Here is a 53,929-nt window from a genome sequence, read left to right on the forward strand (position 1 = left end):
TGGTCGGTGTACTGGCACAGGCATGTGTCCGCGATGACATAGAGCCCGGGATGCCGCTCCTTGATCCGGCGGATGGCCCGCTGGACGATGCCGTTTTCATCATAGGCGGAACTGCCGCAGGCGTCTTTTTCATTTGGCACGCCGAAGATCAAGACGGACGGGATGCCGAGGTCCACCACTTCGTCGATTTCTTCATCCAGCCGATCCAGGGAGAAATGACAGACTCCCGGCATGGACGGAATCTCTTCTTTTACACCGTTTCCTTCCACGACAAACAACGGGTAGATCAAATCCGTCACTTGCACATGGTGTTCCCGCACCATGCTTCGGATTGCCTCATTTCTTCTCAATCGGCGATGACGCGCGAACGGTTTCATCGCAATTCCCCCTTCGTCAGCACTTTCGGCGGATGTTGGGCAATGGCCTCAACCAATCCGTCGATGGTAAAGCGCTCCGCCACCACATCCGGCGTCAGTCCGAGTTCTTCCGCTGTTTGGGCGGTGATCGGTCCGATGCACGCGATTTGCGTCCCTTGGACCAGAGACAGCCAGTTTTCCCGAACGGAACGGATTGCGTCCACGAAATTACGGACCGTGGATGAACTGGTAAACGTAATGACGTGAATGGCACCGTTTTCCAACATGTCGGCCACTTCTTCCGCATTTTCATTGCCGACAACCGTGTCGTAAGCGTCCACTTCCTCCACTTGACACCCCAGTTTCTCCAGTTCGACAGCCAGCACTTTGCGGGCGATGTCAGCACGCGGGAGCAGAATGCGTTCCCCGGCACGAACCAACGGTTTCAGGTGCTCCACCAACGCCTCCGCCTGGTATTTGTCGGGCAGCACCTCAACCAAAAGCCCCTTCTCTTCCAGGGCTTCCGCAGTTTTCGGACCGATCGCCGCGATCTTGGCCCGGGACATCGAACGGATGTCCAGCTTCAGCTCGCGCAAACGGCGGAAGAAATACTTGACACCGTTGACACTGGTGAACACCACCCAGTCATACAAGCCGAGCCGGTTCAACGCTTGATCCAGCAAGTCCTGCCGCTTCGGACGCGTGAGGTGAATCACCGGAAACTCGACTGCTTCTCCGCCCAACGCCTCAATTTTCTCCACCAACGAACTGCTTTGACTGCGTGCGCGGGTCACCAGCACGCGACGGCCGAACAACGGCTTGTTCTCAAACCACTTCAGCTTGTCGCGCAACCGGACCACTTCACCCACAATGATAATGGCTGGCGGTCGGAAGTTGGCTTCCCGGACCTTTTCCACGATGTCCCCCAACGTCCCCGTCAGGACTTCCTGTTCCACGCGCGTGCCCCAGCGAATCAGGGCGACAGGGGTCTCTTCGGAACGACCATGCCGGATCAATTGTTCGCGGATGAACGGCAAATTGCCCACGCCCATCAGGAAAATCAACGTTTCCGAAGCAGTGGCCAATTTGTCCCATCGGATGGTGGATTCCGTTTTTTCCGGCCGCTCATGTCCGGTCACAATGGTGAAGGAAGGGTTGATGTCCCGGTGCGTTACTGGAATCCCGGCATACGCGGGAACGGCAATGGCAGATGTGATGCCGGGCACCACTTCAAACGGGATGCCGTGCTCCGCCAACATCTCCGCCTCTTCGCCGCCCCGACCGAAAACAAACGGATCTCCTCCTTTCAGCCGGGTGACCGTTTTGCCTTCTTTCGCTTTCTCCACCAGCAACCGGTTGATATCTTCCTGTGTCAAGGTGTGCCGGTCCGGCATTTTCCCCACATAAATTCGCTCGGCATCCGGTTTGGCATATCTCAGCAATCGGGGACTGGCCAATCGGTCATACACGATCACATCGGATTTTTCGATCGCTTCCTTCCCTTTGACCGTGATCAGCCCGGGATCGCCGGGGCCTGCTCCCACCAAGTATACGGTGCCTGCGTTCATCTGCTCATCTCCTTTCGCAAAGCCGACAACAATGCTCCCGCTCCCTTTTCCAGCAACTGTTGTGCCAGTGTACGGCCGACTTGCTCCGGCTCCGAACCTTCGACAGTACCGCGTAACACCTTTCGGCCATCCGGGTGCGCCACCATGCCGATCAGACGGATCGATCCGTCCGTTGCCTCTGCGTACGCGCCGACCGGCAAATGACAACCGCCTTCAAATGCACGCAAAAACGCCCGTTCCGCACGAACGGCCCGTTCGGTCTTTGAATCGTTGATCCGCTTCAATCCTTCCAACACTTCAACATCGTCGGCACGACACTGGACAGCCAATGCTCCTTGCCCCACGGCCGGCACCATGATATCCGTCGAAAGCGCTTGCGTGACGCGATCTTGCCAGCCCATCCGGGACAGGCCCGCCACCGCAAGGAGAACGGCGTCAAACTGCCCTTCCTCCATTTTGCGCAGACGGGTGTCCAGATTACCGCGCACCGGTTCCACCGTTACATCGGGCCGATACGCCAATATCTGCGCCTGCCTGCGCAAACTGCTGGTACCGATCCGCGCACCGGACGGCAGTTTCTCCAACGATTGCCCGCTGCGGGTGATCAGGCAATCCCGCGGGTCTTCCCGCTCCGTCACCGCGCCGATCACCAGACCATCCGGCATTTCGCCGGGCATATCCTTCATGCTGTGGACAGCGATATCGATCCGCCCGTCCAACAGCGCTTGTTCGATCTCTTTGACGAAAAGCCCCTTGCCGCCGATTTTGGACAAAGTGACGTCCAAAATGCGATCCCCTTTGGTCACAATTTTTTCCTGTCGCAGCTCCCAGCGGGGATTCGCTTCCCGAAGCCGGTCCATGACCCAACGGGTCTGGGTCAGCGCCAAAGTGCTTTTCCTGGTTCCCACCACTACGGTTCGCATGATCGTCTGTGTCCTCCTCACTGCCCGATCCGAACGGATCACCCGCTGATTTCCGCCGTGGCCGCTTGTTCGATCCAACTCTCCATGCGACGGCGCGCTTCCGCGGGATCGTTTTTGCACAGTGCCATCCATTCCTCATCCACAAGGCGGGCCATCAATTGATGGCGGACAGCCGCATCGGTGATTGTCTCCTGAATCCGTTGGCGCATCTCTTTGAGCAGATTCAGGTAGACCGCGTATTCGGGTCCGTACGCTTTTTCCAACTCCCGGCGGATTTTTTTGGCCAACGTAGGACTGGCCCCTCCTGTGGATACGGCGATTTGCAGTTGTCCCCGACGAAGGGTGGAGGGCACGGTAAAATTGCACAGATCGGGCCGGTCCACCACATTGATCCATGCCCCGCATGCCTGCGCCTCCTCATACACCGCCCGGTTGACCGCTTCCTGGTCCGTGGCGGCAATCACCAGGGTACATCCCGCCGCATCTCCCTTGCGATAGGGACGGGCATGGTACGTAATCTCTCCCTGCTCCGCCCACACTTGCAGACCGGGGGTCACATCAGGGCTGACCACGATCACGTCAGCGCCCCCTTCCAACATCGAGGCCGTTTTTCGCTCCGCCACCGGTCCGCCGCCCACCACGAGGCAACGCCGACCAGTCAAATCCACCATCATCGGATAAAACCGTTTCATCGCATTCGTCTCCCCTACATCCACCGGTGGAATGAAAATCCCGTAACGGAAATCCAATAATTGACCAACGTCGCCAGGAACGACACGACATTCCACCACGCCAGCCGCCGTCCGTGCCATCTCTGTTTCGCCCTCTGATACAAAAGAATCGCGTACAACAACACCACAATCAGAGAGCCGATAATTTTCGGATCGTACCATAATCCGCCGATATTCGTCTGATACGCCCAGATCACACCCAAAATGATCGCCGAGAGCAACAACGGCATCCCGATCAGGGAAAAACCGTATGACAGCCGTTGCAAATGTTCCAAACTGGGCAACAAGCGCAACAGACGGTTCCATTTCTTCTGTTTCAGCAAATGATCTCCAATCAGGTACAGAATCGCGAAAACGGCGGACAAAGAAAAAGCCGCATAGGCCAAAAACGCCATCGTGACATGGACGAACACCAATTCCGACAGGAGCAGTCGGGACAAATGGCGTGACGTGTCACGGGCGACAAAAAAATTGATGGCCAGTACGGCAAACCCCACCAAATTCGCGGAAAACACAACCAAATCCATTCGATACAACCAGTTGATCAACAAGGTGAGCGCCACAATGGCCCACGAGTAGAAAAACAAAGAATCAAACGGTGTCATCAGCGGAAACAGTTCAAAAAGCCGAAAAGCAATAAACACGGTTTGAATCATCCAGACCGCGATGAACAAGGAAAGTGCCAGTTGATTGGCCCGCCGGTTCTTGTGCAGTAAATCCGCAAAGGCAAAAAGGAGCCCTAACGCATAAAGATAAATAATCAGATCATACACCCAACGCTCAGCGAACACGGCGGCCACCCCTTTCGTTCACGAGCGGAACGTCACCTTGCCACCGGCAAAAACCGGATGACGAAGCGGTGCGGCGACGTTTTCCAACGAAGGCGCGTGCGCTTGTTTCGGTTTTTCCGCCTGTTGTTTCTTCAGGGTTTCTTCCAGCGCAAAGATGTGGGCGAACATCTCCAACGCCTCATCGCGATCGGGGCCGGCAGCCAATTCTTTGGCTCGCATGATCGGGTCACGCAGCAACTGATTGACAATGCTCTTGGTGTGCTTTCGGATCACACGCAACTCCCGCTCAGTCAGATCCGGCAATTTGCGCTCAATGCTTTTCATCGTTTCTTCCTGAATGGCCAACGCTTTTTCACGCAATGCCGTAATCAGCGGAACGACACCGAGCGTCTGCACCCAATCCCGGAAATCGCGTACTTCCTCTTCGATCATACGGCGTACCTTTTCCGCTTCCTGCTCGCGCAGTTGCAGGTTGGCCGCCACAATCTCCTGCAAGTCGTCAATATCGTACAGATACACGTTGTCCAATTCATGCACGTCCGGCTCGATGTCGCGCGGTACGGCGATATCGATCAGAAACAGCGGCGAACTTCGCTCGGGCAACACCCGCTTGATCATTTCCCGGGTGATGATCGCGCCGGGCGCTCCCGTGGAGCTGACGACGATGTCCGCTTCACGCAAGCTCTGATGCAACTGCGTCAACGGACGCGCTTCGGCACCGAAGTGCGCTGCGACTTCCCGCGCTTTTTCCCACGTGCGGTTGAGCACGATCATCCGATCGGCTCCGTTGGCTTGAAAGTGTTTGGCCGTCAGCTTACCCGTTTCGCCCGCACCGATCAAGAGCACCGTTTTGCCTGAGAATGCGGGAAACAGTTTTTTCCCCAGCTCCACCGCAGCATAGCTGACGGAAACGGCGTTTTGGCCCAGCTCCGTCTCGGCGTGAGCCCGCTTTCCGAGCGTAATCGCCTGGCGAAACAGCGTGTTGAACATCGTGCCGGTGGTTTGATGTTCCTGCGCTTTCAAGAAAGCATCACGCACTTGTCCCAGAATTTGCGTCTCCCCGATCACCATCGAATCCAGCCCGCACACCACCGTAAACAGATGACGGACCGCTTCATCGTTTTGTTTGATATACAGATGATCGACGAACTCCGATTTGGGAACGGAGAACCATTCTTCCAAAAACGTTTTGGCGTAGTATTCGCCCGTATGCAATTGATCGCAAATGACGTAAAGCTCCATCCGGTTGCAGGTGCTGACGATGACGCTCTCCAAAATGCTCTTGGTATGGCGCAATCTCGTCACGGCTTTTCCCCATTCGTCTTCGGAGAACGCCATACGCTCCCGCAACGATACCGGAGCTGTCTTGTGATTGAATCCGACCACCAAAATGTGCATGAACCCCACCCCGATTCCAGGTCATCCGTGCCCGAGTGCCTGCTCACCGGGTATTTTGCGGAATCAGTCGCTTCCCTGTTGATGGACACTCTTTTTCTATTTCAGTCTTTCCTTATTATATCATAGGCTATTCCTACATCAGGAAAGCCAATGTGAACAGAATTTGAAGCCCAGGCATACGATACATCAGCCCAGAATTTTGAGAAAGGATGACCAACATGCGAACATTTCGGTGGATGATCGGATTCGCCGTTCTCTCCTGTTGGTTGATGGTTGTAACGGCCTGTTCCCCGTCCTCTTCCCAATCCCGTACCATTCGATTGGTTGAGGTGACCCATTCCATGTTTTACGCGCCACAGTATGTGGCGATCCGCAAAGGCTTTTTCAAAGAGCAGGGATTAACGGTGGAGCTGACCAACGGCTTCGGCGGCGACAAAACGATGACTGCCCTTTTGTCGGGTGATGCCGATATTGTATTGGTCGGCGCGGAAGCCGCCGTCTACGTCACTGCCCGCGGTGCTTCCCGCCCGGTGGTCGGCATCGCCCAATTGACGCAGACGGACGGCAGTTTTCTCGTCGCCCGCAATCAAACCGGGCCGTTCCGGTGGAGCGACCTGCGCGGCAAATCACTGTTGGGCCAGCGAAAAGGAGGCATGCCCCAGATGGTGAGTGAGTACGTGCAGCGCCTCCATGGCTTGAAACCCCATAAAGATGTGAAAATCATTCAAAACGTCGACTACAAAAATCTCGGCAACGCCTTTGCCGCCGGGACAGGGGACTACGTCCAGTTGTTTGAACCCGTTGCCTCCAAACTCGAACAGGAGGGGAAAGGAAGAGTCGTTGCCTCATTCGGAAAAGACAGCGGTCGCCTGCCCTATACCATCTACATCACCAGTCAATCCAACCTGGAACAAGATCCCGATACCCTGCTTCGTTTCATTCGTGCCGTGTATCAAGGCCAAAAATGGGTGCAATCGCATTCCGTGCAGGAAATTGCGGAGGTCATTGCTCCTGAGTTTCCCGACACAAATCGTGCCGTCTTGGAAAAAGTGCTGCAAAGATACAAGGAACAACAGGCATGGGCCACCGATCCGATCATTGACCGACAAGAATACGGTCATATGATGGACATCATGCGTCAAGCCGGTGAACTGCCCGGCAACGTACCCTATGACACCATCGTCAAAATGGAGTTAGCCAAAAAAGCGATGCGGTAAACCGTCCCCTGCACATCCGGGGCGACGGTCGCCGCGCCCGTGTTTGGGGGAATAGCGATATGCGATCTTCCCATGCCATCGTGCTGGAACAAGTGGTCAAAACCTACATGACCAAAACGGAAGAAATTCACGCCGTGGGTCCCGTCGATCTGACGGTCAAACCCGGTGAGTTCCTGTCGCTGGTCGGCCCCAGCGGATGTGGAAAAAGTACGATTTTGTCCCTGATGGCGGGGTTGATCCCCGCCACTGCCGGTACGGTGCGAATTTTCGGTGAAGCCCTGCGTTCCCCGTCTCCCCGAGTCGGATACATGCTGCAACAGGACTGCCTCCTGGAATGGCGAACGATCAAAGGCAACGTGCTGTTGGGATTGGAATTGCGCGGTCTTCTGTCCGACCGTACAATCGGTCGGGCACTTGACCTCCTCCACGAATTGGGTCTGGGGGATGTGGTGCATCATTATCCCTCTCAACTATCCGGCGGCATGCGCCAGCGGGCGGCTCTGGTCCGCACACTGGCTGTTGACCCCGATATCCTCTTGTTGGACGAACCGTTCTCCTCTCTGGATTATCAACAAAAATTGCACTTGGAGGAACTGATGGTGACCGTCTTGCGCGAACATAAAAAAACAGCCGTGCTGGTCACACATGACTTGGAGGAAGCATTGGCCGTTTCCGATCGGGTGTTGGTGATGGGCGGCCGGCCAAGCCGGGTCCGCAGAACACTCAGCATACCCGAGGAGGTGCGGGCCGCCTCACCGATGGAAGCCCGCAGTCACCCGATGTTCCGCACGTTGTTCGATGAACTGTGGAGGGAGATGGAACGCCGATGACACCATGGTTACCTTCAAAATCGGAAAAGGGCGGGCGTTCTCCCGCCCACACGCGCTATCTTCGCCGCCTGCGCCTGCGACATTGGAGCGTGTGGGGTTGCCGCCTCGCCCTGGTGCTCCTGTTTTTCGGCGGATGGCAGATCAGTGCTGACCGTGGATGGATCGATCCGTTTTTGTTCAGCAGTCCCTCCCGCATGGGAGAACAGCTTCTCCAATTGCTCCGGTCCGGTGATTTGATCCATCATGTCGTCACAACCGCAACCGAGACGGTCATCGGATTTTCGATCGGCACCGCCTCAGGGATCGCTCTGGCCACGCTGATCTGGTCCTCCCCTTTTCTTTCCCGTGTCTTGGACCCTTTTCTCGTTGTGATCAACAGCATGCCCAAAGTGGCGCTCGGCCCGCTCTTCATCGTCTCGATGGGAGCGGGATACGGTTCGATTCTGGCGATGGGCGTGGCCATCACAGTGATCATCACCACGCTCGTCATCCACTCCAGCTTTCAAAACGTCGATCCCGATGCATGCAAACTGGCCCGATCCTTCGGTGCCACCCGGCGCCAATTGTTTGTCAAGATTATTTTCCCGGCCTGCATCCCCGACATGATCGCCGCACTGAAAGTGAATGTCGGACTCGCCTGGGTAGGCGTGATCGTCGGGGAGTTCCTCGTTTCCAAAGCCGGACTCGGCTATTTGATCATTTACGGATTTCAGGTGTTCAATCTGACGCTGGTCATGATGAGCCTGTTGATCGTGGCCGTGTTGTCCACGGTCATGTACCAACTGGTGGCTTGGCTGGAACATCGGCTCCTCCGGCACCGTCATCTGTCATGACAAGGAGCAGGTGACTGCCAACTTTCGCGGGTTTCGATTTCCCGTCTGATGCTCCGCACCCGACGGGAAAGTCGGACCCGCTCCTGAAATCGTGTGGATCAATCACTTTGTGAGCAGTATCGGGTTGCATTTCGTCTATTCCAACACCACCAATTCGTGTTGGATCGCATAGATAATCGCTTGGGAACGGCTTTTGACCCCCAGCTTTTTCAGGATGTTGCTGACATGAATCTTCACGGTTTTGTCACTGATGAACAATTGTTCCGCTATTTCTTTGTTGCTGTGCCCTTTGACCATCAATTGCAACACATCCAATTCCCGAGGGGTGAGATTCTCGTCGGAGCTGCCCCGTTCGCCTCTTTTTTCTCCGGTCAAATTATCCAGCAGTTTACGCGCCATCACCGGGTGGAGTGTCGACTCGCCACGGGACGCGGAGCGGATTGCCGCGATCACATCCCCCGACGGTGCATCTTTGAGCAGATAGCCCGTGGCACCGGCTCGGATTGATTCATAGAGATACTCGTCCCGATCATACATGGTCAATACAATGATGGCGATCCCGGGATGCTGGGCGTGAATGCGGCGAATCGCTTCCACCCCGTTCATGCCCGGCATATTGATATCCATCAGGATCACGTCGGGATGAACTTGTTCCACCAACTGCAATGCTTCGATGCCGCTCTTGGCCTCTCCCACCACTTCCATGTCATCTTCCAAACTGATAATATTGGACAAGCCGTCACGCAAAACGGCATGATCATCCACGAGTAATACGCGAATAGACATGAACGGACTCCTCCTCGCTTTTCTCCGTCGGAATCGTCAGGATCACACGCGTTCCTCTGTTCGGTTTACTCAGAAACTGTAATGCCGCCTCCAGTTTTTGCGCGCGTTCGTTCATACCGACGATACCGTACCGTTTGTGGGCCTCCGCTTTGGAAATCGCTTTGCCCAAACTGAATCCCACCCCGTCATCCTGCACGATCAAGCGGACATATTCGGATGAGAACCGCAATTGCACGCGCACCTTGGTGGCTTGCGCATGTTTGGCCACATTGTTCAGTGCCTCATGACACACCTGATAAATGGTTTCCTCCCACTCCTGCAACAACGGATACGCTCGTCCCTTGATCTGAAATACGGACCATTGACCCGTCTCGCGCTGATGTGCTTCGACGCGTTGCCGCAATGCAGGCAGCAAACCCAACCGAGCCGCGGGAGAAGGCCTGAGCGCCGTGATCGAGTGGCGAACCTCCTTCAATCCTTCCCTCAGCTTCTCCTGCGCTTCCTCCAGCCACTGACGCACCCGCTCCGGATGGGTGTCAAACACCCGGGCCGCAGACTCCACTTTCATCAAAACACCAGCCAGCGATTGTCCGATGCCGTCGTGAATTTCGCGTGCCAAACGGTTTCGTTCCTCCGCCACCACCCGGCGTTCCCGCTCTTCCATCAGTTTGGCGGTACGCATCGCGACCACCGCTTGACTGGCCAAAACGGTGAGAAAACGCAAATCCATGTCGCGAAATCCGTAGGTTTCCGTTTTCCCCAGCGTGATGACGCCCATCACATCTCCATTGACTTCCAACGGCACCGACAGAAGGGATTTCACCCCTTCCGCATCCGTCGGCGTTCCCTTACAGCGGGGGTCCTTGCGCACATCATGGATACACGCCGGTTTCGCGTGGGAGGCGACCCATCCGCTCAATCCGCGGTTGAGCGGCAGCGGTCTGTGCCTTACCTTCAACGTTTCCTCCCCCGCGAATACTTCCGGGTACAATTGACCGTCGCGCAACAAGTACACGACACCGTATGTATAATCGATCACTTTGGACAACGGAATCAATGTCTCCTTCATCACTTCGCGCAAGTCCAGCGTTTGATTGATCCGTGTCGCGATGACGAAAAGCAGCTCCATCTTTTGCTGCTGCCGTTTGAGGCGGGCGATGATGTTCAACAGAACGGCGAAACCGACCAACGGCGCAAAGAAAAAGGCGATTTCCAACAAACCGTGCGGTTGTCGCGGTACTTCAAACACGATGGCCACCGTGCAATACAGGAAGGAAAGCAACAGCAAGCCGGGCTCCAATGGCCAACTTCCCCACCAGGTCTTGCCGCGCCGGGAGGCGGGCATCAGCTGTTCGACACCGTCACGAATCCCTTTGCTTACCAACTCGTACACCAATAAAAACGTGATCAGACCGAACAGCAACCGGGACAACGGCGCCAAACCGATCAACCACGGACGGACCGCATGATGCGCTTCGCTGGCGGCAAACAGACCGATCAACGTGTATCCGGTTCGAAAGAGTGCCCGGGAAAACGACTGACGCTTCAACCAAGTGACGAGTAATGCGACATCGACGAAAATCAACCCGGCGACGGAAGGGGAGAACAAGGTGCTCAGCGCATACAAAAGCGGAAAATGAACGGTTGCTTTCCCCCCGCCTGCCGGATGGGGATGATATTCCACGACAAACAGGTAAATGCCGATCAAGACAAGCACGGACCAACCTGCCGAAAAAGTAACGGGATGAAACAAGTCGCGCACCATCCAGCCCCAACCCGCCATGATGACAACCGTCATCAATACCCTTTCCCACGCTTTTTTCCAGTTTCTCATCATTCCCGGCTTTCCCTCCCTTCACGCGCGCTTCGCGGCAGGGCACATCATTTCCCCTCATCCCTTCATCCATTATTTTCGATGAAGGAAGCTATTTTCGCAAATCTTACCCATTTTCCCGCAAATGTGATAAGATGGGATCAAACTTTGCTTGAAGGAGGGGCGTGGATGTCCAAACGCTGGATTGCAGAGGGTACATTGTTGGGAATCGCGTTTTTATGGGGAATCACATTCGTCCTGGTACAAAACGCCATCACTGTGCTGCCTCCGTTTTCTTTTTTGGCCGTCCGCTTCGGGTTGGCTTTTTTGCTGTTGCTTCCCTTTGCTTTCACTTCCCGCAACCGGTCGAAAGAAAGCGCCCTCCGTGCTGGTTATCTCGGTTTGCTGTTGGGTGTCTGGCTGTATCTCGGATACGCATTGCAAACCTGGAGCCTTTTGTACACCACATCGGGTAAGTCCGGATTTCTGACCGGCTTGTCCGTTACGCTGGTTCCCGTGCTGTCCTTTTTCATCTTGCGGATCACACCCAAACCCACGGCTGTCGCCGGTATCCTGTGCTCCGTTCTCGGTTTGTATCTGTTGGCTTTTGTGGATTTTTCCGCGATTAACATCGGAGATGTACTCGCTTTTTTGTGTGCGATTGCGTTTGCTCTCCAGATTGTATATACGGGAAAATACGCGCCGGACGGAGATGCTTCCATGATCGTGACCGCACAGATTGGCACCGTGGCATTCCTCAGCCTGCTTTCCTCCGCGATCTGGGAGAATCCCGCCGCGATTTTCCGTGCGGACATTTACTTGAACCCCGACGTGGCAACCGCGTTGATCGTGACCGCTTTGTTCTGTACGGCAATGGCCTTCTGGGCACAAACCCATTTTCAAAAATACACCACGCCCAACCGGGTGGCGCTCATCTTTGCGATGGAACCGGTTTTTGCCGCACTGGGCGATTACTGGTTCAAAGGCGTCACTTTGAACCCCACGGCACAAGCGGGTTGTCTGTTGATCTTCCTGGGTATGATTCTGGCCGAAATCGACGTGACCTGGTGGAAAAAAATCCGTTGGTCGTCTCAACAAAGAAGCAAGGCCTCCTGACGGTTTACCGTCAGGGATCGATACCCCATTCGATGTATCCGTATGTTTGATTATACCGGAATTTCATCAGTGAGGTGAGCGTTCAGAGATATGCGGTCCAAATGGACGGGCCTGGGATTGATCATCATCGGCGTTGGGTTGTTGATGGTCAAAACCGACTGGCCCTATACCGAACGATTGTGGCACTGGGAGTTCGGACTGTTGTTCGCGGGGCTGATTCTCCTGCTGGCGGCAATCACCCGTCGCAACCGCAACCTGACGTTGTGGGCGGCGATGCTGACCGGTGTGGGACTGCAGTTGTGGGCGCCGTTGTACATCCCCACATGGCCGAAGCATTGGAGCATGATCCTCTGGATCGTCGGCTCAGCCTTTTTGGTAAGGGCATTGGTCTTCAAGGAACGACAAAACGGGATCATCGGCGCGCTCCTGATCGCCGTCGGTTTGTTCGCTTGGCCCAAGATCAAGGAAGTGGAAGGGTTGGCGGGCATCTCCGACACCTTGCACACCTACTGGCCGGCTTTGATCGTGTTGCTCGGTTTCGTCCTGATCGTGATGCGAAAATGAAAAAGCGGTTCGCATGGAACCGCTTTTTCATTTTACTTGGCTTCATCCAACTTCAAAGTGGTGACCGTCTTTTCCTTCTCCCGATGACGTTCCATCGCCAGCTCGATCAGCTTGGTAATCAGGTCCGTATAGGACAAACCGCTGTGTTCCCACAGCTTGGGATACATGCTGTATTGCGTAAACCCGGGCAATGTATTGATCTCGTTGATCAGCACCTGACCATTGTCCTTGCGGACAAAAAAGTCGACACGGGCCAAACCGCTGCAATCGATCGCCCGATATGCTTTCACGGCCAATTGCCGGATCTTTTCGGCGGTTTCCGCAGGCAAATCGGCCGGGATGCGCATCTCAGATTTGCCGTCGATGTATTTGGCGCGGTAATCGTAAAAGTCGTTGGAAGAAATGATTTCCCCCGGCACAGACGCTTGGGGATCGTCATTCCCCAACACCGCCACTTCCACTTCCCGGGCCGGAATGAACTCTTCCACCACGACCTTGCGGTCGTACTGTGCAGCCAAACGCAATCCCTTGATCAGCTCTTCCCGGTTTGTGGCCTTGGAAATGCCAACACTGGAACCCAGATTGGCCGGTTTGAGAAAAACGGGATAATCAAAAGCCGCTTCAATTTCCTCGATCACGCGATCCATCTCCCGTTCCAACCGGGATCGGAGAACATGTGAAAACCTTCCCTGCGGCAACCCTTCCTGGGCGAAGATTTTTTTCATGATCACCTTGTCCATGCCCACGGCGGAAGCGAGAACACCTGCTCCCACATACGGAATGTTGGCCAACTCAAAAAAGCCCTGGATGGTGCCGTCCTCTCCATACGTGCCGTGCAGCACGGGAAACACCACATCCACCGCATCCCAATCCAGCGCCGGCACCATTCCCTCTCCCTGTACGGAAACGTCCGGCAGACGGGATTTCAGGCTCTCCAACAATGCCGGCTCCCCTTTTTTCTCCAGGTACGGCAGTGCTTTCTGCCCGATGCGCCATTCTCCCGACTTGTCGATGGCAATCGGGATAACGTCGAAACGATTCCGATCGATCGCTTTCAAAACGGAGGCAGCCGATTGAACGGAGACCTCGTGTTCTCCCGATTTCCCCCCAAACAACACTGCTACGCGAAGTTTCTTGCCCAATCCTCTCCCAACCTTTCTCTGTGCACGCTTGCCGCATCGCACGACGGGTTTCTCGTTTGTAGCCTATTCCATCATAAAATAAATGGTTCATGCGGAAAAGGGGCGGCGCTTGATCACCCTTCCGTCACAAGCGCCGCAATCGCGTTCCACAGCTCATCTTTTCCCTGACCCGTTTCAGCGGAAAACAGGACCAACGGGTCGTCCGCACGGATCTGAAGCCCTTCCCGTACTTGTTTCATATGCTTCGGCCATTTGCCGCGGGGGATTTTGTCCGCTTTGGTGGCGACGACAATCACCGGGATGCCGTAATGTCTCAACCAATCATACATCATCCGGTCATCCCGGGTGGGCGGATGACGCACATCCACCACTTGAATGACTCCCTTCAACTCTCGGCGGTTCAGCAGATAGCCTTCGATCATGCGGGCCCAGGCAGCTTTGGTTTCCTTGGAAACGCGGGCGAATCCGTACCCTGGCATATCGGCAAAATACAGCCGGCCATTTACCCTGTAAAAGTTGATGGTCTGTGTTTTACCCGGTTTGGAACTGGTCCGGGCCAGATTTTTACGATGGACCATCCGATTGATCAGCGATGATTTTCCCACATTGGAACGCCCGGCCAGAGCGATTTCGGGCAGGGCGTCCTCAGGGTATTGTGACGGTTTGACCGCACTGATGACAAATTCAGCTTGTTTCACGTTCACGTGGATCCCTCACCAACGCCCGAGGCAACACTTCATCCATGTGCTCCACCAACGTAAACGTCAAATCACGGCGGACGCTCTCGGGCACATCATCCAAATCCTTCTCGTTGTCTTTGGGTATCAGGACATGACGGATGCCGGCACGGTGCGCGCTGAGCGCTTTTTCCTTCAGGCCGCCGATCGGCAACACACGACCGCGCAACGTAATTTCGCCCGTCATCGCCACGTGGCGGGAAATCGGGATACCGGTCAGCGCAGATACAAGTGCTGTGGCCATGGTGATCCCGGCGGATGGTCCGTCTTTGGGGATCGCCCCTTCCGGCACGTGGATGTGAATATCGTTTTTCTCGTGAAATTCCGGATCAATATGGAACTCCTCAGCCCGGGAACGGATATAGCTGAACGCGGCCTGAGCCGATTCCTTCATCACGTCGCCCAATTTTCCGGTCAACGTCAGTTTCCCCTTGCCGGGCAAAACCGTCACCTCGATGGTCAGCGTGTCGCCGCCCGTTTCGGTCCACGCCAGCCCGGTGGCGGCTCCGACTTGATCCGTCTCTTCGGCCCTTCCATACCGAAACTTGACCGGCCCCAGGAACTGCTCCAGGTTTTTCGGGGTGATCACCACTTTTTTCTTTTCACCGGTAACCAGCAGTTTCGCCGCTTTGCGGCACAGGGTGCCGATCGTGCGTTCCAGATTGCGCACACCCGCTTCCCGGGTGTAGTGACGGATCACTTTCAATATCGCGTCTTTTTGAATTTGCAACTGTTCCTTGGCCAAACCGTGCTCTTTCATCTGTTTGGGAATCAGATACCCTTTGGCAATCTGTTCCTTTTCCAGCTCGGTGTAACCGGAGATGTTCAAAACCTCCATCCGGTCCAACAGCGGACGTGGAATGCCATACAAGCTGTTGGCCGTGGTGATGAACATCACCTTGGACAAATCATAGGGAATCTCGATGTAATGATCACTGAACGTGGCGTTTTGTTCCGGGTCCAACACTTCCAACAACGCTGCCGCCGGGTCACCACGAAAATCGGCCGACATTTTGTCGATCTCATCCAGCAAAAAGACCGGATTGATCGTGCCTGCCGTTTTCATCCCCTGAATGATCCGCCCGGGTAACGCGCCTACATACGTCCGCCGGTGACCGCGGATTTCCGCCTCATCCCGCACGCCGCCCAAAGAGACGCGCACAAACTTCCGGTTGAGGGCGCGGGCAACCGAGCGGGCCAATGAGGTTTTCCCCACCCCAGGCGGGCCTACCAGACACAGGATGGGGCCTTTGAGCTTTTTCACCATTTTCTGGACGGCCAGATACTCCAGTACCCGCTCCTTGGCTTTTTCCAAACCGTAATGATCCTCATCCAAAATTTTTTCCGCTTTTTTCAGGTCGAGATCATCCTTCGTTTCCTTGCGCCAGGGAAGTTGGAGCAACCATTCCACATATGTGCGGATGACGCCCCCTTCCGCCGAGGTGGTCGGGATCTTCTCCAGCCGTTCGATCTCTTTTTCCACTTTTTCCACCACATAATCGGGCGCATCCAACTTGGACAGTTGTTCCCGCAACTCCTCCACTTCGCCGACACGACCTTCTTTTTCTCCCAGCTCCCGTTGGATCGCCTTCATCTGTTCACGCAGGTAATACTCTTTTTGTGTTTTCTCCATCTGCTTTTTGACGCGCTGGCTGATTTTGCGCTCCAGCTCCAGCACTTCCCGCTCATCGTTGAGCATTTCGAGAAGCGTTTCCAATCGTTTATGAACGTCAATCGTCTCCAAAATCTTTTGCTTGTCGGCGATCTTCAGCGGCAGATGGGATGCGATGATGTCGGCAAGCCGACCGGGATCGTCGATGTCCGCCACCGCCGAATACGTCTCCGGCGATACCTTTTTGGATAAACGCAAGTATTGCTCAAAATAGTCCAATACTGAGCGCATCAGGGCTTCCAGTTCCAGATCATCTTTCACCTGCGGTGCCAGTTGGGTTACACGAACACGGTAGTAGTTTTGTTCATCGAGAAATTCGTCAATGGCCGCCCGGTGCAACCCCTCCACCAACACGCGAATCGTGCCGTTGGGCAATTTCAGCATCTGACGGACGCGAGCGATCGTCCCCATCCGAAAAATGTCGTCCGGGGACGGTTCCTCTATATGAACTTCACGTTGGGTTGACAACACAATCAGGTTCTCGTCGACCATCGCTTGTTCCAACGCCTTGACTGAGCGTTCCCGGCCAACATCCAAATGTAGTACCATGCTCGGATAGACAATCAATCCGCGCAACGGCAATAACGGCAATATGCGCTGCTCCTCTTTCACGGCCGTTTGAGCACCTCCACTGCTGTGATGACGCTTGTGGGAGTAACGGAAGGTCGAGCTTTGTTCGATTTTATCTTATTAACCAAGATTTGTCCATGACAGGAAGGGTTGAGAAACGGTGGACGGGAAAAGGGGCGAATTCGTGTGATTCGAATGTTCGCCCCTCTGTAAACGCATCTTATCACACATTCCCCCGACTTTCACCTTCCGGTTTCAACGGGGAGGACATCAACGGAGCCGGGGACGGGGAAAACAGTCGGGTACCTGAAACCGACGGATCCTCATTCCGTTCGGACATTTTCAATGCATGGGCCAACACTTCTTCCAGACGTTCCACCGGGATGACTTCAATGCCCTCCATTTCCCGGAACAACGCCTGCATGTTGTCGGCCGGAATCAATACCCGCGATGCCCCCGCCTGCCTCGCCGCCTCCACCTTGGCCACCACGCCGCCGACGGGTTTCACGCGGCCATGGATGCTGAGTTCACCGGTCATCGCCAGGCGATTATCGACCGGGATCTTTTTGATCGCCGAATAAATTGCCGTGGCCATCGTGACCCCCGCCGAAGGCCCATCCAGCGGAATCCCGCCGGGAAAGTTAATGTGCAGGTGATAGTTGTAAGGGTTGACATCCGTTTTGCGCAACACGGTCAACACGTTTTCCACCGAACCGTGCGCCATGCTTTTGCGCCGCAATCGCCTTGCGCTGCTGCCCAGCTCCTCTTCGTCCACCACGCCGGTGATGCGCAAACTACCCTGACCTTTTTCCTCTGCGGGAATGGCCGTCACTTCCACTTCCAACAATGTCCCCATGTTGGGGCCGTACACTGCCAACCCGTTGGCCAGTCCAATCTGCGGTGACGGCGGCACTTTCAACTCGGGACGCGGTGCAAGCTGACTGTTGTGCGCCACCCATTCCACATCGGAAGTCAATACTTTTGTCCGTTGATCCGTCATCGCCAAGCCGACGGCCGTTTGGACCATATTGACCGCTTCCCGGCCGTTGGTGGCATACTTTTGGATCACTTGGATCGCTTCCGGTTCATAATCAAATGAAATCCGTTCCAACGCCTGTCGGGCGATGGTTCCCACTTCGCCCGGCAACAGTGGCCGAAAGTAGATTTCCATGCAACGGGAGCGGAGCGCCGGCGGCAATTCTTCCGGGGTTCGCGTGGTCGCCCCGACCAACCGAAAGTCCGCAGGCAGCCCGTTTTGAAAGATATCGTGGATGTAACCGGGCGTCTGGGGATCTTCGGAATTATAATAGGCACTTTCCAAAAACACCTTGCGGTCTTCCAGCACCTTGAGCAATTTGTTCATCTGCACCGGATGCAATTCACCGATTTCATCGATAAACAAAATGCCGCCATGCGCTTTGGTTACCGCACCCGGTTTGGGTTGGGGGATACCCGCCATCCCCATCGGACCCGCTCCCTGGTAAATGGGATCATGTACAGAACCGATAATGGGATCGGCAATCCCGCGCTCGTCGAATCGGGCAGTCGTGGCATCCATCTCCACAAATTTGGATTCGGATGTAAACGGGGACAGCGGATTCCGCTTGGCCACCTCCATAACCACACGTGCGGCAGCGGTCTTGCCTACACCTGGCGGACCGTAAATGATCACATGTTGGGGATTGGGTCCGCATAGCGCCGCTTGAAGTGCGCGAAGTCCCTCCGATTGTCCCACGATATCCTCAAATCGCGCCGGTCTGGTCTTTTCCGCCAATGGTTCGGTTAAGGAAATCATTCGCATCTTGCGGAGCTTTTCCACTTCCTTGCGCGATTCCCGATCCACCGCAGACCGACTGGTCTGTTGGTTACGGAGCAGGTTCCAAAAATAAACCCCGATTACAACCGAAAAAAACACTTGCAAGATCATCAATAAGACAGTCCAGTTCAACCTGATCCCCCCGTCGCAGCCTGTCCAAGGGCGCCTGGCGCCCCGTGATTCGTTCATAGTATGGCCGCAAAACGGTGGGGATAGTCACCTTAAAACGAGCACCTGCATCGGAGACAGCGGCTCACCTTCTCCAGCCCGCTCCGGCTTCACCTGGCCGGCTTATTTACCTTTGCACCTTGCAAGCACCATGTTAGGCGTGTCTTGATAAATCAAGATCAAAGCCACGATTTCGGGGAGGCCTGCCTCTGACTTGTTCCCCATGATGATGAAGTCATAATCGGGAAAGGGCCCGGGTTTCATCGGCAATACTTTCCAACGACCATTGCTGAACACGCGGCAAGTATGCTTCACTCAAAGAAAATTACCCGCAATCGTGTTCCTGCCCTTTTCCGAATCGATGATCTGTCGGGCTTGGGTCTTGCCGCTCATCCGGGAATGTTTGACGGAATACCAGACACGCCCTCATCAGTGGCTTATCTTTTCCTCATGTACATGTCAAACGCCCAATACAACATGGGTTGCAACGGATAATCCCATTCGCCGATCAGTTGGCAGGCTTCGCCGCGGAAACCCAATTGGAAGTTCAACAATCCGAACAACGGGGATTCGGCATCCAGTGATGGACTGATGCCACGGAAATCGTAAGTGTGTGCGCCCATGCGGTGGGCATCTTGGATCATTCGCCAATGCAGGGCGTAGTTGGGCATCTTGTCCCGATTTTCATGGTGGGATGCACCGTAGAGCACCCAGACATGACCGGCTGTATGCAGCATCAATGCCGCCGACAACAACTGATCATTCCATAGGGCGAGATACAACCGAATCCGGTCCGCATCATCCCGTTTCAATGCTCGGTACATCTGTTGGAAATAGGCATCATTGCGCACACCGAACTGCTTGCGTTCCGCCGTGGCTTTCAACAGGTCGTAGTAAGCATCCAGATCCTTATCCTCCCCAACCGTGACCACCACTTGTTTCTTCTCCGCTTTTCGGATGTTCTGTCGCCAGGATCGGCGAAACCCTTTCCATATGTCGTTCAGTGTCCTGTCTTTCAAGTTCAGGCGGTATTCGAATTGCGGTTGCACCGTGGAAAAACCTTCTTCCGGACTTTTCTTTTTCCAACCCATCTCCGCCAATACCTGCTGCACATAGTCGGCCCCGGGATCTTGCCAATCCGGCCCCACATCCGTCAGGGACTTGCCCTTCAGCCCATGGGTGCGAATATCCCGGATATAGGATTGGATGGTTTGCGCATGCCATTTGGCACGGACAACCGGTGGGTCCATTTTGACGGTGAAGACGTTTCGCGCCTTGAAATGATCAAATAACGGAATAAACCAGTCCTTTATATTTTTTGCTTTCCAATCAATCAAAGGACCACGCGGTATGTATGCGAGAAATTTATTGAGTGCCGGCATTTTTCGATACAACACCAGTGCGCAACCGACCATTTTCCCGTCTTCTTCAAACCATCCGAGCAAGTCGTGTTGCCAATCCATCTTGACCTCTGCCCACGAAGGATATTGCATGAAGTTCGCCAACGGATGTTTTTCAATGAAAGACAAATATTCCTCCTTTTGCACTGTCTGTACTTTCATGCGGCATACACTCCACTTCCTGTTGATTTCTGTTAAAAATGTGGATTTTATGCTTGAATCCTCAAGCGAACTCCACTTTATTCTATCACAAATAAAAACACCTGCTGCCGCAGGTGTAACCAAACCGTGAAATATCGTTTGTTTTACATGGGTGATCCATCATGCGCTTTCTTCTTTTTTCTCAATCACGCGACCTTCCCGCGTCGTCAATTTCGGTCCCACTTTGTTGAGTACCGTTTCTTTCGTTACGACGCATTTGACCACATCGTCACGGGATGGCAGGTCAAACATGACATCGAGCATGATGGACTCAATGATCGCCCTGAGCCCCCTTGCACCGGTGTTGCGTTTGATCGCTTCGCTGGCGATGGCTCGGAGAGCGTCAGGCTCGAAATGCAATTCCACATTGTCCATCTCAAGCAGTTTTTGATACTGTTTGACCAGCGCATTTTTCGGTTCCGTCAAAATCCTTACCAGCGCATCCTCATCCAGCGGTTCCAATGTGGTGATCACCGGCAACCGGCCGACAAATTCGGGGATCAAGCCGAATTTCAGCAGGTCTTCCGGCAGAACCATTTTCAGGTATTCACCGGGTTTCATTTCGACGGAGTGCTTATCGGCACCGAATCCGATCACCTTTTTGCCGATCCGGCGCTTGATGATCTGCTCAAGGCCGTCAAACGCACCGCCACAGATGAACAGGATGTTGCTGGTGTCGATCTGGATGAATTCCTGATGAGGATGCTTCCGGCCGCCTTGCGGGGGAACGCTGGCCACCGTACCCTCCAGGATTTTGAGCAGAGCCTGTTGTACCCCTTCGCCGGAAACATCCCGCGTAATCGACGGGTTTTCCGATTTGCGGGCCACCTTGTCGATTTCGTCGATATAGATGATGCCCCGCTCGGCTTTCTCCACATCGTAATCCGCCGCCTGGATCAGCTTGAGCAGGATGTTTTCCACGTCTTCCCCGACGTATCCCGCTTCCGTCAGAGAGGTCGCATCAGCGATTGCGAAAGGAACGTTCAGGATTCTTGCCAGTGTTTGCGCTAACAGCGTTTTTCCGCTGCCAGTGGGTCCCAACATGATGATGTTGCTTTTTTGGAGCTCCACATCATCCGATTTGTGGGAGGAGTTGATCCGTTTATAGTGATTGTAAACCGCAACGGAAAGCGCCTTTTTGGCATGATCCTGACCGATCACGTACTGGTCGAGGATGGCGCGGATCTCTTGCGGTTTGGGCAGGTTTTTCAAATCGATTTCCTCTTCCCCGCCGAGTTCCTCCTCGACAATTTCATTGCACAGCTCGATGCACTCGTCACAGATGTAGACGCCCGGTCCGGCGACCAGCTTGCGCACCTGATCCTGCGATTTGCCGCAGAAGGAGCATTTGAGCTGTCCTTTTTCTTCATTGAATTTGAACATCCCCTGCTCACCCCTTTCAATGGTTGGGCTGGGTGATCACTTTATCAATCAGGCCGTATTCGACCGCTTCCTGAGCACCCATGAAGAAGTCGCGATCCGTATCGCGCTCGATTTTCTCCAGCGGTTGCCCGGTACGCTCCGCCAAGATCTTGTTCACCTTCTCACGCGTGCGTAAAATCCAATCGGCATGGATTTTGATGTCAGTTGCCTGGCCGCGCACGCCGCCGAGCGGTTGGTGGATCATGACCTCGCTGTTGGGCAATGCATACCGCTTTCCTTTGGCTCCAGCCGCCAGCAGGAACGAACCCATGCTAGCAGCCAAACCTATGCATATCGTCGACACATCCGCCTTGATGAACTGCATCGTGTCGTAAATCGCCATCCCTGCGGTAATGGACCCGCCGGGAGAGTTTATGTACAGGTGGATATCCTTCTCAGGATCTTCCGCATCCAAAAACAACAATTGAGAAACCACCAGATTGGCGACATGGTCGTCGATCGGACTGCCGAGAAAGACGATCCGGTCCTTCAACAGGCGAGAATAAATATCATACGCCCGTTCACCCCGACTGGTTTGCTCGACGACCATTGGGATCAAGGTCACGCCATCCACCCCTTTATCAAGCAGTAGCAGTTTTAAAAACAAGGCACGTGTGGGAAACGTGCCTTGTTTTACCTGCTCTATTTTCATTATGCCGCATTTTTGCTGTTGGATACAAGTAGGTCAATGGTTTTTCGAATGACTAATTCTTCCTTGATCTGATCCAATCCTCCCTGTTGTTCAAAGAGGCGTCTGAGATCATCCAGTTCACGGTTGTATTGTTCCGCCAACTTTTTCAGTTCTTCTTCCACTTCTTCGTCCGTCACTTCCACGTTTTCCGCCTTGGCAATGGCTTCCAACACCAGGTTGGCCCGCACTTTTTTCTCGGCATCTTCCTTGAACTGTTCACGCAGCGCGGCGTCATCCTGACCGGTGAACTGTTTGTACAGATCCAGGTTCATACCTTGGTAACGCAGTTGCTGATCAAAATGGCGCAGCATGTGGTCGATCTCGTGTTCGATCATCACCGGGGGCAGGTCGATTTCGGCATTGGCCGCCGCCAGCTCCACCAATTTGTTGCGACGGTAATTTTCTTCGTCATTTTTGGCCTTTTCCTTGAGTTTATTCTCGATGTCCGCTTTCAATTCTTCCAGCGTATCAAATTCGCTCACGTCTTGAGCGAACTCGTCATCCAACTCGGGCAGGCGCAACCGTTTGATTTCATGCAGTTTCACCTTGAAGACGGCTTCTTTGCCGGCCAGTTCTTCGGCATGGTAATCTTCCGGGAACGTGACGTTGATTTCTTTTTCTTCTCCAGGTTTCAGGCCGATCAGTTGATCCTCAAAGCCCGGGATGAATTGGCCGGAACCCACTTCCAGGTTGTATTGTTCCGCTTTGCCTCCTTCAAACGGCTCCCCGTTGATAAACCCTTCGAAGTCGATGATGACGCGATCGCCTTTTTCCACCGTGCCCTCTTCGACCACTTCCAACTGGCCTTGCCGTTGTTGCATCTTTTTCAGTTCTTCTTCCACGTCTTCCGGCTTGACGGAGAAATCTTTGGCCGGTACTTCCAATCCTTTGTACTCGCCCAACTTCACTTCAGGCTTTACGGTGACTGTCGCCTTGAAGATCAGTTCCTTGCCTTTTTCCATTTGTTCGATATCGATCTCCGGACGATCCACCGGCTCGATTCCCGTTTCCTCAACGGCCGCTTGATATGCTTCCGGCAGGAGGATATCCAGTGCATCTTGATACAACGCTTCCACACCGAAACGCTTTTCGAAGATCGGGCGCGGCACTTTCCCTTTGCGGAATCCGGGCACGGACACTTTTTTCACGACTTTTTTAAACGCTTGATCCAGTGCTTCGTTCACTTTGTCGGCGTCCACTTCGACGGTGAGCACGCCCTGGTTTTTCTCCGTTTTTTCCCAGCTTGCCTTCATCGGTTCTTCCCTCCTGACGAACTCTATTGACACAGATGAGATTCCATCCCACCGAATGACCGTAATTACAACCTCTTCATTATAACATATGAACCTTTGTTTGCAACACGGCTGACAAGGCACGAAAACCCGTACATAACAGAAAAACCCCGTTTGGGGTTTGGAACCGGAAAACGGGATTCTCCGGGAGCCGAGTTGATCGGCTCCCGTTATCCGCTCTCATCACAATTTGGATGGCGTCCCAGGAGGGATTCGAACCCCCGACCAGCGGCTTAGAAGGCCGATGCTCTATCCAGCTGAGCTACTGGGACACGGATCATCGGTGAAATGAAAAATCAGCGTATTTATTATACCATGATCCAATCACTTGTCAAGGTGGGGAGATGACGGGGAACCGTCTCGACTCCCCATTCTCCCCGGTGCACCGATTCAAAACAGGACGTACGATCCGCCGCGCTCCCCGATGATCTTTCCATTGGTCGTATAATACGTGACATGGACCGTTCCCGTACAGTCTGTCTCCAGGACGGCATAGGAAGGAACGCGAAATCCCCTCGGATAGGCGATACTCCCCGGATTGATGAACAACCGGCCGTTTGCCTGCTCACATACGGGAAAGTGAGAGTGCCCGAAACAGGCGATGTGGGCATCTACTTCCTCCGCTCGATAACGAATGGGCAACAGGGATGTTTTTACCTGATACCGATGGCCGTGGGTAACATAAAAGCGAATCCCCCCGGTTTCCCACACCGATTCCTTGGGGGCATCTTCCCAATCGCAGTTTCCCTGTACCACCGTCATGGACACATCCGGCAACTGATCGGCGGAAGTGCAAAAGTCGCCGCAGTGAATCACATGATCCGCCTTCACCTTTTGCACGATCTGTTTCAGCAAATTCGCTTTTCCATGGGAATCGCTCACAATGAGTACACGTATCGCTGACCCCTCCCATTCTGGTACTCAGGCAGATGGCGATGGGGAAAACGAAGTCTGAATGTAGCCTCGGTCGGACTGCGGTCTTGTCGCTCGCCTGGAAAACAATGTCCCTTTATGGAATGACCAGACACTCTCCGGAACGTGTCCGGCGATATCAGAAAGGCCCTCTCTCCATCTTCACAACGCGAACTGCGAGCGAAACAGCTCCAACAACTTCTGGATCGCCCGTGCCCGGTGACTGATCTCGTTTTTTCGTTCGGGAGGCAGTTCCGCCATGGTTTTTCCTTCTTCCGGCACGAAAAACAGCGGATCATATCCAAATCCGTACGCGCCACGCGGCTGGTCCGCAATGCGGCCGTGACACTCCCCGCGAACCACCCGTGTCTCTTCACCAGGCACGGCCAACGCGATCACGCAGACAAACATCGCATCGCGGCTCTTATCGGGCTTACAGCTCAGTTCCGCCAACAGCTTGCGGTTGTTATCCTCGTCGGTTGCATCGGGACCGGCATAACGGGCTGAATAGACGCCGGGAGCGCCATTGAGCGCCGGTACCACCAATCCGGAATCATCGGCAATCACGGGGCGATCCAATGCACGCATCGCCGTTTCCGCCTTTTTGATCGCATTGGCCTCAAATGTGTCGCCGTCTTCCACGATGTCGGGAACGCCCGTCGCCTGTGTGAGATCCACCACCGGCAGCCCCAGCTCCCGCCGCAAAACGGCGTCAAATTCATTCGTCTTGTGTCTGTTGCGGGTGGCCAGCACCACATCCGGCCACCGCCACGAACTATTCCGTTGCGCTTTCAACAGCGTTCCCTCCGATCAGCGCAGCGGCTTCTCCCAGCACTTCACGCTGATAGGCAATCAACTGTTGCGTCCCCAGCTTGGCCAAATCCAACAAGCTGTGCAACTCTTCCGGGGTGAACGGTGCTTCCTCGCCTGTCCCCTGCACCTCGACATATTTGCCCGAACCGGTCATCACCACATTCATGTCCACATGTGCCGATGAATCCTCTTCGTAACACAAGTCCAAACAAGGCTGGGTACCTACGATCCCCACACTGGTGGCGGCCAGAAAGTCCTTCACCGGCAAACGGGAAAGCGTTCCCGCCTTCACCATTTTGTACAATGCATCCACCATGGCCACAAAGGCACCCGTGATGGAGGCGGTACGTGTTCCGCCGTCCGCCTGGATCACATCGCAGTCCATCCAGAGCGTCCGTTCACCCAATTGTTCCAAATCCACCACTGAGCGAAGCGCACGACCGATCAAGCGTTGGATTTCCATCGTACGCCCGCCCACTTTTCCTTTGCTGGATTCACGAATGGTGCGCGTCTGCGTGGCTCTCGGCAGCATGGCATATTCCGCCGTCACCCAACCTTTCCCCGTTCCGCGCATAAAGGGGGGCACCTTGTCTTCCACCGTTGCAGTACAGATGACGCGCGTGTCACCGACACTGATGTAGACGGAGCCCTCGGCCGTTTTTATGTAATCCAGCACCATCTCCACTTTCCGCATCTCATTAAACGCTCGTCCGTCTACTCGCAATCGCTTCCCCTCCATCTTCAAATCCTCATCCATTATAGCATAACCGATTGGTTTCACCGTAAGTACGAAAAGAAATCATAAAAGAAAAAAAGAGGCAGTCTTCCACCTCTTGTTGGGATTACCCAAAGGGTCAGAATTTACCGGGGTTGACGATCTCGGGACGCATCACCGGTTTCGCCAGGGACTGGCCGGTTTCGATCGTGCCGTCAGCCTTCCCGTCGACGGTGATTTTTACCTTTTTCACGCCGGTGTTTTCCGTCAACGAGAGGACAATGGTCTGAATGGCGTCTTTGGATGCCGATTTTTGATCGCTGTACTGCAGCAATTCCTTGCTGAAATCGGCCATCACCGTATCCCCTTTCACGGTGGCGGAATGGACTTGCGTCGTTTCGGACAGTGCGCTGCTGAGACGGGACCCGTTTTGCGGCCCCTTCACCAATTCCGCCAATGTTGCTTGAGCCACATTGTCCGTCCTGTTGATCATCCGCGTCACCGGCACATAATACACCATGTTGTCCGGCGTCTGGCCGAGGAAGTATAGCGTAACCGGCATGCTTTGGCTGATGTTGACACCTTCGGCCATTTCCACGTTGATTCCCTGTTCCCGTGTCAGCCCCTGTGTGGGGGTTTTGCCTTTGGGCATCGTTTCCAGCGGGTGTCCGTTCACCCAGATGTTCACCCGCTTGACGGAATCAAACCCCGTCAAGGTCCAGGTCACCGCGCTCAGAATCTGATTTTCCATCTTGGGATCATATGACAGAAACTCCTTGGAAAAGTCGACCGTGGCCGTCCCATCCTGGATGTTGACCCCCTTCACTTCGGTTCCCTTTGGCAGAACCCCGCTGAATCCTTTGGGCAACATCCTTTCCTCCTGACCGCCCTTCACCAGGTAGCGAAGTGCCTCCTTGGCAATGCCTTTTTCCCTGGGAATGGACAATGTGTAGGGGACCACATATCCCGAATCCGTCAAAAGATACAACTCCACTCCGCCCTGTTTTTTGGCCGAAACCGCTTTGGCCGTACCCGCCGCCGTACCCTGATCCTTCGGTTGCAGATCTGCCGGCGGCGGATCGATGACACGGGAGGTTTTCTCATTCGGTCCGTACAAGCAGCCGGACAGCAATAATGAGATAAGGAGCAACACCATGCCAACATACGCGGTTCTACTTCGCATCTCATTCCCTCCTTGGACAAAGTTCCATTACATGTATACGAGCCCTGGAGGGAACTTATCACCGCGAATGTCAAAACCGCATCAAACCCCGGACACACCGGTTGTGGCAACCGGTTCCAGCTCGGCTTGTTCCACTGTAATGGACATGCCCAACCAGCGTTCGGCGATCCGGCGGAACCCTTCCGGCTCCCCGCTGGTGAAAAACTGATGTGAAACCTGACCTGCGGGTTGTTCCCTTTCCGCCAGCAGTCGTTTGTGATTGAGGACCACGCTCAATTCGCGGGCGGTCTCTTCCGCCGAACTGATCAGGATCACCTGTTCGCCCATCACTTTTCCGATCAAATCAGCAATCAACGGATAATGCGTACAACCCAATATCAATGAGTCCACATCCTGCCCTTTCATGGGCGCCAGCGACGTTTCCACAATCCGATACGCCTGCTCCGTCGGACCCACACCGCTTTCCACCAGCGGCACCAAGGCAGGACATGCATGACTGACGACAAACAAATTGGGATGAATCCGTCTGAGCGTTTTCTCATATGCGGCACTTTGTATCGTTCCCTGCGTGCCGATCACACCGATCCGACCGTTTTTCGAAGCCTTGATGGCCGCACGGGCTCCCGGTTCGATGACGCCGAGCACGGGGATATCCACTTGCTCCCTGATCAACTCCAACGCGGCTGCCGTCGCCGTGTTGCAGGCAATGACCAGAGCTTTCAACGGGAAGCGCATCAAAAAGCGCACAATTTCCAACGTGAATTGCCGCACTTCTTCCGTCGAGCGCGGTCCATACGGACACCGACGCGTGTCTCCAAAATACACGACCGTTTCCCGTGGCAATTGGCGGAAGACTTCCTTGACCACAGTCAATCCGCCAACGCCGGAATCCAAAATGCCGATAGCGCGATTGCTGGATGTCAATTGGTCCATGGTTGTCAGCTCATTCCTCCACTTTTCTCTTGCTTTGCCGTTTTTTCATGGTTACAACTCTCTGCTTGACCGATTGATATATCTTATGTCGGTCAATCCCTCGATGCTTATGCCAGTGTTTGGCTGATCCATTCTTTTTGATCCGGATACATCTAATCTTTCATCCGCTCGTACAACATCTCCAGATGCTGGCCGATGGCTTTGACCTCCTCAGGAGCAAAATGCCCCAATATTTCGGCCAAATACTCCTGGCGTGCCTGCATCACGTCGCGGATGACGGTTTCTCCCCGCTCCGTCATGTGAATGCGGACGACCCGACGGTCCCGCTCGTCTCTGACACGGGTCACAAATCCGCTTTTCTCCATTCTGTCAACCAGGTCCGTCATGGTACTGCAAGCCAAACACATTTTCTGGCTCAACTCACCGATTGTCAAATCCCCCTCCTCCATCAAATAGATCAATGCGGTGAATTGGGGAGGGGTGATGGGAAAACGCGTCAATATTTCGCGTCCCTTTTGTTTGACGATGGTACTGATTCCCCGTAACAAACGCTCGATCTTATTGACCAACTCCGGTGAATGTGAATGCGTCCGCATGCTTCTTCTCCTTCAATCAATGTCCATCAATCGTCTTTTATTGTAACCGGAATCTTCGCAGGTTCATCCTCTCTATGAAAAACAAGTTATGAAAAGTATACAAAAAACCCGACCGAGTGACAAACAGGAAACCCAATCGATCATCTGTTATGTATCAGAGAGGGGGTGTAATTAGAACTATCATTTCTTATATTTAATATTTACACTTATTCATTTTTTTGCTAATATTGATTCGACCAGCAGAAGGTAAGAGAATTTGGAACCTTATCAAAGGAGGAAGGGCTTGCCGTATGAATCACCTCAGACGGAAAAGCGCGGGAATCATGGTTTTGATCGCCTTCGGTCTCCTTCATATACCATCAGCTTGGGCGTTTACACCTTGGTATGTCAACGGAAGTTCGGGGCCGATCTGGCATCAGCCCAACCATTATGTTTATTACCGTTGGGGTGGAAACATCAGCAGTGGGACAACCTATTACGAAGGATTTCGACAGGCGTTGGCCGATTGGAACAATGCCCAGGGGCAACGGAAGTTTGTCCGGGGAGGGTCAACTGCACCGGGGGCGTTGGACACTTACAACGTAGCCGACGGCACGTACGGCACCACCAACCTTTCCGGTAACACCTCCACCGGTTCGATCAACGCCTGGGCCGCCAAAATCAATCGGTGGTATGCCAAGACCCATACGTCCAGCGGAGCCAGAAACACGGCCGGACATGAACTGGGACATGCCCTCGGACTCCATCACACGAACAATTACGCCATCATGAATGTCAAAGAAACCGGGATCATGATCCCGCAGTCGGATGACATCAAGGGCATCAACTACATTTACTGACAAAAGGGGGCATTCCTTTGTCGAACGCACTGAAAGGAATCTGGATATTGATATTTGCCGGAATGCTGATCATCGGCAGTGTTGTTTTTTTCACCCAATCCCAAGCGTCGCAGCCGGGCGAGATCCGGGTTACTTCCTCATCGCAAACCATCACCGTTGACACACTGGAGAAAATGACACACCAAGCAGATTACATCGTGGTGGGTACGTTTGAAAAGTTCGATTCCACTTGGAACGCCGCCCGTAAGGGAGACGGTCCCGACGCCAAACCGGATCCCCGCCATTATGCAGAGGGCCGTTTGTACGACTTTCATGTGAATGAGGTGCTAAAGGGTTCGATTCCCGATCGCATCATCAAGGTCAGCATCATCTATGCCAAAACGGAACAGGATCTCCACATCAACGGACGACCATCCCGCATCACGATGAGAGACCCCCATTTTATCGCACCCGTGTTCGGCAAAAAATACATCCTGTTTTTGACCAAGGCGAACAATGTTCCCCCCATTTACGGCATCCCTTTTCACCCCTATCAAATTCAATTCGATGATGCCGGCAAAGCCGTGTTGAAAAAACCGAACAGCCAACCGATGATTGAGAAGAAGCAGTTCGGATCTTCCCAAGTAGTGATCACTCACGAGACGGATTTCAAAATGAATGACACCATTACCGGCAGGGATTTCAAAGAGATCAAGGCGGAGATTCTGCGCGCAACAAAACGGCAATAGGAAAAAGCCGGGAGGTTGAAAACTCCCGGCTTCAGTTTGGATGACAAATTCCGCGGCCTCCGACTTCCCGTCTCCGTTCCGTAGCGACAGCACGAGCCGCTTGAGGGAAATCAGACCCGATCCGCCCTTCCGGCCCTTCTTTACATCAGCATCGTCTGATCCATATCGTGAGCATTCCCCTTCGCTCGGCTGCACCCAGGGAAGCAGCGCAAGGTCGCTTTTGATTCTCAAGGACAGGATGCGGGCAAGAGATACTTCGTTCAGGACATTGCCAAGGAATGGCCAAATACACCCTGGGAACAGGCTGCTCTTTTAATCTCTTCCCATGTGATGCCTTAAAAGCTCGAAAACGCGCAGACAACTTCAAAAATCAAAGATTTGAAGCCAGTTCTCAATGGGGATTTGGGGAACGACCTCAGAATCGGTCATCCGCTTTCACCTTTCTCAACATGAACATTGCCGTGACATTATGTAGCATGTTGGCTCAACAAAGCCCTCCCTGAACCATCCCCAAAGTGACAGACATTGATGTGGTTACAATCAAGATCAGGAGCGGGGCGTTCCGACACAACCTGATCCCCCGGCTAAAAAACCTCACCTCCCGTTTAGGCATGAAATTAGACCCATGACCTGTTACCAATGCGGATAGGTAAACAAATCCTGGTTATGAAATGGATCCCCTCTTAAGGAGAGGGATAAGTGCACCTATACAGGCCACACTGATGTGTGGCCTGAGACTGCTGACAAAGTTCGCGAAAAGCCGTCTACCGACTCCGCTCCGTACCCTTGCGGCTGGAGTCAGACGGCTTTCGCTCTGAACCTCAACAACCTGAAGACTTTTGGTAGCTTTGTCATACAATACGCCACCAGGAAACAGGTGTTGCCGTTAATCCTTTGCCTTCAACCAGACTGATTCATTAATAACCAAATCCGATTCCGGCAAAGACAAAGATCGTAGCGATGACCAACAGGAAAATCAAGAGACGGCGAAGTCCGATGCCAAAACCGAAGCCATAACCCCAGCTCATCTGACTCCCCCCTTTCGTCCAATCCCGGATTCACATTATTCATCACCGTTCTTCTCGGAAACCACAAATGCCTCAATAACGGAAAAATGGTTATTTACATATAAACCAAAAAAATTTGCTTGCCACTATCAACAGTAGCCCTTCCTCATCACAAAAGCCGGAACACTGTTTCCCACAAAACAGTTGGCAAAGATTTTGTTGAGGCAGATATTGAACCTCAATCCAATGGCAATACCCCTGCTCAAACGGCGGAGGTTCATTTTTGTCAACAGGAATACACTCCCGGGCTCCTCCATGGCGGGTAGTGCCCCCTTCATATCAACCCTTCGGAACGAGATTGCACGAATGTGTGGTCTCGTCAGTCATTTTTTATACTTGGGCTAAACCCATATTTGTCATCCTAGATCCAATCAAAATATGGGCCTTTACCCAACACTCCTTTTTTCTCATGTTTAGGTGAGCTTTATCCACAAACGATTCACTTTTATCAAGAGCGAATTCTGCAACCGCAAGCTAACGCTTCCCTGCTCGAGGATGTCGCTATCGGCTAAGCAGGGTGATTGGTCAGAATGTCCGCTTCAACTCATTGCGAAAATGGGACCAAAGGGCCAACCAAAAAAGTTCGTTGTCAATATCAACAATGACAATCATAAGAGCATCTTTTTTTCTGTAAAAAATGCTTTGAATTGACAAACCCGACAGATGAACCACTGGGTTTGTCATGATCGGGAATGATTAGATATCTGATACAACAACTTCTGTAAGGGATCAGCCATCACCATGAAAGACATATGTCGGACATGCTACCGAGACAAATCTTCTATCATCCTCTCATTTTTTATGTGAATTCACCTTATGGAAGGGTTAATTTTACGGGTACAAAACGCCCATGAACGATGTTATTATAGTTTAGGGATAATACAGATAATCATTATCCGAGTTAGGGGTGATTTATTTTGCAATTCAGCGTTGGTGTCGAATATGCTTTACATTGCCTTCTGCATTTAATAGATCAACCTTCCAATCAATCCATAGGAATCAAACAGTTGGCTCAATACCAAGGAGTTTCTGAAACATATCTGGGGAAAGTATTCACACGCTTAAAAAAAGCTGGAATTGTTACATCGACACCCGGAGTGAAAGGCGGCTATCAACTGGCCAGGAATCCCGAAAAAATCACATTTTTAGATGTAGTAGAGGCTTTGGAAGGAAAAACTCCTCTTTTCCAATGCAAAGAAATCCGACAAAATTGTGTGATTTACAAGGATCAGCCAGCCCCGGATTGGATGGTTCAAGACCCTTGTTTGATTCAATGTGTCATGCATGAGGCCGAACAGAAGATGAAATCGTATTTGGCGACCAAAACCTTGGCATGGTTACATGAAGAGTTGAACCGGAAAATTCCGGATCAAATCCAAACGAAGAAAAGAGAGTGGTTTAAACAGGCGTTATCCTGATGAACCATATTTTTTTGGATTGAACTACAGCCCATAAACTCTTCAATAACTAAAACGGGGTGTATCGATGAATCCTGCAATGCAAAATCGCTTTCGTTTGCTGGTTGGTTGGATTACCCTGTTTATTATCGGGACAGATCTCTTTGTGGTGTCCCCGTTGTTGCCGCTGATCGCGAAAAACTACCATGTGACGTCGGCCGAAGCAGGATGGATGGTCACTGCTTTTTCTGTGGCTTATGTGGTTGGAGCTCCTTGGCTGGGTTCGCTTTCCGATAAAATCGGTCGGAGAAGACTCATCGTACTGGGTCTGTTTATATTTGCCTCGGCTAATTTACTGACCGCTTATTCAATGCATTTTTACTTATTGGTTGCCAGCCGGTTGTTGGTTGGATTGGCTGCAGCAGCCATCACACCTTCGATTTATGCTGTGACTGGAGATGTGGCACCGGATGACCGGCGCGGTTCTTGGTTGGCTATTGTCGGATCGGGGCTGCTGATGGCGTTGTGGGCCGGTGCACCGATCGGTTCACTGGCCGGGGAAGTGTATGGATGGACATGGGTCTTTATCGGATTGGCTGTGTTGAGCTTGTTGATGATGTTTTTGAATCAAAAGGTTTGGCCGAACGTAATAGTTTCAGGAGCTTCTCTCCAAGCTTCGGAACATGCAAAGTTTTTCGAACTGATCAAAGCCATCAGCCCCACGATTTTTTGGGGGACAGCGGTGTATGGCTTTTACACCTATTTAGGATCGGGCTTGCGAGTGGAGAATCATTTTACAGGACAAATGGTGGCCTTGGCGTTAACCTGCTACGGAATTGGCGCAGTGATTGGAAGCCTGAATGGGGGAAAGCTTGCAGATCGGTTTGGAGCCAAAAAGGTGGGAACATTCAGTCTGGTGTTACTGGGTGCATTGCTCATTGTGATCGGTGTGGCCTTGCATACTCAATGGTTATTGCTGTTGTGTTTAGCCTTGTTTGCATTTTTGGGATACGGCTTTTTTCCTGCACACCAGATGCGTTTGGTTCAAGAGCATCCACATCAGCGGGGAGCGTTTATGGCCTGGAACAACAGTGGGTTGTACATCGGCATCACGTTGGGATCTTCCATCGGAAGTGGAATCATGTCCTCCCTTGGTTTTGAATGGCTGCCTTTTGTATGCTGTGTTTCAGCTTTTATCGGATCACTGATCAGCTACCGAACAGGGTCAAACAAAATGGAAACAGCCGCCCACAGTTCGACTGAAGAGAGACCCATCTCCCGCTGAGTCTGGCAAGGATTGGTTTTATAAAGAGGAAAAAAGCTCCCTTTTCACTTCACTTGATTGCTTAGCGTAGGGCAGGGCAGGCTGCCGGACGAAGTATTTCCCGTCAGCCTCCCCCTAGGATCCGGGGTAATACCAGCATAGCTATCACCAAGTGCAATCTGGATTCCATTTACAAAGTATCGATTTTCGGACAATGAAGCGACAAGATAAAAGTACTGAAAGAAATACTTTTTTGTGTCAAAGGAGTGTGCCGCAAGATGCACCCAATTGGAGAAATAAAGGAGATTATGAGATACCCGGTTAAATCTTTTCAGGGAGAAAGCGTACAAAGGGCAAAAGTAATGAAATATGGTCTCTATGGCGACCGCAGCCATGCTTTCTTGGATGAAACAAGACCCGACAAATTCTTGACGATTTCGCAATGTCCTGAAATGGTGAGGTATCAAGCGAGGTTCTTGGGAGAGGAATCCTTGAATGACTATCCACCCGTAGAAATTACTACTCCCGACGGGAAAGTCTATTTTTGGGGGGACACCGAACTACAGCATCACATCGAACGGATGGCCGGCAGAAAAGTTTCACCAGTGGAGTTTCCCCCTACACACGTGCCTTTCGGAGCAATTGAGGAGGAGCATGTGCAGATTGTTACGGACGCTTCGCTTGAGAAATTGCAGGAGTTGTGGGGGAAAGAGATTGATGTCAGACGGTTTCGCCCCAATTTCTTGTTTACCCTTTACCAAAAAGTCCCTTTCGTTGAAGATAACTGGTTGGGGAAAATGTTGAAAATCGGGGAACTTGAACTGATGGTCAAAAGGCATTGTGAGCGTTGCATGATCATAACGGTTGATCCGAAAGACGCGAATCGCGACACAACCTTGCTTAAGACGGTAGTCAAAGAACGGAACAATTGCTTTGGAGTTTATGCCACCGTGATCAAGCCGGGAGAGATTGAAGTGGGACAACAGGTGTTGCTGATTGAATGATCAAGGTCGATTACAGGTACGTTGGCCTTTTCTTTTTATACGCCGCCGTGGGTGGTCAACGACATCATCTCTTCCAACGAGGGTTAGAACCAATCTGATCCTTCCTTCACATCAAGAGCAAAGATTGATCAAGCACGCCCGATCCTCCGGGTAAGAATGATCCGGCGCAAAGGCCTTCTCCCTATTTGCTTTTGTATGGTGGCCACGTCCTTGATTTGGTATGCTCCCTGTTCTTCTTGGGCAACCTCAAAAAAAGAAAAACCTCACGCTTGGCGCCACTAACATTGAGCCAGCGAAAGGATCTAAGAACACCGTCCGGTGGTGTTACCTTCTTGATTAAATCCACCAACCGATCAACCGGTTTTTCGGCTGGATAATATCCAATCTTTTTTGCTTTTCTTAAGTCCCTCAATATATTGGCTTAACTCTTCATCTGTAGAAAAATGAGTATGTAACACCCGATTGGTGTATGAGAGGGAGATCGATTTTTCATAAGGCAGGTTAATGTATTGACACCCTCTATTATTGCGAAAAGAAAACCAATATTCGTATAAACTGTTCTCAATCAATGAAATGACTTGTTGCCGATTTACATTCAATGTTGTCACATCCTTATCTTTGGGGTGCCGCACTCTCTCTCTTAGCCATCTCACTCTGGTGACGATGCATTCAGATACTCACAATCTGGTACTGTTGACAACCCGTCTTGGGCTTCAAAACCTAGACGGGTTTCTTTTCATTTCTGCCTAATATCCAGCTTTTTTGGCATCCTCCCCGTTCCAACAAAACACCCTTTTTCTATGGTAAATCCTTGTATTGGTTCCATGTACTCTTTGGTTTCATAGTTACCAGCGTATTTGTCGGGTTGCCTCCCTTGGATCAGTTCCCCACGTTGTCCATGACGCTGTAGCCGTGACAAGAATTTGTCGATTGGCCGCTTTTAAAACAATAGAGTTCCAATGGTAATACCCGTTTTCAGGAGCGTAAAAAGTACCATATATCTTCTACCCAATCCCAACACATGTCGACCGTTTTTCTCGCCTGATGATAACCTTCTTCATTGTCTAATTGATCCATCACTTTTTCTGTTAATCTAACAGATAAGCCACTCTGGCATCTACATTCACATTCATGATCCATTCCATGATCGCAATCCTCCTTTCTCCAACCCGCCGGCCTTTGGTAAAAGGAAAAGAACCTAATATAACTTGTTAAGAAGCTCAGTGAATGTATCACAAATAGGAACAACCTTGTCCCATTCATGGTCCCAAAAAACGACTTTGGGATTGTTTGGATCTTGCCTGAAATCAAAGCAGATAAAGTTACCGGCTGGATCATCGGCAATCGGGAAAACGTCCTTTGGCAATGCCTTCTTAATACGGTTATACACATCCAAAATGTACATTTCACTATCCGGCCGGAAACTGAGCAAAAAGCCAAAGGAAGTACCTTTTCTTCCTTCAAAATCAAATGTACTGGGCTCTGGCGTGGCACCGTCGTTTTTACATACACACTCAACAAAATCATTCGGAAACTGAATTTTCCATTGATCCTCAACTGTTTTTATTTTTTCGTCGTTCAGTTCCGCTTCCGAAGCAAGCCATTCAATTTTTTTCATTGTTTATCTCCCCTTCTTATTATAGTCGCTTCCTCCATCCCTGACCGCAACATCTTTTCCTCTAACGGATTGTCAGGCAAGAATCACATTCCATTTGGGTGCAATTCGAACGGTCAAAGCAACTCCCTACTTTATAACTGGTTCGGAGCATCCCAAAATTGATCAAAGTTTCATCAAGATTAGGTTCCCTTCCATAAACGGTAAATGGAGAATTATGGAAAGTAAATATGCGGTACAGTCGTCACCACAAACAAAACTCTCCCAAGGCCCACAACTTGGACAGGTTTTCTCTACAACATTTCATTCCTCTTTTCTTGCTTCAATCAACAAAACTTAAAGAAGGAATTTAAAGAAAACCGATTGAATACCTTTATCGGAAAGGGGGATAAAAGTGCTTGGTGATTTTTTGGAGAAGTTGTTCAACCGTTTCTTATGGTTCCCCTTTATAACAGCATATATTGTGCTTTCTGGATTGGTATGGTACGCTATATCTCAGATGGATTGGGGTAACCTCAAAAAGACCCCGATACCAGTGATAATAGTTGCTTCTGTATTATCTATATTGGCCGCTCTTCTTTTCTGGTGGAGTTACAAAGAAACGGCAAAATCTTTGCGTTTCAAGAGAGATTTTTCGGAGAGCGACAAAGATTTGGTCAAGGCAACCGACGCTCTTGATATTATGAGTAAAATCGGGAATCAAATTACGAAATGTATATCCGAACCTTTTTCAACGGCCAACAATCATTATACCTTTCATTCGATTTGTTGGCTGATTCGGGCATTTATGATCAATGAAAGATCGAAGGACCCAAAAGTGGTACTTTTTATTCCGAATGAGGAAGAAAGCCACCTGGAACCATGTGGTTGGGCAAATCACTCTACTCGCATCCAAAAATTCACTCTAAAAATTAGTCAAGAAAATGCAGCAGGATTTACATATATGACGGGTGAACCTTATTATTTACCTGACGTAAACGCCCCTGGTGTTCGTTTTGAACGCAACAGTTATTCTAACAATTCGTTCTGTTCATTGGTTACAGTTCCCGTAAAATGCGGAAATGAAGTAATTGGCGTTCTAAGTGTGACAGGTCAAGAAAAAAATTCGTACAATGAATCTGAAGACATTCCTTATTTAAGGGCTTTTGCCAACGCACTTTCCCCTTTGGTTACTCACCATTTATTAGGTAGAAAGGGTGTCTGTGGTGAACACCGTGAAACAGTTGGGTCCAAAAGAACAGATCATTTATGAACAGTTTGAGCAGGGGAAAATGTCCCGTCGTGAATTTTTGGACCGTGCAACAGAAGGTCTCTTTAGGGAAAAAAGGCGGAAAGTGGCGGAAAGGCATGAAAAATATTTTGGGAAAAAAATTTTGTGACCAATCCAATAGTGGCTTGGTTTTTTCTTTCGTACCAAATAACAACCGGGCGGGACAATCCGCCCGGTCTTCTTTATTTGATGGTCTGATCTTGGTTACATCCTATTCTAAATCATCGAATCTCTTCCACCAATCCTTTTATTCCCCCTTGGCAGCCTCCACTTTGTCTTATCCAACACCACCAACACCGCCGTATCGGCTATCGGGAATATCCCAAGTCTTGGTCAAACGGTACTACCTTTATAAACAGGCGTTGCAGAAGGAAGCCGAACGGCTCGTGGAAAAGGGCGTCATCAAGGAGAAGGAGGATATCTACTATCTGTCGTTTGAAGAACTTCGGGAGGTCGTCCGTACAAACCGGCTGGATTACAGCATCATAACCAAGAGAAAAGAGGAGTACGAGGTCTATGAGAAGTTGACGCCGCCGCGGATCTTAACATCCGAGGGCGAGTGTATCGTTGGCGAGTACAACGCCGACAATATCCCCCAAGGGGCTTTGTCGGGCATCCCCGTCTCGTCCGGCATTGTCGAGGAACGCGCACGTGTCAATTTAAAAATGGAGGACGCCGACAACATAGAGGATGGCGATATCTTGGTCACGACATTTACTGATCCCAGCTGGACGCCGTTGTTTGTATCCGTCAAGGGCTTGGTGACCGAAGTAGGCGGGCTGATGACCCATGGTTCCGTCATTGCGCGCGAATACGGTCTTCCGGCAGTCGTAGGGGTGGAAAACGCTACGAAACGGATCAAAGACGGACAGCGGATCCGTGTGAACGGAACAGAAGGATACGTTGAACTGTTGTGACGGGGGATGACCGCTAACATACATTAGCGGTCATTCAACCGGGACGGGACAGGTCTTTGTTTTCCGCCCGAGTCTCCCTTTTGACTATTTTTTTGCCATTAAGTACATAAAATAGGGTGCCCCAATGATTGAAACGACAATTCCGGCAGGAATACCGCTTGGGTCCAATATGACCCTTCCGATGGTATCCGCAGCAAGGAGCAAAATGGCTCCGAGCACAGCCGCTATCGGAAGGAACCATTGATGACGCGGTCCTACCAATGCCCTTGCGATATGCGGAGCCATGAGCCCAATAAACGGGATACTTCCGCTGACTGATACAGAAGCTGAGGAAAGAGCCACCGCGATAAAAATCAGGATGAGCCTTTCCCTTTCCACATGGACCCCCAAACCCACAGATACATGTTCATGCAAGTTCAATATGTTGAGTACATTCGATTTTGCCAAGACAACAGGGAGCAACAAAAGAATCCAAGGAAGTAAGGCCAGAACAAATGTCCAATCATCTCCCCAAATTCTCCCCGCCATCCAATTGGCAAAAAAATCATATTCCTCACGTTCCAAACGGGTGCTCAGGGTTAAAATCGCGCCATTCATGGCAGCTGCTATCCCAACACCAATTAAAACGAGCCGATTCGGATCAACCCCCTCCCCTTTTAGATAGGACAGGATGTAAATGATAGCTGCAGCGAATATTCCTCCCAATAACGCAAAAAGGGGGAGTACGTATAAAAAATTTGTCGATTCTGCGGTAAAAAACATAACATAAAAAACCACCATCAGCCCGGCGCCTGCATGAATTCCCAAAACACCCGGATCCGAAAGCGGGTTTCTGGTAATACTTTGCAGAATCGAACCGGAAACGGCCAGTCCCATACCGGCCAGTATCGTGATGATGATTCTCGGAAGCCGGAAATCAAATAAAATCAAATTTTCCTTGCTGGTGCCCTGTCCTAAAATGGTACGTGCCAATTGAGCAGGGGATAAAGATATATATCCGGTTGCCACACTGATCACGAAAAGTGCCAGAAGCAAAAAGAGTGCTGATATCATGGTGAATCGCACTCTCTTGAGCCGATCTGAATTGATCATGTTCACTTTCTTCCCCCCTTTCGTGCAAGATAAAGGAAGAAAGGAACGCCGGCAATGGATACGATTGCACCAATTGGGGTCTCATATGGAGCGTTTACCATTCTCGCAGCCGTGTCGGCAAGCACCATCAGTATGCCTCCAAATACGGCTGAACATGGGATGATCCAACGATAATCCGTCCCAACCAGATAACGGACTATGTTAGGCACCATTAATCCAACAAAAGCAACAGGCCCAACCAGTGAAACGGCAGCTCCCGCCAGGATCAGCACAACAGTCATCAGGACGGCTTTTGTTAACAGAGTCCGCTGTCCCAACCCTTTTGCCATTTCTTCACCAAAGCTGAGGATGGTTAAGTGTTTGGAAAGCACGATTGCCATCATCATTCCCACAACAACCACCGGGAAAATCAGTTTCAATTGGAGCCAGTTTGTTCCGGAAACACCCCCAGCCGTCCAAAAAGCAAGATCCTGAGACAGTTTATAATACAGGGCCATCCCTTCCCCTAAAGCCGACAATAATGCCGACACAGCTGCACCCGCCAGAGTGATGCGGACGGGAGACATTCCTCCCGGCCTTAACGATCCCAGACCAAACACCAGTCCGGCTCCTATTCCGGCACCAATAAAGGAAACGAACATGACTGATAAATAGGTGGCACTCGGGTGGAAAGCAAATACACACGCAAGAGCCAGACTTGCACCGGCGTTGAGACCAAGCAGACCGGGATCTGCGAGGGGATTTCTTGTCATTCCCTGCATAATGGCTCCGCTGACCGCAAAGGCTGCCCCAACGATTGCTGCTCCCAGCTCCCTCGGCAACCTGATGCCGACAATAATTTGATCCGCTTCCCTGGTGGAATCATAGTGAAAAATCGATCTCCACACAGTTTGAAAATCAATATGGGCAGCCCCTACTGAAATCCCCAACACAATACTCCCTATCAGGAGTATGAAACCGAAAGCCAATAGGGAAGTACCGATTGCCGGTCGGGAATAAACTTTATTTTCTTTTTCAACCATAAGATCCAGTCCCTTTAATAAACTTATGATTTCCCTTTGGTCAGTGCTTTGACGATGAATTCCATTTCTTTTTCAAGGGAGATCGGGTCATTGAAATAGAAGGACTTTGAATCGAATGGAATGACATGATTTTTTTGTACTGCCGGTATCCTTTTCCAAACATCCGTCTCCATAAATGAGTTATCCGCAGCTTCAGCTCCTTTACCCACAAAAATGTAATCACCTGCGTATTGGGGAATCACTTCGGCTGAAATTGCCTTATACCCAGGACCAAACACGTCTTGTTCCACTTTTTTGGGAGCTTTCAGACCAAGAGCCTGATAGATTACTTCCGTTCCACGACCCCAATTGTTCCCATATACGTAAATATCTTTTCCATATTTTTCTAAAACGGTAACGGTAACGTTGTCACCGATGGCTTCGCGGACCTTTTTCCTCGCCGCTTTCGCTTTCTCTTGCCACTCTTTCACCCACGCTCTTGCTTCCTTTTCTTTGCCAACCAATTTCCCTATTTCAATATGTTGTTGCAGATAATTGTATTTATCGTAGGTAAAAGCAACCGTCGGAGCAATCTCGGAATATTTCTTGATATTTTTGTCGTTTGAATAAGTAATGATCAAATCAGGATTTAATGCCACGAGCTTCTCCAAAGAATCAGTGGTTACCACTTCTACATCATCCAATTTGCCTTTAAAGAATTGACTCTCCTTGGGCCATTCGTTGACAGCGATCGGTTTAATCCCCAGTTTCAGCAGATTTCCTACATAAGACGCTGCCAGCACAGCAACTCTTTTCGGGCGGGCAGGCACTTTGATATCACCATGTTCAGAATGATAAACCCTCATTTTTTGTGAAGAATCAGCTTCCAGGCCGAAATGATTCTGATTCGTTCCACAAGCTGCCAACAAACCAACAAGAACTGCAATTAAGCTTAGAAACAAACATTTTTTGAGTATCCTCATTACGCTCATCCTCCATTCAATGTAATGAAAATCATTCTCAATTTAATGTTGAAAAAAATAAATATATCTTCGTCAGAAAATCGTTATATCGCCATTTCTTCCATTGCATGAAACCTGTTGATTAAATCGTATGTGAGGCAAATCGGTTTTTTTGTTCTCGGGTCTATGCCAATCTCAACATCAATGTGAAAGACACGCCTTAGAACCTGAGAAGTCATTACCTCTTCTGCGGTCCCTTCCTTTATGATGTCACCATCCTTCATGGCTACAATATGATCAGCGAAACGGGCTGCATGATTTAAATCATGAATCACCATCACAATGGTACGTTTTTCTTTTTCGTTTAAGTATTTCAGCAGCTCCAAGACCTCCAGCTGGTGTGCCAAATCAAGATATGTTGTCGGCTCATCAAGAAGAATGATATCCGTTTCCTGGGCTAACGCCATGGCAATCCAAACTCTCTGCCTCTGTCCTCCTGAAAGGGTATCCACTTCCCTGTCCCTGAAGGAGGCAATACCGGTTACCTGAAGTGCCCAATTGATTACCTCCCGGTCTTGATCCTTCAGCCTCCCCATCCCTTTTTGATAAGGAAACCTTCCATATGAAACCAATTCTGCAACCGTCAGCCCCTCCGGAGCACCCAGTGACTGGGGCAATATCGCCATTTTTTGAGCAATCTTTTTTGTAGATTCCTTAATAATTTCTTTTCCATCCAGAAATACAGCACCAGATTTTGCAGCAAGTATTCGAGCCATTGCTTTCAAAACAGTCGATTTACCGCAACCATTCGGTCCAATAATCGCCGTGATTTTATTATCAGGGATGTTTAAGTTTAAATTTTTTACGATATCATGGTCTCCATAGGCTATTCTTAAATTCTCGGTAAAAAGCCTGGACATGATTTTTCCCCCTGTTTCCCTTTGCTCACAAATTAAAAAGGGACAACGTATGTATATGTTCCAAAACGATCACCAATATTTTCCTTATCCATCAATCCCTCAACTTCCCCAACAACAGGAATGAAAGTGATTATCAGTTTCGATTTTATTGAAAAACCAACACCGCGTCAATGGGATGGTTGAATGACAGATTTTTTCAAAAGTGAAGGATTTTTTAACCAAAGTCTTGAACAAAGGGGATTTAGTGAAATAAGTGAAAACATATCCTCAAGTAACCATAACCATTCCCCAATTGAATTCTTTTTTCTTGTGCTCGAATTATCCAAGGCGGCATATTCAAACCTCCCTGCTCCCTCTTTAAAATCATTTGAAGAGTACTTGTGGACAATTCCTGTTTATTTATTTGTCATTTCGGAGGAAATCCAAGACCGTCGCCAATGGGAAGATGACCTATGTGCAACGGCAACAACCATGATGAAATTTTTCGAACACCTTTTTGTGAAATTAATCACATTCGCCTCATCTAATACAATATATAATTTAGATAGCAAGATGCTGTAGATATCGGTGTTTCAGGAGTAAAATTAGGTGTAAAAAATTGGGCTAAGAGAGGTTGTTATGTGAATATGTTCACAAAAAAGAGGTCTCGATTGCTGAAAAAGGGGGAAGCAAATTGGCATACGCAATTCAGGATGTAACCAAAAAGCATGACAAGGAAGTCAAGGTCATACCATTATTGATCACGCTGAGCATCGGTGTTGTCATCTGGTTTTTGCCGACTCCTTCAGGAGTAACGGAACAAGCTTGGCATCTGCTTGCCATCTTTATTGCGACCATTGTCGGTCTGATTATCAAACCCCTTCCCATGGGATCCGTGGCAATTCTCGCCATTATGGCGACAGGTCTCACGAAAACATTGAGCATCGATGATGCACTGAGCGGTTTCCAAAACTCCACGATTTGGCTCATAGTCATCGCTTTCTTTATTTCCCGAGGCTTTATTAAAACCGGCCTTGGCACAAGGATTGCCTATCTGTTTGTAAAAAAGTTCGGCAAAAAAACGTTGGGCCTTTCCTATTCGCTGTTGGCAAGCGACCTCATATTGGCCCCGGCAATGCCGAGCAATACAGCACGAGCCGGCGGCATTATCTTCCCGATTATCCGTTCTCTTTCTGAAACATTTGGCTCCCGCCCCGGGGATGGGACAGAAAGGAAAATTGGCGCTTTCTTAACAAAAGTCGCCTTTCAAGGTGATATGGTTACAAGCGCCATGTTTATGACTGCAATGGCAGCAAACCCCCTGGCAGCAAATCTTGCCAAAGATATATTAAAAACCGATATTTCTTGGACGAGTTGGGCAGCGGCTGCTCTTGTACCGGGGCTGGTGAGTCTGATATTGATTCCATTGGTTCTTTACAAACTGTATCCACCAGAAATTAAAGAAACCAAAGGTGCAACGGAATTGGCGACACAAAAATTGAAAGAATTGGGTCCGCTGAAACGGTCTGAAAAGAGTATGATCGCTGTCTTTCTATTGATCTTGTTTCTCTGGATTTTCGGCGAAAAGGGTTTGCCGATCTTGGGGGAAATTGGCGCAACAACCACTGCCTTTATTGGTCTTTCAGCCCTACTGCTTACCCAAGTTCTCACATGGTCAGACATTAAAAAAGAAGAGAATGCCTGGGACACGTTAACATGGTTTTCTGCACTGGTCATGATGGCGACCCACTTGGATAAACTCGGCTTGATTTCTTGGTTTAGCAATCGCATGAAAGATTCCGTAAGCGATATGGCTTGGGTATGGGGACTCGTCATCCTGGCAGTCGTCTACTTCTACAGTCACTATTTCTTCGCCAGCGCCACGGCCCACGTCAGTGCCATGTATTCCTCGTTCTTGGCCGTCATCACGGCTGCGGGGGCTCCGGGAATGCTCGCGGCTTTGATTCTTGCATATTTTAGCAATTTGTATGGTTGTATCACGCACTATGGAAGTGGTCCGGCACCCGTCTTTTTCGGCTCAGGTTACATTACGCAAGGCAAATGGTGGTCCCTTGGGTTAATCCTCTCTGTCATGCACATCGTGGTTTGGTTTGTGATCGGCGGCTTATGGTGGAAAGTACTCGGTCTTTGGTGAAAAGGAGATGAAGCCAGATGCTTTCGCGGTGCTGCAACGCAAAAATCAAAGTGGAGTTCCATGAGGAGTATGATTATTGCAGCGATGATGATTATCCGTTAAAAGTACCATATTTGGTTTGTACGAAATGCGGAAAGCGATACGTTCCCCAGTATACAGCGGAGGAGCAGAAAGAATTACTCGAAGAGAATTACCCGAATCAATGTGCACTCTGATTTGTCAGGAGGGCTTTCAATGAGAGAGATATCAACGGAATTGATCACCCGCACCGTTCGTGATTTATGTATTCAGGCCGCTTGTGACCTACCAAAGGATGTAGAAGAACTTCTTCAGAAAGCGTTGGAGAAAGAAACATCACAATTTGGAAAATATAGCTTGGACAAGATTCTGAAAAACGTAACCTTATCTCGAGAAGAACAGGCGCCAATGTGTCAAGATACCGGCATGACTGTCATTTTCGTTGAAGTGGGGCAAGAGGTGCATATTGTAGGTGAAAATCTGACAGAGGCGATCAACGAAGGCGTTCGGCAAGGGTATACAGAGGGATATTTGCGTAAATCCGTTGTGGAAGATCCTGTATTTCATCGAAACAATACCGGTGACAATACACCGGCTGTCATTCATACCGAAATCGTTCCTGGTGATCAAATTCGGATTCAAGTGTTGCCAAAAGGGGCGGGCAGTGAAAATATGGGGGCACTCAAAATGTGCAAACCTGCCGAAGGATTGGAAGGGATTAAGGAATTTGTCATCAAGACCATAACCGAAGCAGGAGGAAATCCCTGCCCGCCGGTGATTGTCGGTATTGGGATCGGCGGTACGATAGACAAATGTACGTTACTTGCCAAAAAGGCACTGACTCGAAAAGCTGGAGAGCCCCATCCGAATCCAGAATACGCCAAATTGGAACAAGAGCTTCTTGAAGAAATCAATAAACTGGGAATTGGTCCTCAAGGATTCGGGGGACAAGTGACTGCGTTAGCGGTTCATATAGAAACCTATCCCACCCATATCGCGATGATGCCAGTTTGCGTGACACTCAATTGCCATGCGGCACGACATAAAGAAGCTATTCTCTAAAGAGGTGTACAAAATGGCTGCTATCAAAAAAATTACGACTCCCCTAACATATGACCAAGTAAAGGGATTGAAGGCGGGCGATCAGGTCACGATTACAGGTGTAATTTTTACAGCACGGGATGCGGCTCACAAAATTTTGGTGGAAAATCTGAAAGCCGGCAATTCGCTGCCGGTCGATTTCAAGGATCAAATCATTTATTACGCTGGACCGACGCCCGCCAAACCAGGAAAAGTAATCGGATCCTGTGGACCTACCACCAGCAGTCGCATGGATGCCTATACACCAACCTTGCTTGGACAAGGGCTTCGAGGCATGATTGGCAAAGGCCCGCGTAGCAAAGAAGTCATCGAATCCATGAAAAATAATGGTGCGGTTTATTTCGCGGCTATTGGAGGTGCAGCAGCCCTCATTGCCAATTCAATTAAAAAAGTCGAGATCGTCGCCTATCCTGAATTGGGACCAGAAGCCATCCGCCGGATGGAGGTAGTGGACTATCCTTGCATTGTCGCCATCGACGCTGAAGGGAACAACCTTTACGAGTTGGGCGTGAAACAACACCGAGCGGCCGATTAAGTCCATTCAATTCTGGGAGGCGATCCGAATGCTTAGTTTCGATATAGTGATTGTTGGCGCCGGAGGCGCAGGGATGATGGCAGCGCTCGCAGCCAGTGAAGGTAACGATTTGAAAGTAGCGGTGCTCAGCAAAATTTACCCTACCCGTTCTCATACAGGAGCGGCTCAAGGAGGCATTAATGCTGCTCTGGGGAATCGGGACTCGTCAGACACCGTGGAAAAGCATTTTAGAGATACGGTGAAAGGCAGTGACTTTCTGGCCGATCAAGATGCGGTCGAATTTTTCACTTCAAACATGCCCAATATTATCAATGAACTTGATTACTACGGCGTTCCTTTTTCCCGGGACGAGAACGGGCGCGTGGCTCAACGTCCATTTGGTGGAGCATCCAGTCCAAGAACTTGTTATTCCGCGGATAAAACGGGACATGTTATTCTCCATACACTTTATGAACAATGCTTGAAAAATAACGTGAAATTTTTTGATGAGTGGTTCCTTTTATCCCTGGCGGTAGAAGATGGAAAGTTAGATGGCCTGGTAGCCATGGATATTCGAAGTGGTGAAATTTATCCTATTCAGGCCAAATCGGTGGTTATAGCCACAGGAGGATTCGGGAGAATTTACTGGAATCGAACGACAAATGCCATCAATATGACAGGTGACGGTACAGCCGCTTGTTTTGATGTGGGAATTCCATTGAAGGATCCTGAGTTTGTGCAATTTCATCCGACCGGATTGGCCTCGACTGGCATCCTCTTGTCAGAAGCATGCCGGGGGGAAGGCGGTTATTTGTTGAATAAAGACGGGGAGAGATTTATGGCACGCTACGCCCCGGAGAAAATGGAACTTGCACCGCGCGATTTGGTCTCAAGAGCCATTGAAACGGAAATTAAAGAAGGCCGAGGTTTTGGTGAAGGAATTGGGGCATATGTTCTTATGGACTTAAGACACCTTGGAGAGAAAAAAATCTTAAAACGCCTTCCTCAAGTGAGAGAATTGGCTTTGGATTTCGAAGGTGTGGATCTGATCAAAGAACCTGTGCCCATTCGTCCGAGCTGTCATTATATGATGGGCGGGATCCACGTAACGGATTATAAGACATGTCGCACACCGATTGAAGGAATCCATGCTGCGGGAGAATGTTCATGTATTTCCATCCATGGCGCAAACCGTTTGGGAGGAAATTCAGTAGCGGATGTAGTTTTGTTTGGTAAGTTTGCTGGTTTGGGCGCCAGGGAAACCGCCAAACAACGTTCCTTTGGCTCAGGTAGGAAAGTGAGAAAAGAGGCAGATAAGTGGATCAAAACTTTTGAGTACATGCGCAAGAAACCGAAAGGAAACAATTTAATTACCATTCGTAACAAGATGGCGGAAACGATGTGGAACAATGTAGGCATTTTCCGCACCGAAAAGGAAATGGTAGAAGCTTTGGAGACAATCAATCAACTATTGGAAGATTACAAAGATGCCTACATCGGGGATTCTTCTGTTCGATACAATATGGCATTTATTAACTACGTAGAAATCGGCAATCTTCTAAAACTGGCGAAGGCAGTCACGATCGGAGCCATTCACAGAAAAGAAAGCAGAGGATCTCATTCCAGAGGAGATTATCCAAAACGCGATGATAAAAATTACCTAAAACATACTTTAATTTATAATAATGGGGATCATTATACACTTGATTATTTGCCAGTAAAGATTACAAAATATCAACCCGAGGAGAGAAAGTACTGATGGAAAAAGTGATCTGCCGAATCAAACGATATGATGGTGTGAAGGAATGGTACCAGGAATATGATCTTCCCTATGAAAAAGGAAAAACTATTCTCTGGGCACTGACAAAAATCAGGGAAGAATTGGATCCTACGTTGACCTTTTCTTCTGGTTGCCGTCATGCGATTTGCGGCAGTTGCGCTGTAAGAGTAAACGGGAATGCATTCTTGGCGTGCAAAACTTCTTTAGATCATCTTCTTTCAACATTTGAAACCCACCGATTGACTTTTGAACCGCTCAACAATTTTAAAGTCATAAGAGACCTGGTCGTTGATTGGAAACCCAAATTCGAGAAAATGAAAGAAGTAAAACCATGGTTGATTCCGTCCAAAGACGGTGATAAATCGAACGGTTTCCGTCAATCGGCAAAAGATTTCCATAAAATCTCATCCCCTACCGATTGTATCTTATGTGGGGTTTGTGCTTCTGAATGCAATCAACTTTCCTTGAACCAAGATGAATACCTCGATCCGTTTATCCTGAACAAAGCATATCGTTTTGCGGTGGATTCTCGCGATGCCGCTCCTGAGGAGCATATCCGACCAATATTAGAAAATGGTTTATGGAAATGTTTTCACTGCATGCAATGTGTATCGAAATGCCCAAAAGAAATCGATCTTGCGAGTGAAAACGCATATTTAAGGCAGGCGACCATGAATATGGGTGAGCGAGCCAATAAAGGTGCGCGTCATGCGTACGCTTTCGTTGAAGATGTCAAGAACAAAGGCCGCTTAAATGAGGTAACACTTCCTTTGAAGACCGAAGGATTTATTAACACAATGAGCCGCATACCATTTGCTTTTCGCCTGATAAAAAAAGGAAAAATCAATCCGTTCCACTTGCCGAAGGCGGTAGAGGGAATTCAGGAGGTAAGAAAAATTTACGAGTTTGCGCAGGGAGAGAAAGAGTCATGAGATATGGATTTTTTCCAGGTTGTACGTTAGAGTCCGCTGCCAAAGAACTCATGCTTTCTACAAAAAAAGTAGCATCTGCGTTAGGTATTGAACTGGTGGAATTGAAAGGATGGACCTGTTGCGGAGCCAGCCATATTCAGGATGTGGACGATTTCTTGGCTACTTCAATAAATGCTCGTAACATCGCTTTGGCCGAACAACTTAATGCTCCTTTACTAACCGTATGTAATACCTGTACGCTGATGTTACGAACCGCCAAACAGAAGTTGGATCAGAATGACGAACTCAAAGCCAAGGTCAATCAAGGGCTTGATAAAATAGGTTTGCAGTACAAGGGTACAATCGAGGTTACTCACTTTTTGTGGGTGCTCATAAAGGATTATGGACTCAGCAGGCTAAAGAAGAAAGTAAAACGTCCGCTTGAGGGGCTAAAAATCGCCAACTTTTACGGCTGCCACATTCTTCAGCCCCCCCATATCATGGGATTTGAAAATCATTTAAATCCAAAGGCAATGGAAATGGTGGCAGAGGTGTTGGGCGCAGAAAGCGTGGAGTTTGATCAGCGTCTTGCCTGTTGTGGCTTTCATGCCGTTTTCCCCGCTGAAAAAGAAGTGATGAAATTGACAGGGATCAACTGCTTATCTTCTAAAAAGGCGGGAGCAGATTGTATCGTTACCCCATGTCCTTTATGCCAAATGCAACTGGATATGTATCAACCTGATGCACAAAAAGACGTTCGTGAGGATATCACTATACCGGTTCTTCATTTGCCACAATTAGTTGGTTTGGCATTAGGTTTTGAGCCAAACGAACTGGGAATTCAACGGCATATCGTCGATGCAATTCCCCTCTTAAAGAAGAGACTTGTATTAGTATAGCTCAAGTTGAATGCATGTGTTGCATGTGGCCGTTTACCAAAAGCGACACAGTTTGTATATGTGAACCGTGATAAAGAAGACATAAAGACAATTTTATTTGGTATCAACGAGTGATCCAAAGTAACGGTTAAGTGGCATAACTTAATTGAAAGGCCAGATCTACGTCTTCAGGATCTGACCTTTCAATTAAGTTCCACTCGTACCCGTCTCGTTCTAGCCAGTTCGGCAGATGTTGAACTGGTTCTCCACTGAGACCGTTCGTCCTTTTCCGTGGATACCCGGACATAGACGGCGTATTTCGCGCTCAACGTCCTCCGTTTGGAAATAGCTTGATATTACCTATTCTGACGGAATATATAGCCGTTTTCAATCGTGGGTGGAACCATCCGGACACCACCACAGACGATAACTTCACTTCCCGCCTCGAGAAAACGCCCTGGACAGGCTCACTGATTTTACGTTAAAAATCGCCATCCCCAATAATACTATCGCACTCATCACGATGACATATTCCATGGTGGTGATCCCCGCCGATTCCCCAACACCCTTGAAAATATGCCGGATAAGGCACTCCAAAATCCCCTCAATAAATCCCTCCGAAAGGATAAAATTTCTATGCGCGTTCTATATTACACCAATTCTCGGCTTGTTTTAATAGACAAATAGTAATATTACGCAAATGTTTTGTAGGATTTTCTCATCTTGTTCCGAAATAACCAGTTTGGAGTCCGATTTTCCCTGGAATATGCTTCTCTTGTTTTGTATTATTACAGCGCTGTATCCCTTAAACGAAAACAATACTCCATCTGCCTCTTATATTGGAAATTCCTCTGGGGGCTCCCCTGCAAAAGAAAAAGCACCTCGGCGAAATTTGAAGGGCTGTGAGGGATGATTTGTTCTCTCTCTGGGACAAGTCCTTTTTACCATCACTGGCTGATTTCCGGTGGTTCAATGTCTCCATCATTGTTATATTTATAACTTTTCCGAAATAAACATGGGTGAATAAGAAGATTATAAAGGAGTGGAATTATGATTCTCTCTAAATTTGTAGATAAACTTCCCATTCCCCCTGTTTTAAAACCTTGTCGGAAAGATCCATTTCATACTTATTATAAAGTGAATATGACGGAATTTAAGCAATCTCTCCATAGTGAGTTAAATGATACAACGGTTTGGGGCTATGAAGGCAGCTATCCAGGCCCTACCATTGAGGTGGAAAGCGGAGAAAAAGTGTTCATTAAATGGATCAACAATCTTCCCGCAAAGCATCTTTTGCCGGTAGACTATACGGTACATGGCGCTCATATGGATGTACCAGAAGTTAGAACGGTGGTACATGTACACGGAGCTAGCGTTGAACCTGAAAGCGATGGCTATCCGGAGGCTTGGTTTACAAAGGGATTCAAACAAGTCGGTCCATATTATACAAAGAAAGTATATCGATATGATAATTACATGCGAGCCTGCACTCTCTGGTACCACGACCATGCACTTGGTATCACAAGACTCAATGTTTATGCAGGCCTCGCAGGATTTTACCTTATAAGAGATCAACAGGAACGCTTATTGAATTTGCCATGCGGTCCATATGAAATCCCTCTTATGATACAAGACAAATCTTTTAATAAAGATGGTTCTCTTTTTTACCCGAAGCAGCCAGAAAAACCAATCCCGCAATTAGAAACATCGATTGTTCCTGAATTTATAGGGAATACCAATCTGGTGAATGGCAAAGTATGGCCCTATTTAAAAGTGGAACCCCGTAAATATCGATTTAGGTTGCTGAATGCATCGAACACCCGTTTCTACAGGCTCAAGCTCGACTCGGGACAATTTTTTTATCAAATCGGAACCGATGGAGGGTTGATGGAATATCCGATTGGAGTCAAAGAAATTATGTTGGCTCCTGCAGAAAGAGCAGATGTCATCATTGATTTTACCAACCTTGAGGGAAAGAATATTATCATGACAAATGATGCCCCTGCTCCTTTTCCCGGCGGCGCTTCTCCAAATCCAAATACGGTTGGTACAGTGATGCAATTTAGAGTAACTCTTCCTCTTTCAAGTATTGATACAAGTGTGATACCGTCTTATCTGGGGTCTCTTCCCAAACTGAGAGAACAATCAGCTTCAAAGATCAGATATTTAACATTAGATGATATAACCGATCAGTACGGCCGTGAATGGATGTTATTAGATGGTAAAAGATGGGATGCCCCTATAACAGAAAATCCAAAATTGGGATCAACCGAAATATGGTATCTCATCAACTTAACTACAGATACTCATCCTATTCATATTCACTTAGTTGATTTCCAAATACTTGACCGAAGAGCTTTCGATGTGGAACGATTTAAAAAGGAGAGAGTCATCCATTACACTGGCCCTTCGATCCCTCCTGAACCACAAGAAAGAGGATGGAAAGACACAGTAAGAGCTAATCCTAACCAGGTAACTCGAATTATTATGAGATTTGGTCCTTATACAGGTTTGTATGTGTGGCACTGTCATATTTTGGAGCATGAGGATTATGAAATGATGAGACCGTTTGTGGTGATCCGATAACGAACACCACGACGATCGCCAGAGCAAATACGACTATAAGCGGCACGCAGCGCACCAAACATTCACAGAGTAGAGATCCTCACTCACCCCTACCATAGGGCTCAAACCTCTTTGTTATACAGAAATCCCTTGTATAAACGGCGTTTTAAGCCTATACAGGGATACCGCAAGCAATTTAGACGTCACTTAAAGAAACCCACCCATTGCCTTACAACCTGGACGGGTTCTTTTTTATTTCTTTTTATATCCAGCTATTTTGGCATCCTTATCGTTCCAGAAAAACACCCTTTGTTCTATGGGAATTATCCTTGTATTGATCAGGTTCCACATACTCTTTGGTTTGATCGTTACCAGCGTATTTTTGTCGGGTTGCTGATGATCGACTCGCAGTCGAATTTCAGTCTCCATGTCCCGTATTTCATATACTTTCACTTTGTTCACCTTCTCATTGTTTTAGTGTGGAAACCTACCTCCGCCACCAAGGTAATGGATAATGATATCCATCCATTTCACGACGAATAAGAATCTCAACAAATTCCTCAAAGCTGTTGGCTACATGTACTTTCTCTTGATAATCGGCTTCCCAATTGATAAGAAAGAGTTTCGGACTGTTGGGTAAGAACCCAATAACATCATATTCGTCAATGGTTATCACAACCATGTGTTTGTAATTATCAGCAAACTCTTCTCTCAAGTTTTTTGTAACCTGCACAAAGGTTTCTCTAGGGCGTGTCTGGTGAAT

General features: G+C 49.9%; 48 protein-coding genes, 1 tRNA gene and 1 pseudogene (1 of these 50 only partly in view). 20 read left to right on the top strand and 30 right to left on the bottom strand.

The genetic code is table 11. The features are described 5' to 3' along the window. The 6 genes in view from hemB to hemA are tightly spaced (at most 38 nt apart) and all read right to left on the bottom strand, a layout consistent with a single transcriptional unit that may run on beyond the window. Positions 1–377, bottom strand: the start of a protein-coding gene (hemB, locus tag JQC72_RS11900; protein WP_205495919.1) for a porphobilinogen synthase. Its footprint begins 607 nt before the window's first position; 377 of the gene's 984 nt are visible here — the first part of the coding sequence; the start codon lies at positions 375–377; its stop codon lies beyond the left edge, outside the window. Next, positions 374–1,924 (bottom strand): uroporphyrinogen-III C-methyltransferase, encoded by a 1,551-nt coding sequence (gene cobA / locus JQC72_RS11905; protein ID WP_205495921.1) that lies wholly within the window; start codon positions 1,922–1,924, stop codon positions 374–376. The genes hemB and cobA overlap by 4 nt, the downstream gene beginning before the upstream one ends. Continuing rightward, positions 1,921–2,847, bottom strand: coding sequence for a hydroxymethylbilane synthase (gene hemC / locus JQC72_RS11910; protein ID WP_205495928.1), 927 nt, complete (start codon positions 2,845–2,847; stop codon positions 1,921–1,923). Before hemC ends, cobA begins: the two co-directional genes overlap by 4 nt. 38 nt (positions 2,848–2,885) lie before the next feature. Then, positions 2,886–3,539, bottom strand: coding sequence for a precorrin-2 dehydrogenase/sirohydrochlorin ferrochelatase family protein (locus JQC72_RS11915; RefSeq protein WP_205495930.1), 654 nt, complete (start codon positions 3,537–3,539; stop codon positions 2,886–2,888). 14 nt (positions 3,540–3,553) lie between these two features. Beyond that, entirely contained in the window at positions 3,554–4,369 is an 816-nt protein-coding gene (locus JQC72_RS11920; protein WP_205495936.1) for a cytochrome C assembly family protein, read from the bottom strand. Positions 4,370–4,387: 18 nt separating this feature from the next. Next, positions 4,388–5,767: a glutamyl-tRNA reductase gene (hemA, locus tag JQC72_RS11925; protein WP_205495937.1), complete on the bottom strand. Its 1,380-nt coding sequence runs from the start codon at positions 5,765–5,767 to the stop codon at positions 4,388–4,390. Between the two features lie 218 nt (positions 5,768–5,985). Here hemA and JQC72_RS11930 point away from each other — a divergent pair, with 218 nt between their 5' ends. From JQC72_RS11930 to JQC72_RS11940, 3 genes are read left to right on the top strand one after another with little or no spacing between them, the layout of a single operon-like run. Beyond that, a complete protein-coding gene (locus JQC72_RS11930) occupies positions 5,986–6,984 on the top strand; it encodes an ABC transporter substrate-binding protein (protein ID WP_302104805.1) in 999 nt (332 codons plus the stop codon). A 59-nt stretch (positions 6,985–7,043) separates the two neighbouring features. Further along, entirely contained in the window at positions 7,044–7,814 is a 771-nt protein-coding gene (locus JQC72_RS11935; protein ID WP_205495938.1) for an ABC transporter ATP-binding protein, read from the top strand. Further along, positions 7,811–8,647 (top strand): ABC transporter permease, encoded by an 837-nt coding sequence (locus JQC72_RS11940; protein WP_205495939.1) that lies wholly within the window; start codon positions 7,811–7,813, stop codon positions 8,645–8,647. The genes JQC72_RS11935 and JQC72_RS11940 overlap by 4 nt, the downstream gene beginning before the upstream one ends. A 135-nt stretch (positions 8,648–8,782) precedes the next feature. Here the strand turns inward: JQC72_RS11940 and JQC72_RS11945 are convergent, their stop codons facing one another. Together JQC72_RS11945 and JQC72_RS11950 are read right to left on the bottom strand one after the other, a co-directional pair. Further along, a complete protein-coding gene (locus JQC72_RS11945; RefSeq protein ID WP_205495940.1) occupies positions 8,783–9,433 on the bottom strand; it encodes a response regulator in 651 nt (216 codons plus the stop codon). Next, positions 9,405–11,270 (bottom strand): GAF domain-containing sensor histidine kinase, encoded by a 1,866-nt coding sequence (locus JQC72_RS11950; protein ID WP_205495942.1) that lies wholly within the window; start codon positions 11,268–11,270, stop codon positions 9,405–9,407. The genes JQC72_RS11945 and JQC72_RS11950 overlap by 29 nt, the downstream gene beginning before the upstream one ends. A gap of 165 nt (positions 11,271–11,435) precedes the next feature. Here JQC72_RS11950 and JQC72_RS11955 point away from each other — a divergent pair, with 165 nt between their 5' ends. Continuing rightward, entirely contained in the window at positions 11,436–12,362 is a 927-nt protein-coding gene (locus tag JQC72_RS11955) for a DMT family transporter (RefSeq protein WP_205495944.1), read from the top strand. A gap of 90 nt (positions 12,363–12,452) precedes the next feature. After that, the gene (locus JQC72_RS11960) at positions 12,453–12,926 is read left to right on the top strand and encodes a hypothetical protein (protein ID WP_205495946.1); all 474 of its coding nucleotides are present in this window, start codon (positions 12,453–12,455) and stop codon (positions 12,924–12,926) included. 32 nt (positions 12,927–12,958) lie between these two features. On the opposite strand, the gene JQC72_RS11965 is transcribed toward JQC72_RS11960, so the two are convergent. The 15 genes from JQC72_RS11965 to JQC72_RS12035 form a co-directional block, all read right to left on the bottom strand. Beyond that, on the bottom strand, positions 12,959–14,068 hold the full coding sequence (locus JQC72_RS11965; RefSeq protein WP_205495948.1) for a D-alanine--D-alanine ligase: 1,110 nt from the start codon (positions 14,066–14,068) through the stop codon (positions 12,959–12,961). Positions 14,069–14,181: 113 nt separating this feature from the next. Further along, on the bottom strand, positions 14,182–14,772 hold the full coding sequence (gene yihA / locus JQC72_RS11970; RefSeq protein WP_205495950.1) for a ribosome biogenesis GTP-binding protein YihA/YsxC: 591 nt from the start codon (positions 14,770–14,772) through the stop codon (positions 14,182–14,184). Further along, positions 14,753–17,026, bottom strand: a complete 2,274-nt coding sequence (gene lon / locus JQC72_RS11975) for an endopeptidase La (protein ID WP_419179866.1) — start codon at positions 17,024–17,026, stop codon at positions 14,753–14,755. Before lon ends, yihA begins: the two co-directional genes overlap by 20 nt. Positions 17,027–17,270: 244 nt before the next feature. Then, on the bottom strand, positions 17,271–18,995 hold the full coding sequence (gene lonB / locus JQC72_RS11980) for an ATP-dependent protease LonB (RefSeq protein ID WP_205495954.1): 1,725 nt from the start codon (positions 18,993–18,995) through the stop codon (positions 17,271–17,273). A gap of 473 nt (positions 18,996–19,468) precedes the next feature. Continuing rightward, entirely contained in the window at positions 19,469–20,593 is a 1,125-nt protein-coding gene (locus JQC72_RS11985; protein WP_205495963.1) for a lipid II:glycine glycyltransferase FemX, read from the bottom strand. 159 nt (positions 20,594–20,752) lie between these two features. After that, entirely contained in the window at positions 20,753–22,015 is a 1,263-nt protein-coding gene (clpX, locus tag JQC72_RS11990) for an ATP-dependent protease ATP-binding subunit ClpX (RefSeq protein WP_205495965.1), read from the bottom strand. A gap of 16 nt (positions 22,016–22,031) precedes the next feature. Continuing rightward, positions 22,032–22,619, bottom strand: a complete 588-nt coding sequence (clpP, locus tag JQC72_RS11995) for an ATP-dependent Clp endopeptidase proteolytic subunit ClpP (RefSeq protein WP_335342453.1) — start codon at positions 22,617–22,619, stop codon at positions 22,032–22,034. Between the two features lie 86 nt (positions 22,620–22,705). Beyond that, positions 22,706–23,998: a trigger factor gene (gene tig, locus JQC72_RS12000; RefSeq protein ID WP_205495967.1), complete on the bottom strand. Its 1,293-nt coding sequence runs from the start codon at positions 23,996–23,998 to the stop codon at positions 22,706–22,708. A 234-nt stretch (positions 23,999–24,232) separates the two neighbouring features. Continuing rightward, positions 24,233–24,309: transfer RNA gene (locus JQC72_RS12005), tRNA-Arg, on the bottom strand. Positions 24,310–24,427: 118 nt separating this feature from the next. Next, a complete protein-coding gene (locus JQC72_RS12010) occupies positions 24,428–24,934 on the bottom strand; it encodes a metallophosphoesterase family protein (RefSeq protein ID WP_335342454.1) in 507 nt (168 codons plus the stop codon). A 177-nt stretch (positions 24,935–25,111) separates the two neighbouring features. Beyond that, complete coding sequence (locus tag JQC72_RS12015) at positions 25,112–25,744, bottom strand: XTP/dITP diphosphatase (RefSeq protein ID WP_205495976.1); 633 nt, start codon at positions 25,742–25,744, stop codon at positions 25,112–25,114. Continuing rightward, the gene (rph, locus tag JQC72_RS12020; protein ID WP_205496026.1) at positions 25,725–26,486 is read right to left on the bottom strand and encodes a ribonuclease PH; all 762 of its coding nucleotides are present in this window, start codon (positions 26,484–26,486) and stop codon (positions 25,725–25,727) included. The genes JQC72_RS12015 and rph overlap by 20 nt, the downstream gene beginning before the upstream one ends. A 130-nt stretch (positions 26,487–26,616) precedes the next feature. After that, positions 26,617–27,660 (bottom strand): GerMN domain-containing protein, encoded by a 1,044-nt coding sequence (locus JQC72_RS12025; RefSeq protein ID WP_205495977.1) that lies wholly within the window; start codon positions 27,658–27,660, stop codon positions 26,617–26,619. An 81-nt stretch (positions 27,661–27,741) separates the two neighbouring features. Then, a complete protein-coding gene (gene racE, locus JQC72_RS12030; protein ID WP_205495978.1) occupies positions 27,742–28,593 on the bottom strand; it encodes a glutamate racemase in 852 nt (283 codons plus the stop codon). A 152-nt stretch (positions 28,594–28,745) separates the two neighbouring features. After that, complete coding sequence (locus tag JQC72_RS12035) at positions 28,746–29,189, bottom strand: MarR family winged helix-turn-helix transcriptional regulator (RefSeq protein WP_205495979.1); 444 nt, start codon at positions 29,187–29,189, stop codon at positions 28,746–28,748. A 290-nt stretch (positions 29,190–29,479) separates the two neighbouring features. On the opposite strand from JQC72_RS12035, the gene JQC72_RS12040 reads away from it, so the two are divergent. The 5 genes from JQC72_RS12040 to JQC72_RS12060 all read left to right on the top strand — a co-directional run bounded on the left by JQC72_RS12040 (position 29,480) and on the right by JQC72_RS12060 (position 35,488). Continuing rightward, entirely contained in the window at positions 29,480–30,028 is a 549-nt protein-coding gene (locus tag JQC72_RS12040; protein ID WP_205495980.1) for a matrixin family metalloprotease, read from the top strand. A 17-nt stretch (positions 30,029–30,045) separates the two neighbouring features. After that, on the top strand, positions 30,046–30,756 hold the full coding sequence (locus JQC72_RS12045; RefSeq protein WP_205495981.1) for a hypothetical protein: 711 nt from the start codon (positions 30,046–30,048) through the stop codon (positions 30,754–30,756). A gap of 1,984 nt (positions 30,757–32,740) precedes the next feature. Continuing rightward, positions 32,741–33,241, top strand: a complete 501-nt coding sequence (locus JQC72_RS12050; protein WP_205495982.1) for an RrF2 family transcriptional regulator — start codon at positions 32,741–32,743, stop codon at positions 33,239–33,241. A gap of 67 nt (positions 33,242–33,308) precedes the next feature. Continuing rightward, positions 33,309–34,505, top strand: a complete 1,197-nt coding sequence (locus JQC72_RS12055; protein WP_205495983.1) for an MFS transporter — start codon at positions 33,309–33,311, stop codon at positions 34,503–34,505. 257 nt (positions 34,506–34,762) lie between these two features. Further along, positions 34,763–35,488 carry an MOSC domain-containing protein gene (locus tag JQC72_RS12060; protein ID WP_205495984.1) on the top strand — a complete coding sequence of 242 codons (726 nt, stop codon included), beginning with the start codon at positions 34,763–34,765 and terminating at the stop codon, positions 35,486–35,488. 975 nt (positions 35,489–36,463) lie between these two features. Here JQC72_RS12060 and JQC72_RS16940 read toward each other — a convergent pair. Together JQC72_RS16940 and JQC72_RS12065 are read right to left on the bottom strand one after the other, a co-directional pair. Beyond that, a complete protein-coding gene (locus JQC72_RS16940) occupies positions 36,464–36,751 on the bottom strand; it encodes an Imm6 family immunity protein (protein WP_503629803.1) in 288 nt (95 codons plus the stop codon). Further along, complete coding sequence (locus JQC72_RS12065; RefSeq protein ID WP_205495985.1) at positions 36,687–37,106, bottom strand: SMI1/KNR4 family protein; 420 nt, start codon at positions 37,104–37,106, stop codon at positions 36,687–36,689. The genes JQC72_RS16940 and JQC72_RS12065 overlap by 65 nt, the downstream gene beginning before the upstream one ends. Before the next feature lie 391 nt (positions 37,107–37,497). Between JQC72_RS12065 and JQC72_RS16750 the strand changes: the two genes are divergently transcribed. Next, positions 37,498–38,355, top strand: coding sequence for a GAF domain-containing protein (locus JQC72_RS16750; RefSeq protein ID WP_205495986.1), 858 nt, complete (start codon positions 37,498–37,500; stop codon positions 38,353–38,355). Positions 38,356–38,679: 324 nt separating this feature from the next. Beyond that, positions 38,680–39,290: pseudogene (locus JQC72_RS12075) on the top strand (PEP-utilizing enzyme); the annotation flags it as partial. Between the two features lie 84 nt (positions 39,291–39,374). Here JQC72_RS12075 and JQC72_RS12080 read toward each other — a convergent pair. The 4 genes from JQC72_RS12080 to JQC72_RS12095 all read right to left on the bottom strand — a co-directional run bounded on the left by JQC72_RS12080 (position 39,375) and on the right by JQC72_RS12095 (position 43,265). Next, on the bottom strand, positions 39,375–40,382 hold the full coding sequence (locus JQC72_RS12080; protein WP_205496028.1) for a FecCD family ABC transporter permease: 1,008 nt from the start codon (positions 40,380–40,382) through the stop codon (positions 39,375–39,377). 2 nt (positions 40,383–40,384) lie between these two features. Beyond that, entirely contained in the window at positions 40,385–41,404 is a 1,020-nt protein-coding gene (locus JQC72_RS12085) for a FecCD family ABC transporter permease (RefSeq protein WP_205495987.1), read from the bottom strand. Between the two features lie 23 nt (positions 41,405–41,427). After that, positions 41,428–42,366: an iron-hydroxamate ABC transporter substrate-binding protein gene (locus tag JQC72_RS12090; protein WP_205495988.1), complete on the bottom strand. Its 939-nt coding sequence runs from the start codon at positions 42,364–42,366 to the stop codon at positions 41,428–41,430. Positions 42,367–42,449: 83 nt separating this feature from the next. Continuing rightward, entirely contained in the window at positions 42,450–43,265 is an 816-nt protein-coding gene (locus JQC72_RS12095; RefSeq protein ID WP_205495989.1) for an ABC transporter ATP-binding protein, read from the bottom strand. 183 nt (positions 43,266–43,448) lie between these two features. On the opposite strand from JQC72_RS12095, the gene JQC72_RS12100 reads away from it, so the two are divergent. The 8 genes from JQC72_RS12100 to JQC72_RS12135 all read left to right on the top strand — a co-directional run bounded on the left by JQC72_RS12100 (position 43,449) and on the right by JQC72_RS12135 (position 53,187). Next, positions 43,449–43,826: a hypothetical protein gene (locus JQC72_RS12100; RefSeq protein ID WP_205495990.1), complete on the top strand. Its 378-nt coding sequence runs from the start codon at positions 43,449–43,451 to the stop codon at positions 43,824–43,826. 124 nt (positions 43,827–43,950) lie between these two features. After that, positions 43,951–45,399, top strand: coding sequence for an anion permease (locus JQC72_RS12105; RefSeq protein WP_205496030.1), 1,449 nt, complete (start codon positions 43,951–43,953; stop codon positions 45,397–45,399). 234 nt (positions 45,400–45,633) lie between these two features. Then, on the top strand, positions 45,634–46,479 hold the full coding sequence (locus JQC72_RS12110; RefSeq protein ID WP_205495992.1) for a fumarate hydratase: 846 nt from the start codon (positions 45,634–45,636) through the stop codon (positions 46,477–46,479). 13 nt (positions 46,480–46,492) lie between these two features. Next, positions 46,493–47,053: a Fe-S-containing hydro-lyase gene (locus JQC72_RS12115; protein WP_205495994.1), complete on the top strand. Its 561-nt coding sequence runs from the start codon at positions 46,493–46,495 to the stop codon at positions 47,051–47,053. Between the two features lie 28 nt (positions 47,054–47,081). Beyond that, a complete protein-coding gene (locus tag JQC72_RS12120; protein WP_205495996.1) occupies positions 47,082–48,791 on the top strand; it encodes an FAD-binding protein in 1,710 nt (569 codons plus the stop codon). Further along, positions 48,791–49,744: a succinate dehydrogenase/fumarate reductase iron-sulfur subunit gene (locus tag JQC72_RS12125; RefSeq protein ID WP_205495998.1), complete on the top strand. Its 954-nt coding sequence runs from the start codon at positions 48,791–48,793 to the stop codon at positions 49,742–49,744. The genes JQC72_RS12120 and JQC72_RS12125 overlap by 1 nt, the downstream gene beginning before the upstream one ends. After that, a complete protein-coding gene (locus JQC72_RS12130) occupies positions 49,741–50,622 on the top strand; it encodes a CoB--CoM heterodisulfide reductase iron-sulfur subunit B family protein (RefSeq protein ID WP_205496000.1) in 882 nt (293 codons plus the stop codon). Before JQC72_RS12125 ends, JQC72_RS12130 begins: the two co-directional genes overlap by 4 nt. A gap of 1,029 nt (positions 50,623–51,651) precedes the next feature. After that, on the top strand, positions 51,652–53,187 hold the full coding sequence (locus tag JQC72_RS12135; protein ID WP_205496007.1) for a multicopper oxidase family protein: 1,536 nt from the start codon (positions 51,652–51,654) through the stop codon (positions 53,185–53,187). 466 nt (positions 53,188–53,653) lie between these two features. Here JQC72_RS12135 and JQC72_RS12140 read toward each other — a convergent pair. Further along, on the bottom strand, positions 53,654–53,929 hold a 276-nt coding region (locus JQC72_RS12140; protein WP_205496008.1), incomplete at its 5' end, for a hypothetical protein.

This window comes from Polycladomyces zharkentensis, assembly GCF_016938855.1.
GTDB classification, from domain to species: domain Bacteria; phylum Bacillota; class Bacilli; order Thermoactinomycetales; family JIR-001; genus Polycladomyces; species Polycladomyces zharkentensis.

Bases quoted from the DNA above. Each gene is read 5' to 3' on its own strand.
- lon (WP_419179866.1), bottom strand. From the start codon at position 17,026: ATGGTACTACATTTGGATGTTGGCCGGGAACGCTCAGTCAAGGCGTTG.
- clpX (WP_205495965.1), bottom strand. From the start codon at position 22,015: ATGTTCAAATTCAATGAAGAAAAAGGACAGCTCAAATGCTCCTTCTGC.
- JQC72_RS12055 (WP_205495983.1), top strand. From the start codon at position 33,309: ATGAATCCTGCAATGCAAAATCGCTTTCGTTTGCTGGTTGGTTGGATT.
- hemC (WP_205495928.1), bottom strand. From the start codon at position 2,847: ATGCGAACCGTAGTGGTGGGAACCAGGAAAAGCACTTTGGCGCTGACC.
- JQC72_RS12080 (WP_205496028.1), bottom strand. From the start codon at position 40,382: ATGATCAATTCAGATCGGCTCAAGAGAGTGCGATTCACCATGATATCA.
- JQC72_RS12100 (WP_205495990.1), top strand. From the start codon at position 43,449: ATGACAGATTTTTTCAAAAGTGAAGGATTTTTTAACCAAAGTCTTGAA.
- JQC72_RS12115 (WP_205495994.1), top strand. From the start codon at position 46,493: ATGGCTGCTATCAAAAAAATTACGACTCCCCTAACATATGACCAAGTA.
- JQC72_RS12135 (WP_205496007.1), top strand. From the start codon at position 51,652: ATGATTCTCTCTAAATTTGTAGATAAACTTCCCATTCCCCCTGTTTTA.
- JQC72_RS11940 (WP_205495939.1), top strand. From the start codon at position 7,811: ATGACACCATGGTTACCTTCAAAATCGGAAAAGGGCGGGCGTTCTCCC.
- JQC72_RS12035 (WP_205495979.1), bottom strand. From the start codon at position 29,189: ATGCGGACGCATTCACATTCACCGGAGTTGGTCAATAAGATCGAGCGT.
- cobA (WP_205495921.1), bottom strand. From the start codon at position 1,924: ATGAACGCAGGCACCGTATACTTGGTGGGAGCAGGCCCCGGCGATCCC.
- JQC72_RS11915 (WP_205495930.1), bottom strand. From the start codon at position 3,539: ATGAAACGGTTTTATCCGATGATGGTGGATTTGACTGGTCGGCGTTGC.
- JQC72_RS11955 (WP_205495944.1), top strand. From the start codon at position 11,436: ATGTCCAAACGCTGGATTGCAGAGGGTACATTGTTGGGAATCGCGTTT.
- JQC72_RS12060 (WP_205495984.1), top strand. From the start codon at position 34,763: ATGCACCCAATTGGAGAAATAAAGGAGATTATGAGATACCCGGTTAAA.
- JQC72_RS11945 (WP_205495940.1), bottom strand. From the start codon at position 9,433: ATGTCTATTCGCGTATTACTCGTGGATGATCATGCCGTTTTGCGTGAC.
- JQC72_RS12065 (WP_205495985.1), bottom strand. From the start codon at position 37,106: ATGAAAAAAATTGAATGGCTTGCTTCGGAAGCGGAACTGAACGACGAA.
- hemA (WP_205495937.1), bottom strand. From the start codon at position 5,767: ATGCACATTTTGGTGGTCGGATTCAATCACAAGACAGCTCCGGTATCG.
- JQC72_RS11985 (WP_205495963.1), bottom strand. From the start codon at position 20,593: ATGAAAGTACAGACAGTGCAAAAGGAGGAATATTTGTCTTTCATTGAA.
- racE (WP_205495978.1), bottom strand. From the start codon at position 28,593: ATGGACCAATTGACATCCAGCAATCGCGCTATCGGCATTTTGGATTCC.
- JQC72_RS12090 (WP_205495988.1), bottom strand. From the start codon at position 42,366: ATGAGGATACTCAAAAAATGTTTGTTTCTAAGCTTAATTGCAGTTCTT.
- tig (WP_205495967.1), bottom strand. From the start codon at position 23,998: ATGAAGGCAAGCTGGGAAAAAACGGAGAAAAACCAGGGCGTGCTCACC.
- JQC72_RS12040 (WP_205495980.1), top strand. From the start codon at position 29,480: ATGAATCACCTCAGACGGAAAAGCGCGGGAATCATGGTTTTGATCGCC.
- JQC72_RS11930 (WP_302104805.1), top strand. From the start codon at position 5,986: ATGCGAACATTTCGGTGGATGATCGGATTCGCCGTTCTCTCCTGTTGG.
- JQC72_RS11950 (WP_205495942.1), bottom strand. From the start codon at position 11,270: ATGATGAGAAACTGGAAAAAAGCGTGGGAAAGGGTATTGATGACGGTT.
- JQC72_RS16940 (WP_503629803.1), bottom strand. From the start codon at position 36,751: ATGAATGGGACAAGGTTGTTCCTATTTGTGATACATTCACTGAGCTTC.
- JQC72_RS12125 (WP_205495998.1), top strand. From the start codon at position 48,791: ATGGAAAAAGTGATCTGCCGAATCAAACGATATGATGGTGTGAAGGAA.
- JQC72_RS11935 (WP_205495938.1), top strand. From the start codon at position 7,044: ATGCGATCTTCCCATGCCATCGTGCTGGAACAAGTGGTCAAAACCTAC.
- JQC72_RS12120 (WP_205495996.1), top strand. From the start codon at position 47,082: ATGCTTAGTTTCGATATAGTGATTGTTGGCGCCGGAGGCGCAGGGATG.
- JQC72_RS12130 (WP_205496000.1), top strand. From the start codon at position 49,741: ATGAGATATGGATTTTTTCCAGGTTGTACGTTAGAGTCCGCTGCCAAA.
- JQC72_RS12085 (WP_205495987.1), bottom strand. From the start codon at position 41,404: ATGGTTGAAAAAGAAAATAAAGTTTATTCCCGACCGGCAATCGGTACT.
- JQC72_RS12110 (WP_205495992.1), top strand. From the start codon at position 45,634: ATGAGAGAGATATCAACGGAATTGATCACCCGCACCGTTCGTGATTTA.
- JQC72_RS11960 (WP_205495946.1), top strand. From the start codon at position 12,453: ATGCGGTCCAAATGGACGGGCCTGGGATTGATCATCATCGGCGTTGGG.
- JQC72_RS12025 (WP_205495977.1), bottom strand. From the start codon at position 27,660: ATGCGAAGTAGAACCGCGTATGTTGGCATGGTGTTGCTCCTTATCTCA.
- JQC72_RS12095 (WP_205495989.1), bottom strand. From the start codon at position 43,265: ATGTCCAGGCTTTTTACCGAGAATTTAAGAATAGCCTATGGAGACCAT.